Consider the following 57,671-nt stretch of genomic DNA (forward strand, 5'->3'; position numbering starts at 1 on the left):
TGTAAACGGCTTGAGCCGAGTAGCGTGCTGAGGTTGTCGAAACCCTCTGCGGTAAAGGGCGATAGTTTCCCGGCGTCGGCGTAACGGGCAAGGTCGGTGAACTTATCGCTGCCGTCGGTAGCGATTGAACTGTTCGCCGTTTTAATGGAAGTCGCCAGATTGGTCGCCGCATCCGCCAGCGGGTTACTGCCGTAGCGCCGCCAGGCATCGCCCGACGCACTGCCGGAACTGAGGGAAACCGGCGTGGCGGTCAACTCAAAGCGCGACTCGCCAAACGGCGAACTGGACCAGGTAAGCGGCGCTTTCGCCTCCGTCAGCTTGCTGGTGCCCGTCTCGCCATCGCGCCCGCGGATCGCCACCCCGCCCTGCAACCACATGCCGGTTTTCTCGTTCATCTGCTGCATCATCTCGTCCACCTGGCGCAGGGTGCGGCTTTGCGTGGTCTCGATCGGCAGATCGGTTCGTGCGGTACCCGGCAGTTGGCTACCCGGCTCGCGCGCCGTCTGCGCCACCTGCCACGGCATAGCTTGCCCGTAAGGGAACGGCGTTTTACTGGTGGTGGTGAAGGGGTTATCCGCCAGCAGTACACCGCCGAGGGTTGGCGTGCCGGTGCCGCTGCTCTCCTCCAGCCCGACCAGCTTGCCGCGCGCGCTGCGTAAATAGGTCATCGCCTGCTGGTGGTTGCCTTTCGCCTCCTCCAGCCGCGCCAGTAACAGCAGGCGGTCCGGCGAGCTGTCGCTGCGCAGGCCGCTGGCGAGGGTTTGCGCCTTATCGACGTTGTTCTCTGCCAGCGCGACATCAATCGCGCCGACGCGTGCCGCCTGATCGTCGCTGTCGCGGGTCATCAGGTAGTCATAGAGCACGCCCGCCTCTTTGTTCATCTTGCCGGACTGGTACAGGCGCCCCATCGCGAACATCAAATCGGTGTTCTGCGGGTCGTTTTGCAACGCGCGGATCAGCGTGTCGTACGCCGCGGCGTAGTTCCCCTGCTCGCGCAGCCTGTCGGCCTCGTTGATGACATAGCCGTTGCGTACCCCGGCAAGCTGCGCTGGCGTGCTGCGCGCCTGCATCTCGGGGCTTTCGACAAACGTCTGCGCTTCGGCGTTCAGTCCCGCCTGGTTGAGCACGGCAATCTGATCGGCATAATCCCCGGCGTTACCCTGCACGCCCTGGCGCATATTGCCGCGCACCAGCGCCACTGCAGAAGTAAGATCGCCGCTGCGCGCCAGCATGCGCGCCAGTTTCCCGGCATCGACGGGGCTGGCGGGCGAGGTTTGCGCCAGCGCTTTCAGGGTGTTGGCGGCAGCGGTCATATTGCCCTGCGCCAGATAGCGCTCGGCGGTGACCATCTGTAAGTTGTAGTTGGCCCGCTGCGCCAGCTCGCGCATCTGCGTCGTCTGGCTGGCTGGCGAAATGCGCCCCAGCAATGCGCTGGCCTGCTGCCAGCCGCCCTGCTCACTGGCAAACAGCGCAGCGGCATAGAGCGCGCTGGCCCCTGCCCCCTGACGCTGCGCGGGCAGCATCACATTCGCCGCCTCGTTATCCTGCCCGGCCTGCACCAGCAGACGCGCCAGATCGAGACGCAGCCAGCCATCATCCGGTAAGCGCGCCACGCCCTGGCGCAGCACGGCAATCGCCTGCTCGCGGTTGCCGCTGGCCGCCAGCTGTTGCGCTTCGCGGCGCAGCGGATCGCCAGGCGTGCCGCTTACCGTGCGCGGTTGTAGCTTCGCCTGTAGCGCGGCGGGCAAGGTGCGCAGAATAGTTTGCGCCTCGGCGGTTTTGTTCTGCTCCCGTAACACGTAGTAGAGGTTTTCCCGCGCCGGAGCGTTTTGCGGCTCGCTATTCAGCACGCCGCGCAGCGCCTGCTCCGCCTGCGGGTAATCTTTGTTCTGGCGCAGGACATCGGCACGAAACAGCTTCGCCGCCGTGCCGCGATCGCCGTTCTGCTCTGCCAGCGGCGCGGAGATCGCCAGCGCCTGGCTGAGGTTCCCCTCTTTCAGCGCCTGCTGCGCCTGCGCCAGCTGGCCATAAAAGGCGGCATCTTCCGCCTGCGCCCGGCGCTCGTCAGAAGCGTCGACGCCCTGGCTTGCCGCCCGGCTCAGGTACTGCGCCGCCGCCTGGTAATCACCGTTGCGCTGGGCGATATAGCCCATGCCCGCCAGCGCGTCGGCATCCTGCGGGTTGGTTTGCAGCACCTGGGCAAACTGGCGCTTCGCCGCGCTGCTGTCGCCGCTGTTCAGCGCCTCAAAGCCTGCGCCTTTCGCCCGCCCGCCGATACTTTTGCGATACCAGGCCTGCATTTCGCTGTCGTCCGGGTGGCGCTGCAACCAGGTGTCATAAAAACGCTCATCACCCGCCTGCGGCGCGAGCCATAACAGCGCCTGACGCAGCCCCTCATCGGCCTCTTTGCTGCCGCCTGCCATCGGCTCCAGCGCCAGCATCCCTTCGCGGCGCGTCGCCTCCTGCCAGGTGAGCAGTTTGCCGAGCGCAATGCGCGCGGCGTTATCCTGCGGATGTTGCTCAACCAACGCGCGCAGCTGCGCCAGCGCCTGCGGGTAGAGGCTTTTGTCGCTCGCCATGGTGAGGTAATACTCCGGCGCCAGGCTCTGCGGCGGCGTATCGCCGTTAAATAGGCCGTGCCAGGTCTCCAGCGCCGCCGGAATATTGCCGCTGCGCGCCTGCTGCCGCGCGAGGGTTAGCTGCCCCTGCGGCACCTGCGCCAGCGCGTTGGCGTTATCGAGTGCTTGCAGGCTGCCATCGGCCGGGGCGGTTTGCACCAGCCGCGCGCGCCACTGCGCAGCGCTTTTCAGATCGCCATTTTGCTGCGCCCACAGCGCCAGTAAGTAGAGCGCCTGGGTGTTGTTGGCATCGACCATCAACACCTTTTGCAGCGACGCCGTCGCCAGATCGTCATGGGATTTTTCATGCCAGTAGTTGGCCTGATCAAACAGCGCTTTTAACGCCGCCGGGTTAGACGCGGCCTGCGCCTGGCCGAGCGCCGCGAAGCTGAGCGCGCCGGAGAGGCAAAATAACGCGGTGATCTTTTTCATTTCTGCTTCTCAGGGTTGAGTCGTTTACGCTCGCGCTGTTTCAGGGTGCGGTAGAGCAGCCCACCCACCAGCGCGCCCAGCAGCAGGCCAAGCAGCGCCAGCAGCGCCGAGTGCTGGTTGGCATACCAGATAATCATCATCTGCGGTGGCATCTCGCCGCTCGGGAACTGCTCGCCGACGCGGAAACTGCGCACGCCGTTCTCATCGGTGATGATCGCCGCATCGCCGCGAATCCCGGCGTTGATGGTCGCCGAGGAGAGATCGTCATGCAGTTGCGCCAGCTGGGCGTCACTGCTGCCGAGCGCCAGCACCACCAGCCGTTTGCTGCTCCACGGCGAACGGAAGCTGACAAAACCGCGCCACGCTTCGTTGGAAGAAAAATAGCGATCCGCCTCCAGCCCTTCGGCGGCCCAGTCGCCGGTCATCCAGCGCTGCGCCTTCTGCCATGCGCTGGGTTTACGCACGCCGAGCGTGCTGTCATGGGCGGTGAAAGGTGAGTCAGCGAGCAGCGCACGGTTAAACTCATGCTGATCCATGCCGCTGATCACCAGCACATCGCGCTTCTCCAGCAGCTCACGTGACTCGCCGCCGGACGGCATGCCAAGCAGCACGCGGTTATGGGTTAATGCCGTGCCGGTGGCGTTACCGGCGCGCGCCGCCATATCCAGCAGCGTTGCGAGTTGCGTTTCGCTCGGCGCGGGCGGCAGCATCAGCACCGTTTCGGCGTAATCCGCCAGCCGGGTGAAGGGGAAGGAGGCGCCGACGAAGTAGGAGAGATTGGGCAGCAGCGCGAAGTGGCGCGTATGGCTGAGATCGATCCACGAATGCTCGTCAATGCGGCTCTTGATGTTGTTGTTCAGCAAGGTGCTGCACGGCGCATCCGTCTTCGGCACGATATTGAAGTAGAGGGAGAGCTGGTTGTCGCCATAGATCATGTAAGGCTCAAGCGGCATATCAAACTGCTCCTGGCGGGCATCGCCACCGAGCTTGTGCCACAGCTTCTCCAGCGCGCCCTGCTTGTTCACCGGCAGGTTGTGCAGGAAGGTGTTGTTGAGCGTCATGCTTAGCCACGAGCGCTCTTCATCGATCCAGTTCTCGGTCGGGAAGCGGTAACCGATATGCAGCGGAATGGTCTCGCCATCCCACAAAAAGAGATCCGGCGCGGCGCGAAACGCAACCTGTAACGACGGGTGCCAGATGCCGGTGGCGGTCAAACTTTGATCCTTGCGGATCAGTTCCGAGAGCATTACCGGACGATCGGTGGCGATCCAGCGCGGCGCATCATAGGGTTGGCTCAGCGGCAGCGTCTGCGCGGCGACTTCTGTGGCAGCCGTTTGCGCATTGAACTCGCCGCGCGTCAGCCGCCAGGCCGCCGCCCGCAGCGCTTCATCATCTTTGCCCACCACCAGCAGCAGCTTATAGACTGGGTTAGCCGGGTTATCGATGATCTTCAGCAACGGCTGTTGGCTCTGCGGCAGCATCAGGCCGCCGATCTGCTCACCTGGGTGACCAATCAGAATGCCGTTCTTCTCCGGCAGCCTGTCGTGGTACGCAGCAAAGGCGACGCCGCGATAATCGGCCTGAATGCCTAACCATGAGGCAATCAGCGCTCCGGCGCTAAGGGCATCAGGACTCAGTTTCGCCGAAAAAGCGATGGCGATGGCGGCAGGCGTCATCTGCATGCTGTCGAAAAAGGGGCGCGGGAAGTGGCTGAGATCGGCACCAATATCAAGCTGCTGCCCCTCCAGCTCAAAGCGCGAGTCCGGCAGAATAGTCACATACCTTTTGGTGTCGGCATCGCGCTGGCACTGCGCGGCGTCACCGCCGTTGATTTTGAAGCTGAGGTTATTGCTCGAGACCATCAGCGCCGCCGGCACATCGAGCTGATAGCGGGCGGCATCGCCTTCGACGGCGCTCAGCGGCACGGTGCCGAGCGGTTGCCCGTTGAGCATCAGTTGCAGCGTGGCGTTCGCCGCCGCCAGCGCCGGGGAGATTTTCAGGTTCAGCGCCAGCCGCGCGTTAGTGACTACCTGATCGACTGGCAGGGTGAAATCGACGCCGCCCTGGAACTGGCCGCCGCTGAGCGTCAGGCCCTGCGGCTGGCCCATCTGCGCCAGCGACACGCTCTCGACGCGCGAGGGAGCAAAGGCGGAAACTGCGGGTAGCAGCGCATCAACGGGCGTCGGCTCGCTGTGCAGCGGCGCGGTGACCAGCGCGCTGGCCAGCAGGGTTAATAAGGTGAGACGTTTCATACCCGGCCCTCCTCCTGCGCTTTTTCGCCGCGTAGGCGGCGGTTTTCACGTCGCGAACGCCAGGTGAGCCAGAAGAGGTCAAAGACACAGCGCACAATGGTCAACATCGAGCGGAACGGGTTGTCCTGCGGTTTCGGCGGGTGGATCCACGCATCGGCACGCGCCAGCACCACGCGCACCAGTTCGCGGCGGCGCGCCAGCGGAATATCATTGAACATCAAGCGGATGGCGCTCTCATCGCTGGCGACGGTCTGTACCGGCAGGGCAATCGCCCCGGAGTGCAGCAGCAGTTCGATCTCCTCGATCTCATCCTTTAAGTGACGATCGTCCGGCGCGACAATGCGGCAGCCGCCCATCGACAGATCCGCCGTCTGGCTGCGGGAGACAATGCCGCTGGCGTAGTGGATCAGCACCGGGATTTCGACCTCAATGCGGATGGTTTTACGGGTTTGCCGCGTTTCGCGCGCCACCGCAATCGCCGCCAGCAGGAAGATGAGGCTGTATAACCCCCAGCCAACGTTAAGGGCAATCACGCGCGGATCGACGCCGAAGTAGTCGTGGGCGCAGGCGCGGACAATCCCGGCAATCACCCCAGCGCCAAGCAGCAGGGCGATAATCAAGTGCGGGCGCACCACGCTGAAGTCGAAGTAGCCGACGTTAAGCAGCCCGCCCTTGTCGGTGACGTTGAATTTGCCACGCTTCGGAAACAGCATGGTGACCGCCGTCGGCAGCACAATGTGGAAGGCGAGCACCAGGTCGTAAATCTCGCCCCAGAAGCTGTAGCGAAAGCGCCCATTCAGCCGCGAGTTAACATAGACCGCGAGAAAGAGGTGCGGCAGCGCGTAGGCGAAAATCAGGCTCGCCGAGGAGTGAATGATGTTGAGGTTAAAGAGCAAGTAGGCCAGCGGCGCGGTTAAGAAGGCGATGCGCGGCAGGGCAAACTGGTAATAGAGCATCGCGCTCAGGTAGCAGAGCCGCTGTTGCAGTGTCAGCCCGCGCCCGAGCAGCGGGTTATCGAGACGGAAGATCTGCGTCATGCCGCGCGCCCAGCGGGTACGCTGAATAACATGCAGCACCAGCCGCTCCGTCGCCAGCCCCGCTGCCAGCGGGATATCAATAAACGCCGAGCCCCAGCCGAGACGCTGCAACTTCAGCGCGGTGTGGGCATCTTCGGTCACAGTTTCGACCGCAAAGCCGCCAATCTGATCGAGCGCGCTGCGGCGAATCACGGCGCAGGAGCCGCAAAAAAAGGTGGCGTTCCAGTTGTCATTCCCCTGCTGGATTGGGCCATAGAAGAGTGCCCCTTCGTTGGGAATATTGCGCCCGACCGACAGATTACGCTCGAACGGATCCGGCGAGTAGAAGTAGTGCGGCGTCTGCACCAGCGCCAGTTTCGGATCTTGCAGGAAACCGCCGACGGTGGCCTGTAAAAAGATGCGCGTCGCCACGTGGTCGCAGTCAAAAACACAAATTAACTCGCCGTGGGTCAGCTTCATCGCATGGTTGAGGTTGCCCGCTTTCGCATGGGCATTGTCATTGCGCGTGATGTAGCCGACGCCGACATCGGCGGCAAACACCGCGAACTCGCTGCGTTTACCATCGTCGAGTAGGTAGATCTTCAGTTTGTCACGCGGGTAGTCGAGGCACTGCGCCGCCAGCACCGTGTCGCGCACCACCTCCAGCGGCTCGTTATAGGAGGGGATATAGACATCGACCGTTGGCCACAGGCTGGTGTCATCCGGCAGCGGTACAATGTCGCGCTTCAGCGGCCAGGCGGTTTGCAGGTAACTGAGCAGCAGCATCACCCAGACATAGACTTCGGCCAGAAACAGCCCCATGCCGAGCAGCGTTTCGATTTCCGAGTTGAAGTGCAGCGTCTGGGTCAGGCGAAAGTACATGTAGCGGGTGGAGAGCAGCACCGACATCGCCACCATCACCAGCGAGACGCTGCGCTTTTTACTGATCGTCCCGGCAATAAACAGCGCGCCGATGCTGATGAGACCAAAAATGTACTGCTTCTGGCTGTCCATCGGCGTGATGATCACCAACAGGGCGAGCGGCAGCATAACCAGCGCCAGCAGGAGAGAGAGGATTTTTTTCATAGTTGTCCTGACGCTTAAAGCCCCGACATGCGCGGCGAGCTGTGCAGCGTGCCGTCGCCGATGTTGACGCCCAGCATGCCAGCGGCGCGTTTGGCGATAAGCTCAATATCAAATGCCGCAGCCGAAGCCGGGCTGAAGTCGAACACCGACTGCTGTGAAGCGTTGGCTTCCACCACGCTTTCGTCGCGGTGCAGCACGCCGAGCAACTGGTTGCCGAGGCGCTGCTCCATAAATGCGGTGACATCACGGCTGATCTGGCGGCGATTATCGCTCTGGTTGAGCACCACAAAGTGGCCCGCTTTCTGGTTCAGCACATCTCCGGTGAGGCGGTGGTTTTCAATCTGCGGCAGCAGTGAGAGCGAGGCGCTATCCGCCAGCAACGGAATAAGGTGCAGATCCGCCTGGCGCGACAGGGCGGTTAACGCCGCCGAGGGGCCTGTCGGGAAGTCGGCGACAATAATCAGCCCCGGGTAGTTAAGCAGCGTGTTCAGCCCACGGGTGAGGAAGTGTTCGTCATGGGTGAGGCGCTCTTCAAAGTCGCGGCGCTGCGCGTCGGTGGCGTCGCCATAGGGCAGGACAAAAATATTGCAGCCAGCGGTGAGGACAAACTGGCTCCAGTCGGAGGCATCCGCAGCGCGGGCGACATAGCCGCGTGTGTCGGAGAGCGGCACGCCGAAGTGCAGGCGCAGGCTGTTTTGCACGTCGAAATCGAGCGCCAGCACTTTGCTGCCGTTGCGGGCCAGCGCATAGGCGAGGTTCGCCGCGAGGGTCGTTTTCCCTGTCCCGCCTTTCGGCGAGCAGACACAAATCAGCGGCATGCGGCAATCCTTTCTAGCAACGGTTGTAGAGGCTGGTTCTTCTGGCTGCGCGGTTTGGTCTGCGCGGGTTTCGCGGCAAACAGCTGCTCATAATGAATGCTGACGTCACGCTGCGGCGGCGCAGCCGGGCGCTGTGCTGGCGCGCTTTCGGGTGGGCTGGCGATGGCGGTGTCGCGGATTGGCGGGGGCATCATTTGTGCTTCTGCAGCGAAGCGCTCGATATCAACAGGTTGTGGAACAGAAGAGGCCACATGCCCGCCCAGCGCCAGCCCGGCATTTTCATCGGCGGGCGCGAGCTGGTTGAGGATCGCCCAGTTACCCTGGTCGGCGGCAAGGGATTGGGTAGAGAGGTCTTTGAAGGCGTGATGCTGTTTGCCGCTCTTCTCCCTGAATCTCTGCAAATCATCATAATGCTTCATGGTTAAATCCGTGATTTACGCAATAAACGAATACTCCCCACCAGCAGGAGAGGCTCTTCTGCCACGCGTAGGGTGATGAATGTGTTTTTATTGGCGGTACTGTTTATGAGGGTACAGGTGAATGAAACGGCGATGACCTGCGGCCTGCGGTTGCGCTATTAATTTTAGTGGTGCTAATTCGCGCTTTAACTGGCACTAAATATATAAACAATGCTGCTGTTTGCATCTTTTTTTTTAAGCGCGAAGAGGGGCGACAGGGTTAATCTCTGCCAATAAATAGACGGGCGATATTTATACGAACACCAAAGGTAAATAAAATTATTTAAACAGCGGTTAGGCGCGAGAAAAGAGCATAAACAGAATAATGCAGCACGAAGAGCTTCTGAAACCGCGTAGGCCTGATAAGCGAAGCGCCATCAGGCATTTTCTCCGCCGCACCATTGCCGGATGGCGGCTGCGCCTTATCCGGCCTACAAAAACGCGACAACCCGCATCACATCCCCGGAATTGATTGCCGGATGGCGGCTGCGCCTTATCCGGCCTACAAAAACGAGCCTACAGCGACACTGACTTTGTTTTTATCTGCAATATGACAGCGAGGGGGTTGTGTCCCCGCTGAAATCGGCGAACCGAAGCGGGAATGGCAAGGTCTGGACGCCATGGATGGCGGACAGAGGCGAACCGAGCCAGGGACAAAATTGCCGGGAGCAATTTTGAACAGCGCTTGCGCTGGCCCCGAAGGGGCGAGTCCCATGGATGGGACGAGTAAGTCGAGTCGAGCCGGCCGCAGTCAGGCGCGCGGGAGGTGAGCGCAGTGCGCAGCACCGATTTCCTCGCGGGGCCGCGGGGATTGACAAGGGGAGCGCGGCCGCTCCCTTTGTCCCGTTCACCGCATAAGTGGTTAATGAAACTCCCCAGCGCCTGGTGAACGGAACCCTTCCACCAATGCCACATACCAGGCCCATTGCCGGATGGCGGCTTCGCCTTATCCGGCCTACAAAAGCCTATGCACCGGCTCATGTGCTGAACCCCATTGCTTCACTATATGAAGCACTTTCCCCGCACAATCTTTGATAAGCCTCACGCAACACAACACGCCGCTCGCCTGCACGCTTTCGATCCCCAACACTCCCTGCACGATAACAACAACGCAGATACCCTACTCACTACGGGAGGCTCAATGGAGCACACCACCTCACAGCCCTACGACGGCACAGAGCAGAAAGTGCCCGCCCGTCGCACCGCCAAAATTATGCTTTCGGCGGGCGTCGGGCACTTTATCGAATGGTTCGACTTCGGCCTTTACGGCACGCTGGCGGCGATCATCGCCAGCAACTTCTTTGTCAGCGATGATCCGGCGATCGGCCTGCTGAAATCCTTCGCCGTCTTCGGCTCCGGCTTCTTAATGCGCCCGCTCGGCGGCCTCTTCTTCGGTTCAATGGGCGACCGCCAGGGGCGGCGCAAAGTGCTGGTGACGGTGATCGTTATCACCTCCATCTCCACCTTTGTGATGGGCATCTTGCCCACCTTTCAACAGGCCGGGATCATCGCGCCGATACTGCTGGTGCTCACCCGCCTGGTGCAGGGCTTCGCCGCCGGGGGTGAAAGCTCTGGTGTTATCACCTATCTCGCCGAGAGCGCGCCGCCGCACCGTCGCGCGACGCTCACTTGCTGGAGCGAAAACTTCAGCTTTATGGCCTTTGTCTGCGGCTCCGGGCTGGTGCTGCTGCTCACCCATACCCTCGGCGAAGCAACGATGAACGACTGGGGCTGGCGCATCCCCTTCCTGCTCGCCGCCCCGCTTGGCCTCGGTGGGCTCTATATGCGCCGCAATATGGAAGACTCTGCCGAGTTCCATAAGCTGAAAGCCAGCGGCAAAATCGAAGCCTCACCGCTGCGTAAAACCCTCTCCACCTCAATGACCGCCCTGCTGTTTTGCACCGGCTTTGTGGTGGTGAAAGCGGTAAGCAGCTGGGTGCTGCAATCCTTTATGCCGGGTTATCTCTCCACCCACCTGCACTACAGCCGCACCGACTCCTACCTCATCACCACCTTAGGGCTGCTGAGCGTGGCGATCTGTATGCCGCTGACCGGCTATCTGTCGGATCGCTGGGGCCGACGCCCGCTAATGTTAATGGGCTGCGGCGGTTTCATTCTGTTCACTTGGCCGGCGATGCTGCTGATGAGCCAGGGATCGGTAGGCGCCTCGATTGCCGCCATGAGCCTGCTCGGCGTGTTTGTCGCCATGTTTAACGGCGGCTGCGGTGCGGCGATGGTTGAGCTGTTCCCGACCGCCATCCGCTACGGCAGCATCGCCATCGCCTATAACCTCACGGTTGCAGTATTTGGCGGCGTAACGCCGTTCGCCTCGGCGGGGCTTATCACCCTGACCGGCGACCCGCTCTCCCCGGCGTGGTACGTGATGGGCACTGCGCTTATCTCTTTTATTGTCGTGTGGATCGCCAAAGAGACCGCCGGCAAAGTTCTCGATTAACCTGACCTGGAGTTGTCATGAAGATCAGCCGTATCGACTGTTTTCCGCTCAAAATCACCACGCCGCAGGCCTACCTCGGCGGCGAGGTCAAGGCGAGCGACAGCGATTACTACTACCGCCCGGAGTACCGCTGCGTCTATTCGCGCAAGATGGAGACCTGCCTGGTCAAAATCACCACCGCCAGCGGCCACGTCGGCTGGGGCGAAGCCCTCGCCCCCGTCGTGCCGCAGGTGATTGCCGAGTTAATTACGCAGCTCTTTGCGCCGCTGTTAACCGGCCAGTCGCCCTTTGCCAGCCAGGTGCTCAATGCGCGGATGTATGACGCAATGCGCGATCGCGGCCATATCACCGGGTATCACATTGACGCGCTGGCGGCGGTGGATATCGCGCTGTGGGATCTGAAAGGCCAGATCCTCAACCAGCCGGTTTACCAGCTGCTCGGCGGCGCATTCCGCGAGCAGATCCCCTGCTATGTCTCCGGCCTGCCGGAGCCGGATCTTCCGGCGCGCTGCGCGCTGGCGTTGCGCTGGCAGCAGAAAGGCTTCAACGCCATCAAGCTGGCGCTTGGCTACGGTGTGCAGCAGGACATTGAGAATGTGCGTGCCATTCGTGACGCCCTCGGCCCGCAAGCCAGCCTCTTTCTTGATGCCCACTGGAACTACAGCGTGGCGCAGGCGGCAGAACTGGCCAACGCGCTGCATCCTCTCGGCGTCGGCTTTCTTGAAGCGCCGCTGCTGCCGGAGGATATCGCCGGGCATCGCGAATTGCGGGCAAAAAGCCCGCTGCCGATTGCGCTGGGCGAAACCGAGCGTACCCGCTACCAGTTCAAGCCGTTTATTGAACAGCGGGCGATGGACATTGTGCAGCCGGATGTCGGGCGCACCGGCATTACCGAGCTGATGCATATCGCCTCCCTTGCGCAGACCTGGAATTTGCAGGTCGCGCCGCACCTGAGCGTCGGCCTCGGGCCCTGCATTGCCGCGTCGATCCACGTCGCCGCCGCGCTGCCGAATCTCTTCATGCTTGAGTATCAGCCGCCGGTGTTTGAGCTTGCCAACCAGTTGCTCGATACGCCGCTGGTGTGCGAAGCGGGTCACTACACGCTGCCGCAGGGGGCAGGTCTGGGAATTGCAATTAATGAAGCGCGGGTGCGCGAATCGGTAATGGGGGTCACATGTTAAAGGGTAATGTGCCAATTCTGGCGACGGCGTTTGATGAGCATGGTGCGGTGGACTTTGGCTCCATCGAGAAGTTAGTGAAATTTCTGCTGGCCCAGGGGATCGACGGGCTGGCGCTGTTTGGCAATGCGTCGGAAGGTTATGCGCTAACGACCGGGGAAAAAGAGGCGCTGTTTGCCTGTGTGAAACGTCTGACCGGCGCGTTGCCCCTTATTGCTGCCGCAGGCGGTGCCTCGGCAGTGGTGGCGATTGAAGATATTCAGCGCGTGCAGCGCTGGGGGGCGCAGGTGGCGATGGTCAACCCGCCGTCAGTGGTGAAACCCGGCCCGCAGGAGATCTACAACTTCTGGCGCGATATCTGCTCCGCCTGTGACATTGACATCATGGTGCAGGATGCGCCGCTGATGACCGGCGTGAACATCCCGGTGCCGACGCTGGTGAAGCTGTGCGAGGATTTTCCCTCCATCAAATACATCAAGGTGGAGCAACCGCCGACCACGCTGAAGATCAGCGCGCTTAAGCAGGCGCTCGGCGATCGCGTCGGGCTGTTTGGTGGCCTGAATGGCGGATTTCTCTATGAGGAGCTGCGCCGGGGCATTATCGGCACCATGCCCGCCTGCGAATTCCCGGAGGTGATTAACGCCATCCTTCACGCCTGGCAGCACGACAAACAGGAAGCGCAGGCCATTTTCTACCGCTACCTCCCCTTCCTGCGCTACGGCGTGCAGCCGGGGCTGGGTGTTGCCATCCACAAAACCGTGCTGCATCAGGCGGGCATTTTCGCCACCGATGTAGTGCGTGAACCGGCAAAAGGGCTTGATGAGGCAACGCGTGATGAACTGCGCGATCTGACCCGTGCCCTGCCGCTGGCGGTGCTGGAGGCGAGCCGATGAACTACATCGCGGTGGACTGGGGCAGCAGCAATTTCCGCGCCCTCAGCGTGCGTAACGGCGAGGTGTATCGCAGCGTTGAAGCCGGGTGCGGGGTGGGCAAATGCGCGCGTGAGGCGCTGCCGGATATTCTGCGCGAACAGCTGTTGCGCCTCGAAGAGGGATGGGATGAGACGCTGCCGGTGCTGTTATGCGGCATGGTCGGCAGCAATATTGGCCTCGCGGACGCGGGCTATCTGGCGCTGCCGCTCAGTTTTGCCCAACTGACGGCAAAGGGGCGCGCGCTGCCGGGCATTCTGCCCAACTCTGTCACGCTGCGTCCTGGTATTTGCGACCGGCGGGTGATGGAGATCTGCCGCGGGGAGGAGATGCAGCTTGCCGGTGCGCTAACCCTGACCACCAGCCAGACCTTCGCCGCCGTCGGCACCCACAGTAAATGGCTGACGGTCAACCGCGCGCAGCAGCAGGTGGAGAGCCTGCGCACCCTGATGACCGGCGAATTGTGGAGCCTGGTGCTCAACCACTCGATTGTCGGCAAAGGGCTGCCAGAGCAGTCGGCATCAGATGAGGCGTTTCTGCGCGGTGTGAGCACCGCCCGGCAGGTTGAGTCCGGCGAGACGACGCTGGTGAGCGAGCTGTTTCGCTGTCGCGGGCACTATATTCTCGGCGATCTTGACCCGGCCGCAGCAGGCGCATGGCTGTCGGGTTTACTCATTGCCCATGAGATCCTGCAGGGCCACCCGCGCCATGAGGCGGTCTGCTTTATTGGCAGCCGCGCGTTGCTGCCGCGCTATGCCCTCGCCTGCGAGGCGCTCGATCTCCCCTTCACCACCCTTGAGGCGGAGCAGGCGCTGATCGCCGGGCTGAATGAGGTGTTCCGTGATGAAGCCTGAGCAAATTGTCGCCATCCTGCGCGGGATCGCGCCCGCCGAGTGCATCGAACAGGTGGCCTGCCTGCGCGATCACGGCATTACTACCATTGAGATCACTACCAACTCGCCGCTGTGGGAGAGCAGCCTTGCGCGCGTGGCCTCGGTGTTTGGCGACGCCATCACGCTCGGGGCAGGCACCGTGTTGACTGCGCAGCAGGTGACGGCGTGCCGCGCGGCCGGGGCGCAGTTTATCCTGACGCCAAACCTCGACGCCCGCGTGGTTGAGGCAGCACAGCAGCAGGGGCTGCGCGTCTGCGCCGGGGTGTTCAGCAGCAGTGAAATTTTTCGCGCCTGCGAACTGGGGGTGGATGTACTGAAGATCTTCCCTGCTTCAGCGCTGCCGCTCAACTTTCCGCAGATGATCAAAGGCCCGCTCTCGAAGGCAGTGCCCTTCTCTGCCGTTGGCGGCGTCGATGTCAGTAATGCGGCGGCTTATCTCGCCCATTACGACAGCGTTGGAATTGGCTCATCGCTCTATAAACCGGGGCAGACGGCGGCGGTGACTGCGCAGCGCTGCCAGCAGTTATTACACCGGGGGGAGTGATTCGCCGCTGATCTTGCGCGCGGCGGAGATGAGAAACTGGCGCAGGGTGTCGATATTCACCTTGTCGCCACCGATGTTGGAGAGCGCAATCGCCGCCTGCATACCCGGAATGATGCAGGCCAGCCGGTAATCCCCCGGCGCCCACGCCTTGCCAAACACCTGGTGCTGGCGCGCCTGCTCAATATCCTGCTGCAAAAGATGGTAATCGTGGATGCCGATACGGTTGATGATCTCCTCATCGCTGAGGGTGGCGAGCAGCTTGATGCCAATCACCGAGTCGCGCACCGGCCAGGACTCATAATTGCCAATCGCGCGGGCGATGCTTTTGCCACCGCGCGTATGCAGCAGGTAGACCACCTGGTTGCCGCTGAGCACGCCAATCACAATCGAGACGTTATGGCTACCGGTCTCCTCCAGCATCTCCAGCGCGGCGGTATAAAAAGCGGAGTGATGGATCGCGCTGGCGGAGAGGCGGTGGATGCCCATACCGAGGCGATATTTGCGCTTCGCATCCTGCTGCACCATCTCTAATGCGAGTAAGGTTTGCATCAGGCGCGTCACTTTCGCTGAGTCCAGCGCCAGTTCACGCCCAATCTCACGAATGCCAAACGCGCGGTTGCCGGTCGCCAGTAAATTCAGGCAGCGAAACGCGTCAAATACCGTACTGTTCAATTTCGTCATTCATCTATTCTCTGCCGCTTCGCTTATTTGCGCTGCTCAAGCATAACCCGCTTTGAGATTGTTCTCAAACTCGGCGAAATAAGGGTTTTTTCGCTGCGTAATTTGACTAAAGAGCAGTTCCAGCTAGTTTTATTTGTGGGTGCGAAAAAACTTCGCTTAATAATGAGATGAGTTTTTAGATCATAGGGAAATTATTATTAGCTGATGACTTGCACATATTTCAATTAACGACTAAGGCGAATCATTCCCGGTTCGTTATTCGAAAAATCATCACCGCAAAAATATATTTCTGTGCTACAGCGAAACGCTGGCACACAATTCCCCTTACGCGAAAACGACGAAGAGAAGGATTACATTATGACACCTCAAGAAAATTATCATGACTGGTTACGTGATGCCCATGCGATGGAAAAACAGGCTGAGTCGATGCTGAAGTCCATGAGCGAGCGTATCGATAACTACCCGGATCTGCGTTCCCGTATTGCCCAGCATTTAACCGAAACGCAGGGTCAGATCCAATTACTTGAAGAAGTTATGGATCGCAATAATATTAATCGTTCGGTAATGAAAGATGCCACCAGCAAAATGGCTGCCATGGGCCAGGCTTTCGGCGGCATGTTTGCACCGGATGAAGTTGTTAAAGGTTCAATCAGCAGCTACGTCTTCGAGCAATTTGAGATTGCCTGTTACACCTCCCTTATCACCGCAGCGGAAAAAGCCGGCGATGTCGCCAGCGTAGATATTTTCAAACGCATTCTTGCCGAAGAAGTCGCAATGGCGGAATGGGCGCTGAATCATATTCCGGACGTTACCGCTCAATTCCTGTTACGCAGCGATGCGGATGGCGTAGAAGCGAAAAAATAATTATTAGAATTCAGGAGGCAAGCAATGTTTCGTCACGTAAAACAACTGCAATATACGGTTCGCGTTAGCGAGCCAAACCCGGGTCTTGCCAATCTGCTGCTTGAGCAGTTTGGCGGACCGCAGGGCGAACTGGCCGCGGCGTGCCGCTACTTCACTCAGGGTCTGGGTGATGATGATGCCGGGCGTAAAGAGATGCTGATGGATATCGCGACCGAAGAACTCAGCCACCTCGAAATTATCGGCTCGCTGGTCGGTATGCTGAACAAAGGCGCGAAAGGTGCGCTGGCGGAAGGCACCGAGAGCGAAGCGGAACTCTATCGTTCCCTGACGCAGAGCGGTAACGACAGCCATGTCACCTCCCTGCTCTACGGTGGTGGCCCGGCGCTGACCAACTCAGCGGGTAAACCGTGGACGGCGTCCTATATCGACACCATCGGTGAAGTGACAGCCGATCTGCGCTCTAACATTGCCGCCGAAGCGCGCGCAAAGATCATCTACGAGCGCCTGATCAACCTTACCGACGATCCGGGTGTGAAAGATGCACTCGGCTTCCTGATGACCCGTGAAGTGGCGCATATGATGTCGTTTGAAAAAGCGCTCTACTCGATTCGCAACAACTTCCCGCCGGGCAAACTGCCGCCGATTGAGCAGTACAGCAACGTCTACTACAACATGTCGGAAGGCGATGATCCGCGCGGTAGCTGGAACAGCGACGAGAACTTTGAGTATGTTGCCAATCCGCAGCCGGCCGTTGATGGCGGTGATGGTCTGATCACGGTACAGCTGACGCCGGAACAGCTGGCGATGGTGAAAGCGATGAGCGACCGCACCATGTCTGACCCGTCCGTTGAACCGATTACCGGTTTTGAACTGGGAACCGGCGAACCGAAGTCGAAAAAGTAATTCAGCTTACGGTTAACAAACACACCCCCTGCGGGGTGTGTTTTTTTATGCCCGGCCCTGCTGCAATGCACGCAGCTCAAGCGCATCGTGGCTGCAAAAGAGCGTCAGATCCGCTTTATGGTTGCAGGAGAGTTCCCGCAGGCGCTGCTGGTTAACGCGGCGCGCCTGATTGTCCATTCCCATCATCCACTGGTAAAAACGCAGCCCCGGCGTGCAGTGGCGTTCAGGACGCCCCATCTCTTCACGATAGAACCACGCATCCCCGCCGTGCAGCAGCCACCCTTCCGGGCGCTGGATCGCCACACCCGCATGTCCCGGCGTGTGCCCGGCAAGGGGGACCAGCAGGATCTCCGGCGGCAGGCCATGCAGCGCCGTCACCGCCTCGAAACCAAACCACCTTTCGCCCTGCGGTGCGTAACCGTGCCAGCCGGAGCGCGCGCTCCACTGCCCTGGCCGGTAGCGCTCGCGCTGAAGCCAGTTGTGGCGCTGCTGGGCGGTGTCGATCTCCTGCTGCATCAGGTGTACCTGCGCATGGGGGAAATCGGTCAGGCCGCCAGCATGATCAAAGTCGAGATGGGTCAGCACGATATGGCGGACATCTTCCGCCTTAAAGCCGAGCGCCTGAATGCGCGACAGTGCGGTCAGCTCATCCCGGCGCTGGATGTTATTCATCAGGCGAAAGAAACCCGACAGACGGCGCTGTGGGGCCTGCATATCCTCGCGGCCAAAACCGGTATCGACCAGCACCAGCCCGTCGCGGTCGGTCTCGATCAGCAGACAGTGGCAGACCAGGTGCGCATGCAGCCCTTTGCTGAAGCCGTCATACAGCGCGCCGCCAAGCGGGCACATGCACCCGCAGTTAAGGTGATGGACGATCATCGTGACCTCCCGAAAAGTCAGTGAGAATGGGCTGCCCCTGCAGAGACCGGGACGACGCGAAGCTGTACCGCTTTCCCCTGCTCCCAGGCATCTGCCCCTTTGGCGACAGGGTTGGCCGGTAGATCGGCGCGCTCGGCTTTAATCGCTTCGGTATTGATATCGAAGCGGCGATCGCGGTCTACCAGCAGCGCCGGGTTGAGCTGCCCGTCAGCGGTAAAGCCCATCATCAGCGCCGGTGTGCCAAGCGGCAGGGTTTTATCGCGATCCGTGTGCCAGGTGTGGAAGGTTTTGCCGTAGGTGTTGACGATTTTGCTCATCAGCGCTTTATCTGCCACCGCAGGTAGACCCGGCGCGACCAGGCCGCCGGATTTCACCTCATAGCGATGGCTGTGCCAGAGCTTTTTCTCCTCCGCTGGCAGGGTTTTGAACAGCCGTTCGCTGATGATGTACTCGACACCCATCAGGCGCGCATCGCGGGTATTGCCGTCGTAGATCACCGCCTGCATCACATCCTCATTTAACACCGTGACATAGTGGTGCGCCTCCATCTGCCCCTTCTGGTTACCGCTGTAGAAGTGGAAACCGTCGAGATAGGTGCTGATGGCGTCGATCGGCGGGCGGGACTGCATCACCGCTGCGCCGCTCTCCAGCGTCTGTAATTTACCCGAGGTTTTTTCACCGGGAATCGGCGTCTGCGGCGGGGTGTTATTGGCGTTGCATCCGGCAAGAGCGAGGGGAAGTACGAGGTACAGGGCCAGCCTTTTCATTGTCTCTCCTTTGATCATGATCTGGAGTTATGAGGGTAGCCCATTGCGGCTATTCAGCCAGTGAAAAAGGCAAATCAGATCGGCGCAAACGCAGCGGTGGCGCGGGCTGCACGATATATCCCCATCCATAACCGGGGAATGTGCCGCTGAGCGGTCTGTTTTTTAAGAAAGGTATTAACTATCAAATCCGTAGATTCATCCAAGTACCTTTAAATATGGTGGCGAGATATCGTAACGGCATACGTAAGCCAATGGAGCCAGTTATGAGCATGTCAGACGAGACTAACCGCGATGCCGGAATGGGCAAATGCCCGTTTCATCATGAAGCCAGCAAGCCGGAAACGAAAAGCAGCGGCCCTACCACCAACCGTGACTGGTGGCCGAACCAGCTGCGTGTCGATCTGTTAAATCAGCACTCCAGCCGCTCAAACCCGCTGGGCGAGCAGTTCAACTACCGCGAAGCCTTTAAACAACTCGATTACAGCGCCCTGAAAGCCGATATTCGCGGCGTGCTCACCGACTCCCAGGAGTGGTGGCCCGCAGACTGGGGCAGCTACATTGGTCTCTTTATTCGTATGGCCTGGCACAGCGCCGGCACCTACCGCACCGTTGACGGACGCGGCGGCTCTGGCCGTGGTCAGCAGCGTTTCGCCCCGCTCAACTCCTGGCCTGATAACGTTAGCCTCGACAAAGCCCGCCGCCTGCTGTGGCCGGTGAAACAGAAGTATGGGCAGCAGATCTCCTGGGCCGACCTGATGATCCTCGCCGGTAACGTTGCGCTGGAGAACTCCGGCTTCCGTACCTTTGGTTTTGGCGCAGGCCGCGAAGATGTCTGGGAACCGGATATGGACGTGGACTGGGGCAGCGAGAAGGAGTGGCTGACCCACCGCCACCCGGAAAGCCTGGCGCAGGCCGCCATTGGTGCCACCGAGATGGGCCTGATTTACGTTAACCCGGAGGGGCCAAACGCCAGCGGGGAGCCGATCTCCGCCGCCGCCGCGATCCGTGCGACCTTTGGCAATATGGGTATGAATGACGAAGAGACCGTGGCGCTGATTGCCGGTGGTCATACGCTGGGCAAAACCCACGGTGCGGCCCATGCGCCGGATTATGTCGGTGCCGACCCGGAAACCGCGCCGCTGGAAGCGCAAGGGCTTGGCTGGAGCAGCAGTTATGGTAGCGGCGTTGGCGCAGATGCCATCACCTCCGGGCTGGAAGTGGCCTGGACGCAAACCCCGACGCAGTGGAGCCACTACTTCTTCGAGAACCTGTTCAAATATGAGTGGGTACAGACCCGCAGCCCTGGCGGCGCGATCCAGTTTGAAGCGGTCGATGCCGAAGCGGTGATCCCGGATCCGTTCGACCCGGAGAAGAAACGCAAACCGACAATGCTGGTGACTGACCTGACCCTGCGTTTCGACCCGGAGTTTGAAAAAATTTCCCGCCGCTTCCTTAACGATCCGCAGGCGTTTAACGAAGCGTTTGCCCGCGCGTGGTTCAAACTGACCCACCGCGATATGGGGCCGAAATCACGCTACATTGGCCCGGAAGTACCGAAAGAAGATCTGATTTGGCAGGATCCGCTGCCGGCGGCAGTGCACCAGCCGAACGGTGCCGATATTGCCAGCCTGAAAGCGGCGATTGCCGAATCTGGCCTGTCGGTGAGCGAGCTGGTCTCTGTCGCCTGGGCGTCGGCCTCTACCTTCCGTGGTGGCGACAAACGCGGCGGTGCTAACGGCGCGCGTCTGGCGCTGGCCCCGCAGAACGGCTGGGAAGTGAATGCCATTGCGGCGAAAGCGCTGCCTGCCCTGCAAAGCATTCAGCAAACCTCCGGCAAAGCGTCGCTGGCGGATGTGATTGTGCTGGCAGGTGTGGTTGGGGTGGAAAAAGCGGCAGCCGCTGCCGGGGTGCAGATCACCGTTCCCTTCACGCCAGGCCGCGTGGATGCGCGTCAGGATCAGACCGACGTCGACTCTTTTGCCTTAATGGAGCCGCTGGCCGATGGTTTCCGTAACTATCGCCGCGTCTGGGATGGCGTCAGCACCGAAACGCTGCTGGTGGATAAAGCCCAGCAGCTGACCTTAACCGCGCCGGAGATGACCGCGCTGGTCGGCGGCCTGCGTGCGCTGGGTGCCAACTACGACGGCAGCAAACACGGTGTCTTTACCGACAACGTGGGCGTGCTGAACACCGACTTCTTCGTCAATCTGCTCGATATGCGCACCGTCTGGCAGGCGAGCGACGACAAAGGCGAACTGTTTGACGGCCGCGATCGTCGCAGCGGTGAGGTGAAGTTTACCGCCACCCGCGCCGACCTGGTGTTTGGCTCCAACTCGGTGCTGCGCGCCCTGGCGGAAGTCTATGCCAGCGCTGACGGCAAAGAGAAGTTTGTCACCGACTTCGTCGCCGCCTGGACGAAAGTGATGAATCTGGATCGCTTCGACCTGCTGTAAGCTCGCATTACCGTACACGCCTGCGCCGCCTGAAAAGGGGCGCAGGCTTTTTTTTGGCAAAAAAATCCCGGCAGGCTGCCGGGAAAAGTGTGTGATAACGAGTTAAGTGCGGCGGCAAAGCAGCCGCCAAAAATTCGGGTAACAACAGATCAAGCCGCAGGCTTTCCGGCAGGCTTGCGGTCATTAAAAGGGATGATTGTCACGCCGGTGTGACAGTTGCGTGGCATTTTAGCCCGAGGTGTGGGAGGTCTCCTGCTCCAGCGTCAGCACAAAATGGCGATCGTGGCGTTCGATTTTCGCCCCGCTCAAACCATAGTTGGTGGTTAACATAAAAAAGGTATCGGCATCGACATCAAACGCCAGCTCGACCTGCTGATATTTGCCCGATGTCGCCATCTGATACGCCTGTTTCAGGTTGTACGCTTTTGCTCTGGACATAAAGCCCTCTCCGCGTAGTGCCGTTGTAGAAACCATCGCCCCTATTCTTATAGACTGCTTTTGCCAAACTAGCCGCCAATTTTTCCACTAAACAGACGAAATCCCCAGGTGTTGTAGAGCAGCGTCACCGGCACCAACAGGCCATAACTGATCAGCAGGAATGTTTGCGTGGCAGGCGGTGCCGCCGCCTGGCTGAGAGTAAGATGCGGCGGCACGATCCACGGAAAGAGCGTGAAGGCCAGCATGCAAAACGCCACGCTGACCATCACCAGCACGCCGAGCAGCGGCAAAAAATCGCGCCCTTTGCGCAGGCCAACAACAAACAGCGCCATGCCCGCAAGCGCCGCCGCAAGAGATGGCCCCCACAAGAACGGGTTGAGCAGATGCTGCCGCCAGCTCTCCTGCAACTGCGCGCACCACACCAGCAGGCCTGCAATCATCACCAGGCCGATCAGTGCCAGCCATGGCAACACGCGTCGCGCCCATGCGCGCAGTTCGCCGGTCATGCGCCACACCAGCCAGCCCGCGCCGAGCCACGCATAGCCCAGCGCCAGCGCCACGCCGCAATAAAGGGGGAAAGGCCGCAGCCAGGCGAACGCGCTGCCGGTAAACTGCTGCCCGTCGGTAGCGATCCCCTGCATCAGCGCGCCGACCACCACGCCCTGCGCCAGCGCAGTGAGGAGCGAGCCGCTAACGAGCATCGCGTCAAATAGCCGTGGCGCATGGGGGCGAAACTCAATCGCCATGCCGCGCACCACCAGCGCCAGCATCATCACAAACAGCGGAATATAGAGCGCACTCAGCACAATGGCGTAAGCCAGCGGAAAGAGGCCGAGCAGGCCGCCCGCCGCCAGCACCAGCCAGGTTTCATTCCCGTCCCACACCGGCAGCAGCGAGAGGTTAATATCCTGCCGCGCCTGTGGGCTACGCTGAAAACCGGTAAGGATCCCGGCACCCAGATCGGTGCCATCGAGGAGTACGTAGATCAGCAGACTGCCCGCCAGCGCGACAGCGGAAAGCGTTTCAAGCCAGGGAAAACCAAGGATCGTTAACATATTACTGCTCCCCCTTTCCGCTACGCTGCGCCACTTCCGGTGCCGCGCCCGGCTCATCCTCAGCCGGCAAATGCGACATCAGTTTGAGTAAAAAACGCAGGCCGAGGGCGAAGACCAGTAAATAGACCAGCACGGTGGCGATAAGCGACCCGAGCACCAGTTGGCCGCTGACCGGCGAGACGCTATCCATGGTGCGCAACACACCGTACACGGTCCACGGCTGGCGTCCGGTCTCCGTGACCCACCAGCCAGCGAGCATCGCCACAAAGCCCGCGGGGGCCATCAGCACCATCACACGTTGTAGCCAGCGTGCCTGCCACAACCTGCCGCGCAGGCGCACCACCAGCCCCGCAATGCCGGTTGCTACCATCAGCAGGCCAAGGGCGACCATCAGGCGAAAGGCCCAGAACACCCCCGGCACCCACGGCAGATCCGCCGCCGGATACTGGTTCAGCGTATGGATGCGCCCCTGCAAATTGTGCCGCAGATAGAGCGAGCCAATGTTGGGGATGGCGACTTCGTAATGGTTACGCCGCGCCTGCATATCCGGCAGCGCAAAGAGGCGCAGCGGTTCACCCTCGCCCGCAGGCGGGGGATCCCAGGCACCCTCCATTGCCGCCAGTTTGATCGGTTGATGATCGCGGGTGTTCTCGCCGTGCAGATCGCCCAACACCGCCTGCAAAGGTGCCAGCAACACCAGCATCCACATTGCCAGCGAGAACATTTTGCGGGCAGGCACGGCATGCGCGTCGCGCAGCAGATGCCATGCACCGCAGGCCGCCACCAGACAGGCTGTGCCGAGCAGCGCCGCCACCGTCATATGCGCCAGCCGCCACGGAAAGGAGGGATTAAAAATGGCCGCCCACCAGTCGACGGGCAGGAAACGCCCGTCGGCTGCCAGCGTGTAACCATCCGGCGTCTGCATCCATGAGTTGGCCGCAAGGATCCAGAAGGCGCTAAACAGCGTACCGATGGCGACAATGGTGGTAGCCATAAAGTGCACCCACGGGCGCACCCGGCCCATACCGAAGAGCATCACCCCCATAAACCCTGCCTCGAGGAAGAAGGCGACGAGGATCTCCATATACATCATCGGCCCGAGTATCGCCCCGGCGCGGCTGGAGAGTGCGCTCCAGTTGGTGCCGAAAACAAACTCCATCACCACGCCGGTGACCACGCCGACCGCCACATTGAGGGCGAAGATCTTGCTCCAGTAGCGCCAGAGCGAGAGCCACACTGGCTGCCTGCGCCACAGCCACATCCCTTCGAGAAACATCAGAAACAGCGCGAGGCCGAGGGTGAAGGCCGCCAGCACAATATGAAAGCCGATAGTGAAGGCAAACTGGCTGCGCGCCAGCAGCAGAGCGAACTCCTGGCTCATTACGCGTCGCTGGGTTTGCCGGTGAAGGCGGAGATCGGTTTATCCACCGGCTCCTCCATGCGCCGCGAAAAGGCCTTAAGCCCCTGTAACAGCGGCTGCACGGTGCCCCACAGCTCATCATCCTGCAACATCTTCCATACGCCGTGCACCCCCGGCGCTTTATGCTGCTCCTGCGACGGCGGCTGGCTGAAGGCCTCTGCCATATCGCGCAGGCCAAAGGCCAGCTTGTACATTTTGTCCGGCGAGACGCTGGAGAGCGCCATTAGCAGCACCGAGATATTTTGCAGGGCGTTGAGCGTGCCTTCGCGCTGCAAGCCTTTTACTAACACCTCGGCGATTTCGTTATTGGCGCCAACCACATCGTTGGCGAGGCGCAGCACGCCGTGTTCGTGCAATGTCTGGAGTAAACGCTCCAGCTCTTCATGGGCGTCGGGGCCGATTTTGGCCGGCTCCGGCTGATAATCAATTGCTTTAGCCATTAAAATTTCTCCGGATGGGGTTCGCTTGCGGGGGGCTGGCGGTAGTCGTCGCGCTGCCACTTCTCTTCGACGGGCACCTTATCAATCGGCGTGCGGCTGCCGTGGCGGAAATTGTGTTTCGGTAGTGGGTCGGGCAGCGGCGGGCGATCGAGCAGCGTCAGGCGCACCGCCAGCTCTTTATAAGCTGGGGTATTCACCTGCGGATCGTGGTGCTCGCCGGTAAGGACGTTGACGCCCTCTTTGCCGTGATGAATGGGAATAAAGAGTTCGTTGCCCGCCACGCGATCGGTGATCACCACCGGCACGTCGATTTCACCGCGTCGGGAGGTGAGTTTCACCCAGCTTCCCTCCTGCAAACCGCGCGCGGCGGCAAGGGTCGGGCTGACCTCAACAAACCAGTTCGGCGACAGGCTGGTGGTGCGCCCGCCCTGCCCGCTCTGGTTGGTGGACTGGAAATGCTCCAGCATGCGGCCATTGTTAAGATGCAGATCGTATTCGTCATCGGCGCTCTCTTCCGGCGCACTCCAGCTTAACGGGTAGAGGTTGGCGCGGCCATCAGGCGTGTTGAAGCGCTCGGTATAGAGCAGCGGCGTGCTGCTGCCATCCGCCTTCACCGGCCAGATTTGCGATTTCCACCCGTCAAGGCGCTGATAGCTGACGCCCGCGAAGCTCTCCGCAATACTCGCCGCCTCATGCATAATCTCCTGCGGGTGTTGATACCCCCAGTCATAGCCCATACGCGCGGCGAGCTGGGTGAGGATCTGCCAGTCCGGGCGGCTGTCGCCAAGCGGTGGCATCACCGGGTAGAAGCGCTGGATGCGCCGCTCGGTATTCACAAAGCTGCCCTCTTTTTCCACGCTCGGGCAGCCGGGCAGCACCACATCGGCAAACTGCGCAGTGCGGCTGAGAAAGAGATCCTGCACCACCAGGAAATCAAGGTCAGTGAAGCCTTCATGCACACTGTGGGCATCGGCATCCGCAAAGGCGGTATCTTCACCGATCACATACATGGCGCGGATCTGCTTTTCGCGCGCCATCTTCACCATCATAAAGTTGTCCTCCCCCACCTCGAGCGAGAGCCGTTCCGCTGGCACGCCCCAGGCGTTGGCCCATTTCGCGCGCACGGCGGGATCGCTGACGGACTCATACCCAGGGTAGAAGTTCTTCAGGCAGCCAAAATCGCTCGCCCCCTGCACATTATTATGTCCGCGCATCGGATAGCCGCCAGTGCCCGGCCGCCCGTAATTGCCGGTCACCAGTAACAGATTGGAGAGTGCGGTGCTGGCATCCGCACCGTGGCTGTGCTGCGTGATGCCCATCGCCCACATAATGCAGACACGCCCGGCCTTGCCGATCATCTCGGCGGCACGGGTGAGGAGCTCGGGCGATAAGCCGGTCTGTTCGGCGGCAAAATCAAGTGTGAACGGGGCAAGGGACTGGCGATACTCCTCCACCTTATTGACTCTACTGGCGAGAAACGCCTCATCGGCATAGCCGTTATCAAACATGTAGCGCGACATGGCGCTGGCCCACGCGAGATCGCTTCCGGGCTGAATACGCAGGTGCAGATCGGCGCGCTCGGCCATTTCGTGACGGCGCGGATCGACCACCAGCCACTGCTGGCCGTGGTGCTTTTTCGCCGCTTTCAGACGCGAGGCGATCACCGGGTGGTTTTCAGCGGTGTTGCTGCCAACAATGATCACCAGATCGGCCTTGATAAGATCCTCAATGGTACCGGCATCGCCGCCATAGCCAACGGTGCGGAACAGCCCTTCTGTTGCCGGGTTCTGGCAGTAGCGGGAGGAGTTATCGACGCTGTTGGTGCCAATAATCGCGCGGGCAATTTTCTGCGTCAGGTAGGCCTCTTCATTGCTGCCTTTGCTGGAGCCGATAAAACCGATGCTCTCTGCGCCAGCGTTGTCGCGGATGGAGAGCAGACGTTTCGCCACCAGATCGAGCGCCTCATCCCAGCTTGCCGGGCGGAAGCGCCCGTTTTCGCGAATTAGCGGCGTGGTGATGCGCTCCGGGCTGTTGATAAAGTCCCAGGCGAACTTGCCTTTTACGCAGGTGGAGATGCTGTTCACCGGCGCTTCGACGCTCGGCTGCACCTTCAACAGGTGGCGATCGCGGGTCCACATTTCGAAGGAGCAGCCAACGCCGCAGTAGGTGCAGACGGTTTTGGTGCGTTTAATCTCCTGCTGGCGCAGGTGGGTATCGATCACCGAGACGCCGGAGATAATCTCCGCCCCGGTGGAGTTTTCCAGGGTTTTAATGATGTCGATCAGCGGGCGCTTCAGCGACTGGCGCATCGAGGTGAACGGCCCGGCGTCGGGCTGCATGCTCTTCTCCATCAGCGCATTACAGGGGCAGACCGTGACGCAGTGCCCACAGCTGACGCAGCTGGAACCGGCAATTTGTGTGCCGCCGTCCCACAGCACGCGCGGGTGCTCCATGGTGTAATCGATGCTCAGGGTTTCATTCACTTCAACATTCTGGCAGGCATCCACACAGCGGCCGCAGAGAATGCACTGATCGGGATCGTAAGTGTAAAAGGGGTTGGAGTGATCTTTGACATAGGGTTTGCGCTCAAAGGCATAGCGCTGAATCGGGATATGCATATCCACTACGGTGTTATGCAGCGTGCAGTCGCCGGTGTTGTGCTCGCAGACGGTGCAGTAGAGTTCATGTTTTGCCAGCAGCCGATCCATCCCCTCTTCGCGTGCCGCGCGGGCGGGTTCGTTCGCTGAATTAATCACCATACCTTCACGGCTACGCAGCGTGCAGCCGCGTACCAGCTCCCCTTCCGATTCCACCCAGCAGACATCGCAGGTTTGCAGCGGATCGAGCGCCGGGTGGTAACAGACATGGGGCAGTTTCACATTACAGTGTTCAAGGAAGGGGATCAGCGGCATGTCCGCCGGGCCAATAAGGGGCTTACCATCATAAATGACGGTACATTTTTGCAGGCTCATGTTACTTCCTCACCAATAAAGGGCTGTACGTCCACTCCCGGAGCAATCGACCGCGCGTAACATTGCGCCTCGTCGCCCCTGTTCGGGTGGCGTATCGGTTATTAAGGTTTAAACGTAGACCCTGCCGCCCCGCTGAGCCAAACGGCCACGATATATTTATTCGTAAGCCTAAGATTTCTCTCAAAACCATAAGCAAAAATGATATATCCCGCCCCTTCGAACGTAAATTTTTGTCAAAAAAAGCGCAGCGCAAGAATGTTTTGTGACAATCAACGCCGATAGTTTCGCGGGTTATTATTCGGATTGAGTTTTACTTTTCGCTAAGTCACTTATTTTAAAGATGCCTTTCAGATGACCGTTTGGTCTAATTAAAATATATCCTCTTAAACGATATTATATTTTTGTTAATTTCCGCCTTCCCCCTGCCGTTTGACTATTCCCCAAGCGGGTCTAAATTTAATGACGAACGCCGGCGACACTGCTCACAAATAAAGTGTCGTTACACTGAAACAACGAAACAGGAGAAATATTATGGCTGAACATCGTGGTGGCTCAGGTAATTTCGCCGAGAATCGTGAAAAGGCATCAGAAGCAGGCCGCAAAGGCGGTCAACAGAGCGGCGGTAATTTCAAAAACGATCCGCAGCGCGCTTCCGAAGCAGGTAAAAAAGGCGGCCAGAATAGCCACAGCGGCGGCCGTAAATCCGGCAATAACTAATATTGCCGTGATGGAAAATCACTGCTTTGAAATTAAAGATTAATAACTGGCGAGCCAGCGATGGCTCGCTATTTTTAACGCTATTATTGGGTGGATATTATGCAGATTAATACGCTTAACGACCTTTTTATTCATGGTTTATCCGACATTTACAGCGCTGAGAAGCAGTTGGCGCGCGCCCTGACCAAAATGGCGCGTGAAGCCTCTAACGCTGAGCTGGTGCAGGCATTTAAACAGCACCTCGAAGAGACCCATGGTCAGATTGAACGTATCGATATGCTGCTGGAAGCAGAAGCTAACGTGAAACTGAAACGTATGAAGTGTCATGCGATGGAAGGTCTGGTTGAAGAAGCGAACGAAGTGATCGAAGCGAGCGAAAAAGGCACCCTGCGCGATGCGGGCCTGATTGCCGCCGCGCAAAAAGTGGAGCACTACGAAATTGCCTCTTACGGCACGCTCTGCACGCTGGCAAAACAGTTGGGCTATAAGAAAGCAGCTGAGCTGCTGGCGCAAACGCTGGAAGAGGAGAAAAATACCGATAATCTCCTGACTAAAATCGCCACCAGCAAAATTAACCAGAAAGCAGAAGTGGAATAATTCCCCGCTTCGTTGTGGCTGATAACCGCTTTAAATGACAGTGATTTAATCTGCGGTCAATTTAAAGGCGTTATCAGCCAAAAGAGTATGCGCACACCAAGGTAAACGGTACGGCAAAAGTCAGGCAGGGCGAACTCTTGTTATTGCACGATAAATTAACGGCGATAACCTGAGTGGTCATTATTATAAGAATGACCTAATCCCTTGATTTAGCACTTTGATTAGCCGTACTGAATTATTTCAGGATGCACGGTGTGTTACAACGGCATACCTCTTTTACTGGCGTGATCTTTACGATCACCACTCCTGGAACATATTGCGGCAATGTCGGCACCTCGATTCGCAATCAGACAGGCTGTCGTCACCGATGAGGAACAAGATATGCAACAGAACCTGAAACGTGTAAGGAATGTCCGTGTTAATTCGCGCACCAGCGCCGATCTCGGCTGGCAGGTGCAGGATGAGTTTGAACGTACTCGCCTGGAAAAACCCTTCGTACCGGTACAGGTGGTCGCCAGTAATGAAGAAGCACTGCCACGCGCACACCGTGAACCGAAGCTCGATCCGCTCCAGCAATATCTCGTCGCAAGGATGGCGAATCGCCAGCAGGTGAAGGAGCTGGCTGAACAACATGAGTAACAGAGGGTAAAGACCCTCCCGCTATGTGCCTTGCCTGACTTGCCCGGCCTTTATACGCCGGGCATTTTTCGCTCCGCCGGTTGACTTATTTTGTTATCAGCGTACTTTTCAGGACATGAAAACCTTCCTGATTATTGTGCCTGATGGCGGCATGCTGTTTGAATCCGCCGGTATTGCCGACATTCTGATGCAGGCCAATCGCCTGCACCCGGACGGCACCGGTGAACCCCGTTATACCCTGCGTATTGCCACCACCCAACCTCACCCGGTGATCCATGGCCAGTCGGGATTAAACCTGTTAGCCGACCATCGGCTGCCGGAGATCGATCCGCGCAAGCCCTGGGACACCATTATGATCACCGGTCGCGGTAACGACGAAGAGGAAGGCACGGCGGTCGTGGACTGGCTGCGACTTGCCGCTCCCCATGCGCGCCGCGTGGTCTCCATCTGCGGCGGTGCGATGCTGCTGGCGCAGGCGGGTCTGCTGGATGGCCGCCGGGCGACAACACACTGGCGGCTGCTGGAGACGATGCAGCGCTGTTACCCCGCTATCACGGTTGAAAGCGGCCCGCTCTATATTCAGGATGGCCCGGTCTGGACCTCCGGCGGCGTCAGCTCCGGGTTCGATCTTACCCTTGCGCTGGTGGAGGAGGATTACGGATTTACCCTCGCCCGCGATGTGGCGCAGGATCTGGTAATGTATCTGCGCCGCCCCGGCGGGCAACTACAGTTTAGCCGTTACCATCTGCAACAGGCCGAAAACAGCGGGCCAATCAGCACGCTGCAAAGCTGGATATTGCAAAACCTCGCGGCGGATTTAAGCGTTGAGGCGCTGGCCGAACAGGTGGCGATGAGCCCGCGCAATTTCACCCGCGTCTTTACCCGCGAAACCGGCATCTCCCCGGCGCGTTATGTTGCCGAAGCGCGCCTTGTCGCCGCGCGCGACAGGCTCGAGCAGAGCCGCGACACGCTGGAACGCATCGCCCTGCAAACTGGCTTTGGCAGCAGCATCAACCTGCGCCGCACCTTTGAGCGCCAGTTGCACCTCACCCCCGGCGAATATCGCCAGCGTTTCCACCGCCGCACTTTGGCGTAAAGTGATCCTTTTTTGTCATTTACGCCAAAAGATGCCAGGCCTACAGTGAATGCAGACCCCGATTGGAAGGAGAGCATCATGGTTAAGGTTGGCATTAATGGTTTTGGCCGTATCGGCCGCAATGTGTTACGCGCAGCGCTGGGCAATGCAGACGTTGAGATTGTGGCGATTAACGATCTCACCGACAGTAAAACCCTCGCGCACCTGCTGAAGTACGACTCGCTCTCCGGCACACTCCCGGTGCCGATTGAGGCGGGTGAAGGCGAACTGCGGGTGGATGGCAAAACGATCCGCGTGTTTAGCGAGCGCGATCCGGCAGCGATCCCATGGCGCGAGGTGGGCGCAGAGATAGTGATCGAAGCGACCGGCTTTTTTACCGACCGTGAGAAAGCGGCGGTACATATCAGCAGCGGCGGCGCAAAGCGGGTGATTATCTCCGCGCCGGGTAAAAACGACGATTTAACCATTGTACTGGGCGTGAACGACGGGCAGTACGATCCACAAAAACACCTCGTGGTGAGCAACGGTAGCTGCACTACCAACGGCCTGGCTCCCGCCGCCCAGGTGCTGCACCAGTACTTTGGTATTGAGCATGGCCTGATGAACACTACCCATGCTTACACCAACAGCCAGGCGCTGCACGACCAGCCGGAGAAAGATCTGCGCGGTGCGCGTGCGGCGGCGCTCTCAATTGTCCCCTACTCCAGCGGCGCGGCAAAAGCGCTGGGGAAAGTGATCCCGGAACTCGAAGGTCGCCTGACCGGGTATTCGTTACGCGTGCCGGTGCCGGTGGTGTCGATTGTTGACCTGACCGTAACCCTGAAGCGCGATGTGACGGCAGATGAAGTGAATAACGCCTTCCGCGAAGCCGCTGCCGCCGGGCCATTGCAAGGGATCCTCGGTTACAGCGATGAGCCGCTGGTCTCCAGTGATTATCAGGGCGATGCGCGTTCATCGATTATCGACGGGCTCTCAACGCTGGTGATTGGCGGCAATATGGTGAAAATCCTCGCCTGGTACGATAACGAGTGGGGATTCTCCAACCGGCTGGTGGAGCTGGCGGCGCTGATGGCGAAACGCGGGCTGTAAGCGAATTGCCGGATGGCGGTTACGTAAACGGAGCCACTGAAACCGCGTAGGCCGGATAAGCGTGTAACGCGCCATCCGGCATATTCCGCGGCACCGATCGCCGGATGGCGGCTTCGCCTTATCCGGCCTACAAAACCGCGCTTTCAGCGACACCGACTTTGTTTTTATCTGCAATATGACAGCGGCGGTGTTGACCCCCGCTGAAATCGGCGAACCGAAGCGTGAATGACAAGGTCTGGACGCCATGGATGGCGGACAGAGGCGAACCGAGACATGGACTCTTTCCAGCATGGAACGAGTAAGTCGAGTCGAGCCGGCCGCAGTCAGACGCGCGGGAGGTGAGCGCAGTGCGCAGCACCGATTTCCTCGCGGGGCCGCGGGGATTGACAAGGGGAGCGCGGCCGCTCCCCTTGTCCCGTTCACCGCATAAGAGATCAATGAAACTCCCCAATGCCTGGTGAACGGAACCCATCCACCAAAGCCACATACCAACCCCATCGCCGGATGGCGGCTTCGTTGCTGTAGGCCGGATAAGCGTTTACGCGCCATCCGGCAATTTTTACATCGCCATATCCACCACAATACGGCCGGTGATTTTCCCGGCGCGCATGCGACCGAAAATGTCGTTAATGTTCTCCAGCGGCTCCACGGCGATCTCGGCATGCACCTTGTTGCGTCCGGCGAAATCGAGCGCCTCCTGCAGATCTTTACGCGTACCGACAATCGACCCGCGCACCGTAATGCCATCCAGCACCATATTGAAGATCGACAGATCGAACGTGCCTGGCGGCAGACCGTTGAGCACCATGGTGCCGCCACGACGCATCATGGTGGTGGCCTGCGCGAAGGCCTTCGGCGACACCGCCGTGACCAGCACGCCGTGCGCGCCGCCAAACTCCTCGTGAAAACGCGTGCCGGGATCCTCGTTAAGGGCATTTACCACCACTGACGCCCCAAGACGGCGGGCAAACGCCAGTTTCTCATCGTCAATATCGACCGCGGCGACATTCATCCCCATCGCCACCGCATACTGAATGGCTAAATGCCCCAGCCCGCCAATCCCGGAGATTACCACCCACTGCCCGGCGGAGGCTTCGGTCATCTTCAGCCCTTTATAGACCGTCACCCCGGCACAGAGAATCGGCGCGATTTCGTTAAAACCGACATTATCCGGCAGGATGCCGACATAGTTAGCATCCGCCAGGCAATATTCGGCAAAGCTGCCGTTAACCGAGTAACCGGAGTTCTGCTGGCCATGGCACAGCGTCTCCCAGCCGCCGAGGCAGTGTTCGCAATGCCCGCAGGCCGAGTAGAGCCACGGCACGCCGACGCGATCGCCCTCTTTGATATGCGTCACGCCCGCGCCGACGGCAACCACATGGCCAACGCCCTCATGGCCCGGAATAAACGGCGGGTTGGGTTTTACCGGCCAGTCACCTTCTGCGGCGTGCAGATCCGTATGGCACACGCCGGTGGCAGCGATTTTGACCAGGATCTTGCCCGGTGCCACGGCAGGCACCATCACTTCTTCAATCACCAACGGTTGACCAAACGCCTTCACGACGGCGGCCTTCATGCTTTTCAATTGCATTCTTTCACCCTCATGCTGATGGATAATCAATAGAGACCCAGCGGGGAACCGCTGTAGCTGACCAGCAGGTTTTTGATCTGCTGATAGTGGCTGAGCGCCAGTTTGTGGGTTTCACGCCCCACGCCCGAGTTTTTGTAGCCACCGAACGCCGCATGCGCCGGGTAGAGGTGGTAGCAGTTGGTCCAGACACGACCCGCTTTGATCGCACGCCCCATACGCCACGCGCGGTTGATATCCAGCGTCCACAGCCCGGCACCGAGTCCATATTCTGTATCGTTGGCAATTTGCAGCGCTTCCGCCTCATCTTTAAAGGTGGTGATACCGATCACCGGCCCGAAGATCTCCTCCTGGAAGCAGCGCATTTTGTTGTGGCCTTTGATCAGCGTCGGCTGAATGTAGTAGCCCTTTTCCAGCTTATCGCCATGCTCAAGGTGCGCGCCGCCAGCGATAATTTCGCCGCCCTCTTCACGGGCGATGTTGATATAGGAGAGGATTTTGTCGTACTGCTCCTGGGATGCCTGCGCGCCAATCATGGTGTCGGTGTCGAACGGGTCGCCTTTACGAATGTTCTCCATGCGGGCAATCACTTTTTCAATAAACTGCGGGTAGATGGACTCCTGCACCAGCACGCGCGACGGGCAGGTGCAGACTTCGCCCTGGTTGAAGAAGCCGAGCACCACCCCTTCGATCGCTTTATCGATATACTCGGCGTCGCCATTCAGCACATCTTCAAAGTAGATATTGGGGGATTTACCGCCCAGCTCGACGGTGCTGGGGATGATGTTTTCAGCCGCGCAGGCCAGGATGTGGCGGCCAATCGGCGTTGAGCCGGTAAAGGCAATTTTCTCGATGCGCTTGCTGCGCGCCAGCGGCTCGCCCGCTTCCATACCGAAGCCGTGTACCACGTTCAGCACCCCTTTCGGCAGCAGATCGCCCATCACTTCCATCAGCACGCAGATGCCCAGCGGCGTCTGCTCAGCAGGTTTCAGCACCACGCAGTTACCGGCGGCCAGCGCGGGCGCCAGCTTCCAGGCGGCCATCAGGATCGGGAAGTTCCACGGGATAATCTGCCCGACCACGCCGAGCGGTTCATAGATATGGTATGCGACGGTATTGCTGTCGATCTCTGCCGCTGTCCCCTCCTGCGCGCGGACGCAGCCGGCAAAGTAGCGGAAGTGATCGACAGCAAGAGGAATATCGGCACCCAGCGTTTCGCGAATCGGCTTGCCGTTGTCCCAGGTTTCCGTTAACGCCAGCAGCTCAAGGTTAGCTTCGATGCGATCGGCAATTTTTAGCAGCACATTTGCGCGATCCTGCACGCTGGTTTTGCCCCAGCTCTCGGCTGCGGCATGGGCGGCGTCGAGCGCTTTTTCGATATCTTCCGCCCCGGAGCGCGGGAACTCGGCAATCACCTCTCCGGTCACCGGCGAGGTATTCGTAAACCAGCGGCCCTCAATCGGATCGACAAATTCGCCGCCAATATAGTTGCCATAACGCGGCTTATAAGAGACTTTCGCGCCATCAAGGCCAGGGTGCAGATATTTCATAAGGTGTTCCTCGTTATTATCGGTACAGAAGAGGCGTCTCACATCGTGGTGGACAGAAGCATATAAGCAGTTGTTATGCCAACCGCTTATATGCCGTCAACAAAAAGCCAAAAACATTATCAAAATCAATAAGTAATAAAATTTTCATTACGAAAATGCTAAGTGCGGTAACAAAAAAGTGTGATGGCGATTACGGGAAGTGTGTTGCATGTCGCTACATACGCGACACTCATGTGATACACAATTGCAACATTTCAATTATCGGAGAGTAACATGCCATCACGCGCCCGATCGTTGTCCCCCGCCTCGCACGAGGTCAGCCTGCCACATCAACTGGAAGATTCCTGGCAGCGCAGCTCACGTTATGGATTAACCCGGGATGATGACGTGCAGCCCTGGGTGGCCTCCTCTCTGCTCAATGACGCCCGCGCGGAGAATGGCTGGGTGAACCACCTGGTCGCCCCGCTGCTGGCGCGCCTGCGTCCGCAACTCTCCAGCCATCCGTCGATTCTGGTGTTGTCCGATGCCACCGGCCTGGTGCTGGAGACCTACGGGAATAGCGACTTTCTGCATAAAGCGCAGCGTTTTGCCCTCTCGCCGGGCCATTTGTGGGGCGAACACGCGCGCGGCACCAATGCCATCGGCACGGCGCTGGCATTACAGCGCCACTGCGAAGTCTCCGGCGGCGAACACTTTCTCAGCCGTAACGCCGGGCTATTCTGCTCCGCCGCGCCGGTGTTCCGCCCCGATGGGCAGATTGCTGGCGTGCTGGATCTCTCCACCCCGGCACAGACCCCGCGCCGCGATGCTTCGGCATTGATCCGCCGTGCGGTGTGCCAGATTGAACATAGCTGGGCCAGCAGCGCGCTCGGCGCAAACCGGTGGTTGTTAAGCCTGCATCACGATCGGGCGGTGCTCGGCAGCGCGCAGGAGCTGCTGCTTATTTTTGAAGAGAACACCCTGCTCGGCGCGAACCGGCTGGCGATGGAGGAGTTTTCCCTTACCGCCAACCACTTTGGCGCGATGGAGATCGACACCCTCTTCCCCGGCTTCAGTGCAAAAGCCGGTGAGTGCGCCCTCGAATCGAGCCACGCGCGCCACTACTTTGCCCGCCAGACGCTGCCCGCCCGGCGCTACAGCGCGCCGCGTACGGTGTATCAGCCGGATCACATGGCGCGCGAAAAAGAGAAAGCGCTGCGCATCGTTAATGCCGGTATCGCCCTGTGTATTACGGGTGAAACGGGCTGCGGCAAAGAGCATCTGGCGCGTGAGCTTTTTCAGCGCAGCCAGTGGCATGAGGGGAAATTTGTCGCCATCAACTGCGCGGCGCTGCCGGAGCCGTTGATTGAGTCTGAACTCTTCGGCTATGTCCCCGGCGCGTTTACCGGCGCAAACCCGAAGGGGTATATCGGTAAATGCCGCGAAGCCGATGGCGGCGTGCTGTTCCTGGATGAGATTGGCGATATGCCGCTGGCGCTGCAAACCCGCTTGCTGCGGGTGCTACAGGAGAAGCGCGTGACGCCGCTCGGCGCCAACAGCAGCGTGGAGGTCAACTTCACGCTGATTTGTGCCACCCACCAGGATCTCGCCGCGCGCGTGCAGGCCGGCAGCTTCCGAGAGGATCTGCTCTATCGCATTCAGGAGTTTCACCTGCCGATCCCGCCGCTGCGCGCATGGCCGCACCTGCCGGGCTTTATTGAAAAATTGTGGCATGAACTGGGTGCCGCCCGCCGCGGGCTGACATTAAGCGATGAGGTGCTGACCGCGCTGGCGCAGCGACCGTGGCCCGGCAATGTGCGCCAGTTGCTGAGCCAGCTGCGCGTACTGATGGCGCTGGCAGAAGATGGCGATCGCATTACGCTTAGCGATCTGCCGGGCGAGCCGGTAACCGCCGTAAACGCGGCTACCGCGCCGCAGGCCGATGCCCGGCAGGCGATTGCCGAAGCGCAGGGTAACATGAGCCTGGCAGCGAAGAAGCTGGGCATTTCGCGCAGCACGCTCTACCGGCGGTTGGAGAAGGAGCAGCCAGGCCGCTAAGCGGCAGCCCGGCTTCCCTGACAGGCTCTACCCGGCAACGGTGGCGTTGATCCAGTCCGCATAGTAGCTGACGCGCGTGAACTGCTGCGCCGGCAGAATGAGATCCCGCGAGACAATGCCGACAACGTAACGGCTGCCATTGTAATCAGCAAACAATGGGCCGCCTGAATCTCCCCCGGCGGTGGCGTAACCAGCACAGATATGCATCTGCGGCTCGAAATAGGTCGGCGGATAGAACTGCGGGACATCGATACACTGGCTATCTGGCAGCACGCTCAGGTGCCCTTTATAGAGCACATTAGGTTGCAGACCATTTTCATTCACGCCAAAACCCACGCCGGTCAGTGGAATATCCGTCAGCGCTGCGGGCGGCTCATCGCCCGGGTTATTTCCGGCCAGCAGCGCAAAATCGGTACTGGTGGTTTCACGGGCCAGTTTAATTAAAGCGATATCGTATTTTGCCGTGCCCTCCATCGTCGACTCATCATATGAGGGGTGCACAACAACTTTCTCAACCGGCACACTCTCTTTTATTTTTAGCGGCTGGTAACTCTCCGCGCCAATTAAAATATTGGCTTCGGTTAAATCAAATGTAGTGGCGCAGTGGGCGGCGGTTAATATCCAGCGGGAATTAACCAGTACGCCACCGCAGCGGTGCCCGGCGAGCGTATTGTTGGCGTTGATGGTAATAAACTCAGGAAATTCGCCGGGTTGCGCCGGGGTGCCGTTGACGATCCTGACCATGCGGTCACTGGCTGAAGCCATATTTACACTGGCAAATGGCAAAAGCGCGGCGACAACGCAAAGCGCCGTTTTAATTTTTGGGTTCACTCTGTTTTCTCCGAAATAGGGCCGACACGCACGCAGGGCAGCACTAATCGCCGCCTTTTTTGAAATAGCGTGATTCTGTTAACCGGGTCATATTGATGATTTAAAGCTGAGTGAAATATATAAAGCGCGGCGCGGGAAGTAAACAGAGACACTTTTCCTGTTGTTGCGATTATTCTCAACCCACACTTCGCACAAGGCGTACAAAATGATTTAACACCTCATCATCCCTGCTCCGTTATTAATGCCGACATCTGATAAATATTTCAGCATGGCAAAACCCGTTATCTCGGCATTGATATCTGGCGATAAAAAGCGCGGACAGGTAAGATGGCCCTTCACCGTTAAGCGTTTGATTATTCAGACAAATGATAAAAAGGAAATCATAAGTTATATGGATACTTCAACTTACTCGCTCGCCAATGGTATTGCCCTTACCCTGCGCACGCCTGCTGCGACAGGCCCCCATCCTACCGTCGTGTTATGTCACGGCTTCTGCGGCATCCAGCCGATTCTGCTGCCTGCTTTCGCTGAGGCCTTTACCAGGGCCGGTTTTGCTACCGTCACCTTCGATTATCGCGGCTTTGGCGACAGCGGAGGCGAGCGTGGACGGCTGGTGCCTGCTATGCAGATTGAGGATATTCTTTCGGTTGTAGTGTGGGTCGGCGAGCAGCCCGCGCTGGATGCCGGGCGCATCGGAGTGTGGGGCACCTCATTTGGCGGCTGCCACATCTTCGCCGCTGCCGCGCAGGATGCGCGTATAAAATGCGTGGTCAGCCAGCTGGCGTTTGCCGACGGTGAGGCGATCGTCACCGGCCATATGAATGAAGGCGAAAAGCGCGCCTTTATCGACACGCTGGATAAGATGGCGCAGAAACAGCAGGCGACCGGCAAAGAGATGATGGTGGCGATTACGCGCGTGCTCTCCGATGCGGAATCAAAAGCATTCTTTGAGGAGAACCGCACCCGCTTCCCGCAGATGGATATCAAAATCCCCTTTTTGACCGTTCGCGAAACGCTGAATTATCACCCTGCCGAGTGGGCAGCAAAGGTGAGCTGTCCGACGCTGGTAGTAATTGCGGCTGAGGATAGCGTCAACCCGCCCGCACAAGGCCGGGCGCTGTTTGACGCAGTGGCAGCAGCAGAGAAAGCGCTGCACGAAGAGGCCGGCGCGCGCCATTACGATATCTATAGTGGGGAGGCGTTTGAGCGTGTCAGCAAGGTGCAAACCGCATGGTTTGCCCGCCATCTGTAGGGCATAAAAAAAGGCGCACCGCGGTGCGCCTCTCTTATTTACAGCGCCATATCATGCTGTGGCGCGTTTTCGCTCTTCGGCGCGGCTGGCGTTGCAGCCTGCGCGTCTTTCATGTCGATAACCGGCGGCTTGGTCAGCTCCAGCGCGGCGGCGGTGTCATCCCACACCTGCTGCGTCAGTGCGACGTTGCCGTTCAGATGCTGACCAAAGCTTGGTACAACCTCTTTGATCTTGCTCTGCCACTCCGGCGAGTTGAACTGCTCCGGGAACATCTTCTTGATGACGTTCAGGGCAATCGGCGCTGCGGTAGAGGCACCCGGCGATGCGCCTAACAGCGCAGAGAGGGTTTTCGGCTGATCGACCACCACTTCGGTGCCCAGCTTCAGCACGCCGCCTTTATCTTCATCTTTCTTGATGATCTGTACGCGCTGACCGGCCTGGATCAGTTTCCAGTCCTCTTTACGTGCCTGCGGGTAGTACTCTTTCAGCGCTTCAAAGCGGTCGTCGTCGCTCAGCATCACCTGACCCATCAGGTATTTCACCAGGTCAAAGTTATCCAGACCTACATGGGTCATCGGCATAAAGTTGCTGGTGGTGGTGGTGCTCAGCAGATCAAAGAAGGAGCCGTTTTTCAGGAACTTGGTCGAGAAGGTCGCGAATGGCCCGAACAGCACCACGCGTTTACCGTCAATGACGCGCGCATCGATATGCGGAACCGACATCGGCGGTGCGCCCACGGAAGCCTGACCATACACTTTCTGACGGTGAATGTTGGTTACAGCCGGGTTTTCGGTCATCAGGAAGGAGCCGCCTACCGGGAAGCCCGCATAGTTGTCCGCTTCCGGAATACCGGTTTTTTGCAGCAGCTTCAACGCGCCGCCACCGGCACCGATAAAGACATATTTCGCATCGATGGTGTGCTCATCGCCGCTTTTCACATCTTTGATCGTCACATGCCAGGAGTTGTCAGCATTACGTTTGAAATCGGTGACTTCAGACGAAGTTTGCAGCGAGAAGTTTTTGCTCTTTTTCAGGCTACCGATCAGCTGGCGGGTAATTTCGCCATAGTTCACATCGGTACCGACCGGAGTCCAGGTCGCGGCCACTTTTTGCTGCGGATCGCGCCCTTCCATCACCAGCGGTGCCCACTGCTTAATTTGCTGGTGATCGGTGGAGAATTTCATTCCCTGGAATAACGTGGTTTGCTGCAGCGCGGCATAACGTTTTGCCAGATAATCCACATTATCGCCCCAGACAAAACTCATGTGCGGCGTGGAATTAATAAAGGAGTGCGGGTTGGTTAAAATACCGCGCTTCACCTGGGTGGACCAGAACTGGCGGGAAATCATAAATTGTTCATTAATTTCCAGCGCCTTGGTGACATCAATGGAGCCGTCTTCACGCTGTGGCGTGTAGTTCAGTTCCATATTTGCCGAGTGACCGGTACCGGCATTATTCCAGCCGTTAGAGGACTCAAGCGCAACGCCGTCGAGCTTCTCAACCATCACCTGTTTCCACTCAGGTTGCAGGGTCTGCAGCCAGGTGCCCAGGGAGGCGCTCATGATACCGCCGCCAATCAGCAGGAAGTCGGTTTTTTGGTTCTCTTCCGCCCATGCACTGGTCGCAGAGCTGACGAGCATCGCGACGGCGCTGAAGGCAATAATTGTTTTTTTCATTGCAGGCATAATTATTCGGTTAGGTAACAACAAGTGATTCGTGGTGACGCATATTAACGTATTTTTACGTTAATTTAAAATATCATTCACAAAATAGAATAATTTTGTTTTTATTTGCTCTTTGCTTTTTTTAATTAAAAAAAGTAGTGGCGCACTCTGTGTGGACTTATTTTGGTGGGAATTTATCTTAGGGGGAGAAATAAAATTTAGCGTATTTCAATTAAATGGAAAATAAATAACGGCCGCACGCAGCGGCCGAATAGCGATTATCAGGCGTCTACTCTTTCACTTTCTGCACCAGCGATCGCCAGACGCAAATGGCGATGGTTCTCTGCCAGCAAAACCTGCGCCCGCGAAGCACTCACGCCGGTCAGCAGCATTAAAATGGCAGCGCGACACTCATTATTCGCCTGCGCCAGCGCACGTTTCGCCTCTTCACGTGTGCAGTTGCTTGCCGCCATCACCAAGGCGATCTGCCGCTCGGCCCAGTGCAGATTCACCGGTGTCACGTCGACGCGCAGGTTGCCATAAACGCGTCCACTACGAATGGCCACCCCGGTAGAAAACATGCTGAGGATCTGCTGCTGTGCCAGCTGCGCTTTTGGCTCGCCAAAACCGCTTACTGCTTCGGCTCCCGTATCGGGCGCAATGACAATATCGGCGTACTGCGCCGCTTCGCACGCCTGTGCGCGAGTGATCAACGCCACGCATGCCCCAAGCGCCCTCGCCTGCTGCAGCGCCCCGTTTGCCCACGGTGTTTTGCCGCTTAACGACAGCACCACCAGCATATCCCGCGCCGTTAGCCCCAGCGCCTTGAGATCGTTACCGCCGCAGGTGTAGTCGCTCGCGGCGCGATCCTGCTCTGTTTTCCTCGCCCGTGCGCCACCGGCCATTAACGCCAGCAGCCCGTGCTGGCTATCCGGCGCGAACGCCTCGACGGTTTGTACTGCCGCCCGCCCCGAGGCACCCGCCCCGGCAAGCACCACTCTTGCGCCCTGGTTAAGCGTCGCGCTGGCGTTATCAACCAGCCGGGCGATCGCCGGCAGACAGGCGGTAACCGCCTGCGTGACCTCTTCACTCTCCTGATGGATAAGCGTCAGCATATCCAGCGTGGCGAGGCGGTCGATATCGCCCGTGCGGCTATTACGACGCGCCTCCATTGAACCGTTTGGCTTACTGCTCATACCCTGCTCCTTGTTAAAGGTTCCCCACACACTATAAGGGTATTTGCGCTTGCTGCTTGCGAGTGGGGTCACGCTTCCCGGCGCGACTATTTTTCCTCATTTATCACGCGGCTTTATGAATTGCCGCCCATCGGCGATAATAGCTTTTCTCAGTTGAATAATTCAGGTTCGGCATGACTCAAATAGCGCCCACGGCGACCTCTCCGCGCAAACGGCCAATGAAGTTCGGCACCATGGTTACACTTATGGTGTGCAGCGTGACGGGTTCCGTGCTGCTGCTGGCCTGCGCCCTCTGGTTCTGGCAAATAAGCAACGCCACGCGCGACGGCGTGAAAGCAACCGGGTTCGCGGTGGCGCGTACCCTTGCCAATGCGCCGGAAATCAGGCGCGGGCTGCTCCTGCCACCCAATAGCAATGTTATTCAGCCTCTTGCGCAGGCGGTGGCGGCGCGAAACGATCTGCTCTATGCGGTGGTAACCAATATGCAGGGCATTCGCTACGCGCATCCGAATGCCAGCATGATCGGGCAGAACTTTATTGGCGAGGATCTGCAGCCTGCGTTAAAGGGCCACGAGAATGCCGCAGTGAACCGTGGCGTACTGGCACCGGCGCTGCGCGTTTTTACCCCGGTTTATGATGAGCGCCACCAGCAGATTGGCGTCGTGGTGGTCGGCATTTCGTTAAGCGAGGTCGACGAGCAGGTCAGCCGTAGCCGCCAGGCGGCGATGTGGATTTTAATATTCAGCGCACTGGTGGGCTTCGTTGGCGTCTGGCAAGTGGTGCGGGTGTTAAAGCGCATTCTGCTCGGGCTTGAGCCATATGAGATTTCAGCCCAGTTTAAACAGCGCCAGGCGATGTTGCAGTCCCTTAAAGAGGGAGTAATGGCGGTGGATGCCGACGGGCGCGTAACGCTGCTGAACCATGCCGGGCGACGGATGTTGCTCAGCAGTACAGCGCAGGGCTCCGGCACGCATCAACCTCTGCTTGCCGATCTGCTGAGCGTGTTGCAGACCGGCACGCCTATTTTCGATCGCGAGCTGGGGTGTAATGGTCGTCTGCTGCTCAGTAACACCGTACCGGTACGCAGCCAGGAGAGTATTATCGGCGCGATTTGTACTTTCCGCGATAAGACCGAGGTGAGCCAGTTGATGCAAAGGCTCGATGGTATGGTCAATTATGTCGATGCCTTGCGAACCACCTCGCACGAATTCATGAACAAGTTGCATGTCATCCTCGGTCTGTTAAATATGAAGCGCTATGACAAGCTGCAGGAGTATGTGCTGCAAACGGCCCAGAACTACCAGAGCGATATCGGCGCGATCCAGCATCAGATCAAGTCGCCGGTGGTGGCCGGTTTTCTGCTCGGAAAAATCAACCGGGCCAAAGAGTGCGGTTTTACCCTGACGCTGGCCGATGAGAGCCATGTGCCGGATAACCCGAATGAGAAACAGGTGACAGTGCTGGTTACCGTGCTTGGTAATTTGATTGAAAATGCGCTGGATGCGATGAGCGGCCAGCAGGAGGGTGAAGTCGGTCTGTTCCTGCATTACCAGGATGGCTGGCTGGCTGGTGAAGTGAGCGATGACGGGCCGGGTATTGCGCCGGGCAATATCGAGGCTATCTTTCGCAAAGGCTTCTCTACCAAGGGTGAAAACCGCGGTGTCGGGCTTTTTCTCGCCAGCCAGCAGTTGGCTGAACTTGGCGGCACCGTGAGCGTGGAATCTGAACCCGGTGTATTTACCCAATTTTTTGTCCATCTCCCGTGGGATAGTGAAAGGAAGAACGCGTGATAAATGTATTAATTGTTGACGATGATGCCATGGTTGCCGAGCTGAACCGCATGTATGTGGCGCAGATAGCCGGTTTTCAGTGCTGCGGCACGGCGTCAACGCTGCGTCAGGCGGAGGAGATGGTGAATAATCCGCTGCTTGAGATCGATCTGGTGCTGCTGGATGTCTATATGCAGCAGGACAGCGGTCTCGATCTGCTGCCGATTATTCGCGCCAGCGGGCGGGCTATCGACGTGATTATGATCACCTCTTCTGCCGATGCTGCCACCATTCAGACCTCACTGCACTACGGTGTGGTCGACTATCTGATTAAGCCGTTCCAGTTCCCGCGTTTTGAAGAGGCGCTTACCACCTGGCGCGAGAAGCGTAAGCTGATGGATGCGCACCCCTACTATGAGCAGTCGGATGTCGATCGCCTGCTGCACGGCGGCGCGCCGGAAGTTGCAGACACCCGTCGGTTGCCGAAGGGGCTCACTGCCCAGACCCTGCGCACCATTTGCCAGTGGATCGATGCCCATCCGGGGATTGAGTTTTCGACGGATGAGCTGGCGAATGCGGTCAATATCTCCCGCGTCTCCTGCCGTAAATATCTGATCTGGCTCGCGCAGATCAATATTCTCTACACCACCATCCACTATGGTGCGACCGGTCGGCCGGTCTATCGCTATCAGCTTATTGCGGAGCAGTACAGCCTGCTCAAGCAGTACAGTCAATAAACCGGTAGCTGTCGTCAACGTGGGTGTAGCTGAAGTGGCGGCGGGAAGAGAGGATCACTTCATGCGTTTTGGTGACGAACAGCGCTTCAATATCCTCGCGCTGTTTCAGAAGCTCACACCCTTTCTCGACGCCGAGGCCGAAGAGCAGCGTGGTCCAGATATCGCCATCGAGTGAGTCGCTGGAGATGATGGTCACGCTGTCGAGCTCATTTTCCAGCGGGTAGCCGCTGCGCGGATCGAGGATATGATGCCAGCGTCGACCATCCTGCTCGAAATAGCGCTCATAGGTGCCGGAAGTGACTACCGACTGGTTGGCGACCTCAAGCGTGCCAATCAGCGCATCCGCCTGTGCGAACGGCTTTTTCACGCCGATCGACCACCGCCCCTGCGGCGTTCCCAGCGTCTGCACGTTGCCGCCAAGATTGATTAATCCCTCGCTCACCCCCTGCTGGTGCAGATAGTCGCGCACCCGATCGGCAATAAACCCTTTGGCAATCGCGCCGAGATCGATCTCCATCCCGGTCTGGGTAAGAAAAACGCTGCCCGCGGCATCATCAAGGACAACGTCCTGGACGCGCGTGATGCGCAACCGCGCGGCGATCGCGTCCGCCTCTGGCACCCGGTCACCTTTAAACCCGATTCGCCACAGTTTCACCAGCGGGCCAATTGCCAGATTAAAGGCGCTGCCAGGCATCATGCTGGCGGCTTTCGCGCATTTGATAAGCTCAAAAACCGGACGGCTAACGGCAACCGGATGAAGCCCTGCGGCGTGATTTATTGCCATCACTTCAGAGTTGGCGCGGTTGACGGTGAAAAGATCTTCGTAGCGCTTAATCAGGGAGAATACGCGGGAGGCGAGCGCCTCATCATGGACAAAGAGCGTGAGCAGGATGGGCGAGCCCATCAGCACGGCTGAGTAGCGCCAGCTCGGATTAGCAGACATTGCATACTCCTTCTGTTGCGTACTGGTGGCGCTACGCTTATCAGGCCAGGGAGAGTGAGAGGCCTGATAAGGCGCAGCCATTTTGCGTTAATGCGTTACCGTTTTGCGCGCAGTGCGGCCTGATGCCCCGCCAGCGAACCGAAGACGATAATATCTGCCACCGCGTTGCCACCGATGCGGTTGCCGCCGTGCAGGCCGCCTACCACCTCACCCGCCGCAAAAGCACCCGGAATAACCTGCTGCTCGCTGTTAAGCACCTGAGTGTCGGTGTTGATGGTTACACCGCCCATGGTGTGATGCACGCCTGGCGCTATCTGAATAGCGTGGAACGGGCCTTCGTTAATCGGTGCGCGCAGTGCGGTGGTGCGCCCAAAATCATCGTCATGCTGTTTTTCCACAAAGCCATTGTAGCGCTCCAGCGTGGCGAGGAAGGCATGATAATCCATGCCCAGCTTATCCGCGAGTTCGCGTGGTGAACTGGCGCTGGTGACAAAACCGCGGGCAATATACTCATCCGCCGCTTTGTTTTTCGCACGAACGTGCTCATCAAAGACGATGTAAGCATAGTGCTCCGGCAGCGCGATGATGGCCGCAGAGACTTTATCGCGGGTCGACATTTCGTTAAAGAAGCGGTTGCCCTGCTGATTGACCAGAATTGCCCCGCCGCCGCGAATCGATTCTGAAATCAGATAAGAGGTATTTTGCTCAACCGTCGGGTGGATCTGGATTTCGCCCATATCCACGGTAGCGGCGCCAAGGCGTTCCAGCAGCGAAATCCCGCTACCGGTCGCGCCCTTATGGTTGGTGGTGACGAAGCCGTCCAGATCGGGGCGATATTTCACGACCATCGCGCTGTTGGCGCTGAAGCCACCGGTGGCGACAATCACGCTCTTCGCGTCGACGCTCAAGGTCTCCTGCTCTTCGGTCAGCAGGCGTACACCGCGCACTTCGCCTGCGTCAAAGAGGATCTCTTCGACGGAGGTGTCCAGCATGACGTCGATATTGCGTTTGGTAACGTTGCGCAGCAGGCCGCTGATCAGATAGCCACCTACCGCCGATCCATCGCGTGGGCGGTGCGTACGGTCAATGCTCATGCCGCCGGTGGTGGTAATGTCGTTAAGCATAATGCCGCGACGTGCCAGCCACTCAATCGCTTCCGGCGCATGTTCAACAAAGCGGCGCAGCAGCGCAGGATCGTTCTTCTCGCCGCCCCCTTTCAAAGTTTCAGCGTAGAACAGCTCTTTACTGTCCTGAATGCCTTTTACGCGCTGGAAGCGGGTTTCTGCCGCGTTCATCCCTGCCGATGCTTTGATGGTGTTGCCGCCGATAGTCGGCATTTTTTCGACGATCAGGACGCTGGCACCTTCGTCGTGCGCCTGAATTGCCGCAGCCAGACCAGCACCGCCGCTGCCGATAACAACCACATCGTAATTTTTCGGCGCGCTGATATCACCACCCTCCTCTGCGATCCGCGCTTTACTCGATTTCACCATCGCTTTCGACACTGCTTTTTTAACCGCTTCGCTCTGGCTGGTTGCGCCGGAGATAGCGTCTACGTGCGGAGAGTTGGCATCGATGATACGGCTGCGGATCTCTTCAAAGCTGCTGGTAAACTCGACATCGTCCAGCGGGCCTTCCGCCAGCGTAATATCCGCAATACAGTCCGTTTCAAGACTGACGTTGAACACCAGCGTGGTGCTGTCATCCTGCACGGTTTCAGCAAAGACGCCCGGTTTGAACTTCGCCGCACCCATGCTCATATCGCGGATCATCGCTTCCACCAGCGAGAAACGCCATAGCGGCTCGGGGATGTTCAGCGCTTCACGCTGGGTGCTGTCCATAAAGAGCTCAAGGGTTTCACCGTTGGCAATGCGCGAAGCCCAGTCCGGGTAGGCGATGCAGGCGCGCCCCACCGCCATCAGATCGTAACCGTGATCCAACCCCTCTTCCGCATCCGCCGCGTTGACGATGCCGCCAACACCCATTACCGGAATTTGCGCAAGCGTTTCTGAGCGCAATGCGCAGTATTTATCGATGAGCGGCGTCGGATCGGTCGTGTCATTAATGGAAGAGCGCAGCGCAGCACCCACGGAGAAGTGCAGATAGTCGAGACCGCGAGCGGCCAGCTTCTCCAGCAGGAACATTGTGTCATCAAATCGGATGCCGGGGACTTCCAGCTCTTCCGGAGAGAAGCGGTAGCCAATGATAAACGCATCATCAGCGTACTGGCGCGCCATCTTGTGAGCGATATCCAGCACGGCCAGCGGGAACCTGGCCCGGTTTTCACGGCTGCCGCCCCACTCGTCGTCGCGCTGGTTGGAGTGAGGAGAGAAGAATTGCTGAATGAGATAAGTGTTAGCGCCGTGAATCTCAACGCCGTCGAAGCCTGCGTGGATGGCGCGACGTACGGCTTCGCCAAATTTGGCAATCATGTTTTCCACTTCCGCAGCGCTCATCGCTACTGGGGTCGCGGCGCCCTCACGCGGTGCGGCAATCGCGCTCGGCGCAATAGGTGTACGTCCACCGATCAGTTTCGGCTCCACCATTCGCCCGCCGTGGTAAATCTGCAGAATGGCTTTTGAACCTTTCTCCTTAATGGCGGCGGCAATCTTCGCCAGGCCGGCGATTTTTTCATCGCTATCAATCCCAATCGCCCCCGGAAAAGCGAGGCCGAGATCGTCGACAAAGCAACACTCAACAATAATGGTGCCAATAGCCCCTGAACGTGCGCGGTAATACTCCACTAACTCGCTAGTAACGGTACCGTCAAAATAGCCCGTGCAGGTGGTCATTGGCGCCATTAACAAACGGTTTTTTAGTTCTACGCCGTTTGGCAATGTAAACGGGCTGAGAATACGTTCGTTGCTGGTCATAATAAGCTCCACATCTAAAATTGATAAATCTTGAGTTCGGTGACGGATCTATTTTCGTTCTGGTTATTAATCCTGGTGTCGTGTAATTAATATACCGCGAATTTTATTTACCAAATTAATTACGTTAGTTATAAAACTATTTAACCACTGCAATAACAGACCTACCTCCACTGTATTATCATTTTTAAATACTGCGTTCACATTTTTATAATTACCGGTAACATAATCATTACCTTACGAGATCTTGCACGACGAGGGATTATCACTAAAAATACATCATTATCAATCACTTAGTAAAAATCATAGCGTGGCAACCTTGATTTTAAATACAAATATTTAACATTTCTTCGCTTTTCTGGAAATTAACCACATCATTAATAGTGGGTATTACAGATATTAAAAAAAGCACATCTCTTTTCGTTTTATTGATCTTAATCAAGAGAAATCCCATCACCAGGGGCAATATAGAAACAGACTTATTTTGTTATTTATTGCCAACCAATTTTGCGATAAATAAAGATCAGCGGAATAAGAGAAGATGATTTTAATAACTAAAATATCTTTCGAAACTAAATAAATCACACTCGATTCCACGATCAATCCGAATTCTTAACTACTTGTAGATGCTCACTATGAAAGAGAAAACTCCAACCCCAGCTTCTGCTACTGCAGAGCGCTCAAAGGCCGGTAATAAAAACCGCCTGGTGATGATGGCGTTACCCATTATCGTGGCCATACTGTTACTGTTCGTTCCGGTGCCGGAAGGCTTACCGCCTTACGCATGGCACTATTTTGCTATCTTCGTTGGCGTCATTGTCGGCCTGATCTTTGAGCCGCTGCCAGGTGCCGTGATCGGCATGACTGGCGTGGTGGTAATCGCGCTCTGCGGTCAGTGGCTGCTTTTCAGCCCGGAACAGCTGGCGGATCCGAAATTTAAGCTGGCCGGTCAATCCTTTAAATGGGCGGTGAGCGGTTTCGGCAACTCCACTGTCTGGCTTATCTTCGGGGCATTTATGTTTGCCGCCGGTTACGATAAGACCCAGTTTGGCCGCCGCCTGGCGCTGATCCTCGTTAAATACCTGGGTCGCCGCAGCCTGACGCTCGGCTATGCCATCACCTTCGCCGATCTGCTGCTGGCCCCGTTTACTCCATCAAACACCGCACGTAGTGGCGGGACTATCTATCCGATTATTGCCAATCTACCGCCGCTGTATGGTTCAAAACCGAACGATCCGAGTGCGCGCCGCATTGGTTCTTACCTGATGTGGGTGGCCATCACCGCCGCCTGTATCACCAGCTCCATGTTCCTTTCCGCTCTTGCGCCTAACCTGCTGGCGCTGGCGCTGGTGAAAAGCATCGTCGGCATCAATATCTCCTGGGGCACCTGGTTCATCGCCTTCCTGCCGCTGGGTCTGCTGCTGATTCTGACTATGCCGCTGCTGGCGTACTGGTTCTACCCGCCTGAAGTGAAAGTGAATGATGAAGTCCCGCTGTGGGCGAGCCGCGAGCTGGAGAAGCTGGGTAGAATGTCCCGTAATGAAATTCTGCTGCTGGTCTTTGTCTGCTGTGCGCTGCTGATGTGGATTTTTGCCGCCGACTTTATTGAACCGGCACTCGCCGCCCTGTTGGTTGTGGTACTGATGCTGTGGACCGGTGTTTTGAGCTGGAACGATATCACCAGCAATAAACCGGCCTGGAACACCTTTGTCTGGTTCGCCACGCTGGTCGCGCTGGCTGATGGCCTCTCATCCACCGGCTTTATTGCCTGGCTGGGCAAAGAGGGTGGCCTGCTGATGAGCGGCATCTCTCCGGGCATGGCAACCATCGCTCTGCTGCTGGCGTTCTATCTGTTGCACTATCTCTTCGCCAGCACCACGGCACACACCACCGCGCTGTTGCCGGCGATGTTGACCATCGCAGCGACCATTCCTGGCATCAATATGGAAGTCGTTGTGCTGGTGCTCTGCACCTCACTGGGTGTCATGGGTATTATCACCCCATACGGCACTGGCCCAAGCCCGATTTACTACGGTAGCGGATACCTGCCGACTAAAGATTACTGGCGTCTGGGTACCATCTTCGGTGCCATCTTCCTCGCCGCCCTGCTGTTGATTGGCTATCCGTGGATTACCATGATGTTCTGATTCATAACCGCCGGGTTTTCCCGGCGGTTTTATTTTTGTGGAGTAATGAGCTATGTCGAACAAACCGTTTGTTTATCAGGATCCGTTCCCGCTGGCAAAAGATGAGACGGAATACTATCTGCTGAGCCGCGAACATGTCTCTGTCGCAGAGTTTGAAGGTGAGCAGGTACTGAAAGTCGAGCCGCAGGCGTTAACGCTGCTTGCACAGCAGGCTTTCCACGACGCCGCGTTTATGCTGCGCCCCTCCCATCAGAAACAGGTTGCTGCCATTCTGACCGACCCGCAGGCAAGCGAGAACGACAAGTATGTCGCCCTGCAGTTCCTGCGTAACTCCGAAATCGCGGCCAAAGGCGTACTGCCGACCTGCCAGGATACCGGTACGGCAATCATCATGGGTAAAAAAGGCCAGCGTGTCTGGACCGGTGGCGGCGATGAAGCCGCGCTGGCGCGTGGGGTGTATAACACCTACACAGAAGATAACCTGCGCTATTCGCAGAATGCGCCGCTGGATATGTACAAAGAGGTGAATACCGGTACCAACCTGCCCGCGCAGATCGATCTCTATAGCGTCGATGGCGACGAGTATAAATTCTTGTGCATCGCCAAAGGCGGCGGTTCGGCTAATAAGACCTATCTCTATCAGGAGACCAAGGCGCTGATCACTCCGGCGAAGCTGAAAAACTATCTGGTCGAGAAGATGCGCACGCTGGGCACCGCGGCCTGCCCGCCCTACCATATCGCCTTCGTGATTGGCGGCACCTCCGCTGAATCAACGCTGAAAACCGTGAAACTCGCGTCGACCCGCTACTACGATGGCCTGCCGACCGAAGGAAATGAGCACGGTCAGGCATTTCGTGACGTTGAACTGGAACAGGCATTGATGGAAGAGGCGCAAAACCTCGGACTTGGCGCGCAGTTTGGCGGGAAGTACTTTGCGCATGATATCCGCGTGATCCGCCTGCCGCGACACGGTGCCTCCTGCCCTATTGGTATGGGCGTCTCCTGCTCCGCCGACCGCAACATCAAAGCGAAGATCAACCGCGACGGGATCTGGATTGAGAAAATGGAGTCAAATCCGGCGCAGTATATTCCGGAAGCGCTGCGCCAGCAGGGCGAAGGCGATGTGGCGAAAATCGATCTCAACCAGCCGATGCAAGCGATCCTCGCCCAGCTCTCCGCCTTCCCGGTTTCGACCCGCGTTTCGCTCAACGGCACGATTATTGTGGCGCGCGATATTGCCCACGCGAAGCTGAAAGAGCTGATTGATAATGGCGAAGAGCTGCCGCAGTACGTGAAAGATCACCCGATCTACTACGCTGGCCCGGCAAAAACGCCAGAAGGTTATGCTTCTGGTTCGCTTGGCCCCACCACCGCAGGGCGTATGGATTCCTACGTAGACCTGCTGCAATCGCATGGCGCGAGCATGATCATGCTGGCAAAAGGCAACCGCAGCCAGCAAGTGACCGATGCCTGTGCCAGACATGGCGGTTTCTATCTGGGAAGTATTGGCGGCCCGGCTGCCGTACTGGCGCAACAGAGCATTAAGAGCCTGGAGTGCGTTGCGTACCCGGAACTGGGCATGGAGGCGATCTGGAAGATAGAGGTGGAGAACTTCCCGGCGTTTATTCTGGTGGATGATAAAGGAAATGACTTCTTCCAGCAGATCCAGAACAAGCAGTGCGCGGGCTGTAAACAGTAATAACGAAAAAGCCCCCGACCAGGAAACCTGGCGGGGGCTTTTATCGCGAAGGGCAGTTACTGCCGATCGTCAACGTAATTGATGTTGATGGAGTTCACTTTGCCTTTAACGATCTCTAATGAGATCCGCTTATTATCGCGCTGGTAGCCAATCCATTCAGCCCCATCGCTACTCTCTTTTTCACCCGGCCCATAAAGCTCTGTGACGTTGTCTTCACTGCTACCTGGACCAATACCGCGCGCGGTATGCGATGTCGCTCCTCGCAGGGTTATCTGCGCAACGATATAGCTATCAAAATCTCGGCTCTGGCTGTCCCACCAAAGGTTTGCGCTATAGAGATCAAAATCTTTAAATACGTGACGATAAAATTTGTAGTTACCGTCGCCAAAAGGTACTTCACCGACAAAGCTGTCGTCGCTGCTCTTACCCAGCGACGCCTGGAGTTTATCGCTCCATGGCTGGCCCAGTGAAACGGGCTGCTGATTCAGCGTTACCGTAAAATCAGGCTCTTCAAGGCCCTGCTGCGCCCCGGCCAAAGTGGCGAAACTCAGCAGCAGAGCTGCAAGGGATAAACGTCCAATCATTATTTTATTCCGTTGGGTCATTAGTTCAGCCATTTAGCTGGTTGTTTAACCAGCACCTTTGCGCCCTGCATAACCACTAAGCCCGGCGGCTGATAAACGACGCGATAGGTTATGTTGCCATTATGGAATTCAGCGCCGGTAACGTTGTTTGCACTGTCCTGCAACGTTTTCCCCTTCAGGCTAATCGTGGTGTTATCGCTGTTGCGCACGCCGTTATAGAGCACGTCCTCGCACGGCTTCAAGAATGCGCCGCAATTATTGCGGACAAAGAGGGTAAACTTTGCGGTTTGTAATAAACGGGTTGTCGCTCCCTCCGGGACATCCTCTTTGCTCAGGTTAAAGTGTTCAGGCGCATGATATTCGCCATTCACCGGCGTTTTCGTCATAGCCCAGCGAAGCGTATTCCCCTCAAGCTTTAATATCGCCTGACCATTCACGGCACCAAATTTTGAATCGAAACTGATTGTCGCAACGTTATTCTTCACCGAGCCCAGAATGTTAGGTTTATCATCATCAGCGCAATCAATGCGATTCCCTCCCTGCGTGATGTAACAGTAAGTCCCAGTGACCTTGCTGCCCATCTGCGTTAACTTTAGGCTTAGCGTTGAGGCGTTGTTATCCTTCCCCTGCCAGATGCCGGAGAAACTTGCAGCCTGAGGCGCCATATCCGGGAGCGTTTTTCCTTCCAGCTGGCTTGCCCACTGTTGAATATCCCTGTCGATGCCGTCATTAGGGTGGTTAGTACGGTAGTTCACCACACTGTCATCTGGCAAAATCCATGCTGCAGACAACCGACCATCGGGATAGATGACGAACGCCGAGGCGTTCTCCTGAGCAAGATGCTGCATCCAGCCAGAAACAAACAGCCCACCCTCCGCAGTGTGGTGCGGTTCGCCATAAACATCGAAGTTGGAAATGAAATTATCGTACTCATTGCCGAGCAGCTTTTTCAGTTGTACAACGACCGCTTTGTCGGCAGTAATGCCCTCAACCGTTTCTAATTTATCGTACTGGTTAAGCTGGATCGCGGCTGATGCAGCATGAGGGAGCGTAAATAACAGGCAGGTTAATAAAGCAGCGTAATAGGGCACTTTGCCAAAGGCGCGACGGTGATATGACATACTCTTTCCCTGACAACCTAAGTTGATTCTTATGATGTTTTAATTGCACGCATCAAAATACATCACAGGGGGTGAATGAATCTATAAAAAGCGATTGAATGTCGACGGTTAAGTGTTACAAAGCGCACTGGAGTTACACGTCATCGGCAAAATTTCGCACCGTCATGCTCTTAAGACAAGCCGGTTTGGCATAAGGAAACGCGAAAGCTGTCGCATTACCGTTTTTATCTAAAGGGGTGATCCAGGCAAAAGTTTCATTAACCGAGTGCCCGTGTGGCGTGCTAAATAGTTTTAGCTGCGGATAAATCTTTCTAACGTCTGACAATAAAATACATCCTTCACTTACGTCATAGTGAATGATAAAAACCTTCGGTGGATGCTTATGATCCAATCTCACAGAGAGATTAGACAAGGTAATCCCGCCATTAAGCCTGAAAGGTTTGGCTGTAAGCCATGATCCATCGGCAGGATTTAAACGAACAAGTGGATGCCCCACAATCGGCTCAACGGTATTCACATCCTGACCGATGCTCTCTTTCAACCGGTCTGCAAAGTCACTCAACGCTTTTAGTTTGATGAGATTTTCATCTGTTGAGGCATGAACGGACATCGTTGTTATCGCCAATACCAGAAAAATTTTGATAAATAAGTCTCTTCTCAAAGGTCAATGTCCTTTTCCGCTGACAGAACTACTAATATTTTGGTTTGGCTATGTAGCGGTAACATCATGTATTACCAGTAATCTCAGCCCATATAAGATTGTTCTGTTGCCATGCTCTCATCAGGTCTGACAATGACTACCTCAGGAAGGTATTTGTATGTGATGAGCGCGTCATTTATTTCCTTCGAAACAGTAGCGTTGCGGGGAAGACTATAAAGCGCACCTAATGAAGACATCACATTGCCTTCTCCCCGCCCCTAAACTACGCCTGGAAATTACTTCCCCATATAATAAAAAATAGCGGTTATGACAATTACTAGCACTATTCCACCGTACATAAATAAATATGAGTAATCTTCCAGGACCATCTTTTATCCGTATTTTCTGTTTGATAAAGAAGGTTGTCATGGTGCAAACATCAGCATCACTTTTGACTTAACAAGCCTTATTATCGCGAGCGCCTTTATTTTTCATACTTTTCGAAGCGCATCAGAAGATACTGATGCGCCTCTACTTCTAATAAAATTGCTGTGTGTTTGATGGTCGGATTAAGGTGCCAGCATCAATACCTTGAACTGGCTCGGCACGATGCGCATGCCGATTGCGTTGGTGGAGTTTTGCAGGCTTACACTGGTTAGGCGCGTCGCCGGCGTACCTTTCAACAATACGGTGAATGCGCCCGTCAGGTGTCGGGATGGCCCCATTACGGTGCCGGATGCAACGCCGGTCGCCACGCCCGGGTTGTCGCCATTGGTAAGCGGCGTGACCGTCGCCATATTGTGCGCGGGCATCCCCATAAAAAGGATATTCAGCGCATTCGGGATCGCCGTTGGCCCAAGCGCAATATCCGGATAGGGAATAGGTGTGGGAGCAGGCATTGGCGTCAGGCAGACGTCCGGAAACGCCAGGTCAACGCCCATCAGCTGGCAGTTAGCAAACATACTCTCTCCTTACCCCATATGGATCTGTTCAGAATCGACTTTGGTGATCGCTTTTGAAGTGATCACCGTGTTCTGCGCATGCATGCGCAGATAATCCTCTGCTTTCATATCCAGCTGCCCGGCACGCACATGCTCCATCTGGCGCGTGGTCCGAAACAGCTGCTGGCTGATTTGCGTCACCGTCTGCCAGACCGATTCCGCCCGCTTGCCGACAATGCGCGAAAGGGATACCCATGCGGAGATCTTGTCGCCGCTGTAATTCATCTCGCTGATATGACACTCCCCTTTTGCCGCACTGATATTGAGCGCTTCACTGCTGAGGCTCAGTGCACCCTGGCTGGCAATATGCAGATCGCCCTGTACGCTCAGCTCTGCGGCAGAGGCCGGATTCTGGCGCTCCAGCACCGCGAGCAGCCACATCTGGTTATCAACGGCGCTAATCAGGACCGTATCGCCCGCCTGCGGAGCGATGACGCAGCTCACGGCGCGACGGCAGTGCCAGCCGCGGCCTTCGCTTTCAACCATCAGGCTGCCATCCTCAAAGCAGTGAGTGACCTGTGCGGAGAACTGCCCGCTGGGGATCGCCGCCATCAGCAGCTGGTGATTAATATTCGTCATAATGAGTCTCCGTAAATTCTGCTATGGCGTTCGGCGCTCCAGGCTTCCGCCGCCAGTAACTCTTCGTCATATTCAAGGATGCCTTTACGATCGGCAAAGCGCGCGTTGTCCTGCCGGGCGCGATGAAAACGGGTGCGCGAAAAAGTCGCACCGCGAAAATCCGCCAGCCGGACATCGGCGGCAGAGAAGTCCGCATAGGTCAAATCACACAGGGTGAACTCCGCCTCCTGCGCGGTCGTCTGCTGCAGGATGCTCTGGAAGAAGCGGCTCTGCTTAAAGGAGGCCTTGTTAAGCGTCGCACCGACAAATATTGCCTGATCGAACAGGCTGCCCTGCGCCTGCGCCCCGCTTAAATCCGCTTCCATAAACAGCGCCTGCGTAGCATTCACGCCGCGAAGTTGCGCCTGCTTTAATGATGCGCCTTTAAAGTTACACTGCGTAAGCTGTGCGCCGTTGAAGTCAGTGCCATCAAGCTGGTTATCGGTAAACTGACAACCGGTGAATTTATGCTTTGCATAGTGCTTGCCGCGCTGGTCGCAGTTGAAAAAGACCGTGCGCTCGAACTGACTCGCCTGCAGATCGACATCACGCAGATCGATCCCAAACAGCGTAGTCATCAGATTAGTGCACTTATCGAGCTTCGCTCCGCCAAGCGGGGTCTCATAGAAAGTGGAGCGATCGAAGGTCGAGCCGCTGAACAGACTCTGCTCCAGCGCACAGCGCATAAACTGGCTGGTATCGCTGCTTATGCGTGAAAAATCACTCTTTGCCAGATTGCAGTCATTAAAGACGCAGCGAGTCAGCGTCGCGCCGCTGGCGGTGATGCCCGCCATCTCGCACTGGTTAAATACCGTCTCTTCCAGCAGGGTTGCTTTAAGGTTTGCGCCGCTCAGCTGGCATTCGGTAAAAACGCTCTCTTTGAGGTTCGCACCTTGCAGGTTCGCCCCCTGCAATGACACCTCCTGAAAAATCGCCCCGGAGAGATCGCAGCCCTGTAGATCGAGTCCGTCCAGGCTGAACTCCATGATCGCTTCGCCGCCCTTTATTTTCTGCTGTAACTCTGCGGCCGTTAATCTCTTCATATCACCTCCCCGTCACGCTTCGGCAATGTTTTAACCCGTTTGGTGTAAGCGCCCTGGAGCTGCGTCGTCTCGCTGGTAAAAGATTGCGACAGATCGGCACGGAACAGGTTGGCAAAGCTGAGATCGGCCCCTTCGAGGCGGCTTTTCTGCAACATCGCCCCCATCAGATTCGCTTCGTTAAGCCGTGCGCGGCGAAAGTCGGTACGAATAAACATGCTGCCGGTGAGAGTTGCACCGCTAAAATCCGCCGCTTCGCACTGCGCCTCGCTGAGATCGCTATTATTGAGCCTGGCCCGGGTAAAGCGCGCGCCGGTTAACACCGCCTGACGCAGGTTGCTCTGCTTAAGATGTGCACCGCTGAAATCTGCTCTGGCAAGCGTGCCGCCAGAGGCCACTGCGCAGGTCACAAGCGTGGCTCCCGCGAAATTCGCCTCTTCCAGCTGACTTTCCACCCATGAGCAACTCTCCAGTTGAGCCGCAGCGAAGCTGGCATGCTGAAGCTCGCATTTAATAAAGCTGGTTTTATTCATTACCGCATGGCTGAAATCCGGCTTCGGTAGCGTCAGCTCCATAAAGACGCCGCTATCAATAGTGGCGTAATTAAAGCGGCACTCACTGAAGCCTGTCTCGCGGAATAAGAGATTATTCAGGCGGGCATGGCTGAAGTCACACGTGTCGAACAACGCGCCGGT

The 57,671-nt window shown here is 57.7% G+C and carries 46 protein-coding genes (2 of these 46 running past the window's edge); 19 read left to right on the forward strand and 27 right to left on the reverse strand.

The features are described 5' to 3' along the window. The 5 genes in view from SOM48_RS01055 to bcsO are tightly spaced (at most 14 nt apart) and all read right to left on the reverse strand, a layout consistent with a single transcriptional unit that may run on beyond the window. Positions 1-3,050, reverse strand: partial view of a cellulose biosynthesis protein BcsC gene (locus SOM48_RS01055; RefSeq protein ID WP_320511248.1) — the 5' portion only. Its footprint begins 913 nt before the window's first position; 3,050 of the gene's 3,963 nt are visible here — the first part of the coding sequence; it begins with the start codon at positions 3,048-3,050; the stop codon falls past the left edge of the window. Further along, positions 3,047-5,302 carry a cellulose biosynthesis cyclic di-GMP-binding regulatory protein BcsB gene (gene bcsB / locus SOM48_RS01060; protein WP_320511249.1) on the reverse strand — a complete coding sequence of 752 codons (2,256 nt, stop codon included), beginning with the start codon at positions 5,300-5,302 and terminating at the stop codon, positions 3,047-3,049. Before bcsB ends, SOM48_RS01055 begins: the two co-directional genes overlap by 4 nt. Further along, positions 5,299-7,404, reverse strand: coding sequence for a UDP-forming cellulose synthase catalytic subunit (gene bcsA / locus SOM48_RS01065; RefSeq protein WP_076769348.1), 2,106 nt, complete (start codon positions 7,402-7,404; stop codon positions 5,299-5,301). The genes bcsB and bcsA overlap by 4 nt, the downstream gene beginning before the upstream one ends. 14 nt (positions 7,405-7,418) lie before the next feature. Beyond that, entirely contained in the window at positions 7,419-8,222 is an 804-nt protein-coding gene (gene bcsQ, locus SOM48_RS01070; protein WP_320511250.1) for a cellulose biosynthesis protein BcsQ, read from the reverse strand. After that, positions 8,213-8,641 carry a cellulose biosynthesis protein BcsO gene (gene bcsO, locus SOM48_RS01075; protein ID WP_320511251.1) on the reverse strand — a complete coding sequence of 143 codons (429 nt, stop codon included), beginning with the start codon at positions 8,639-8,641 and terminating at the stop codon, positions 8,213-8,215. Before bcsO ends, bcsQ begins: the two co-directional genes overlap by 10 nt. Before the next feature lie 1,180 nt (positions 8,642-9,821). Between bcsO and SOM48_RS01080 the strand changes: the two genes are divergently transcribed. Genes SOM48_RS01080 through SOM48_RS01100 form a run of 5 tightly spaced genes read left to right on the forward strand, consistent with a single transcriptional unit; the run spans position 9,822 to position 14,679 of the window. Next, positions 9,822-11,135 carry an MFS transporter gene (locus SOM48_RS01080; protein ID WP_076769971.1) on the forward strand — a complete coding sequence of 438 codons (1,314 nt, stop codon included), beginning with the start codon at positions 9,822-9,824 and terminating at the stop codon, positions 11,133-11,135. A 17-nt stretch (positions 11,136-11,152) separates the two neighbouring features. Then, positions 11,153-12,316, forward strand: a complete 1,164-nt coding sequence (locus SOM48_RS01085) for a mandelate racemase/muconate lactonizing enzyme family protein (RefSeq protein WP_320511252.1) — start codon at positions 11,153-11,155, stop codon at positions 12,314-12,316. Beyond that, a complete protein-coding gene (locus SOM48_RS01090) occupies positions 12,310-13,206 on the forward strand; it encodes a dihydrodipicolinate synthase family protein (RefSeq protein ID WP_042712278.1) in 897 nt (298 codons plus the stop codon). The genes SOM48_RS01085 and SOM48_RS01090 overlap by 7 nt, the downstream gene beginning before the upstream one ends. Next, positions 13,203-14,096, forward strand: a complete 894-nt coding sequence (locus tag SOM48_RS01095) for a 2-dehydro-3-deoxygalactonokinase (protein WP_320511253.1) — start codon at positions 13,203-13,205, stop codon at positions 14,094-14,096. Before SOM48_RS01090 ends, SOM48_RS01095 begins: the two co-directional genes overlap by 4 nt. Continuing rightward, positions 14,086-14,679 (forward strand): beta/alpha barrel domain-containing protein, encoded by a 594-nt coding sequence (locus SOM48_RS01100; protein ID WP_312478755.1) that lies wholly within the window; start codon positions 14,086-14,088, stop codon positions 14,677-14,679. Before SOM48_RS01095 ends, SOM48_RS01100 begins: the two co-directional genes overlap by 11 nt. Here SOM48_RS01100 and SOM48_RS01105 read toward each other — a convergent pair. Further along, positions 14,662-15,360: a helix-turn-helix domain-containing protein gene (locus tag SOM48_RS01105; protein ID WP_094419701.1), complete on the reverse strand. Its 699-nt coding sequence runs from the start codon at positions 15,358-15,360 to the stop codon at positions 14,662-14,664. The two genes, SOM48_RS01100 and SOM48_RS01105, sit on opposite strands and share 18 nt — an antisense overlap. Before the next feature lie 357 nt (positions 15,361-15,717). On the opposite strand from SOM48_RS01105, the gene SOM48_RS01110 reads away from it, so the two are divergent. After that, the gene (locus tag SOM48_RS01110) at positions 15,718-16,224 is read left to right on the forward strand and encodes a ferritin-like domain-containing protein (protein WP_023479263.1); all 507 of its coding nucleotides are present in this window, start codon (positions 15,718-15,720) and stop codon (positions 16,222-16,224) included. A gap of 24 nt (positions 16,225-16,248) precedes the next feature. After that, a complete protein-coding gene (locus SOM48_RS01115; RefSeq protein WP_023479276.1) occupies positions 16,249-17,127 on the forward strand; it encodes a manganese catalase family protein in 879 nt (292 codons plus the stop codon). A gap of 45 nt (positions 17,128-17,172) precedes the next feature. Here SOM48_RS01115 and SOM48_RS01120 read toward each other — a convergent pair whose 3' ends face one another. Together SOM48_RS01120 and SOM48_RS01125 are read right to left on the reverse strand one after the other, a co-directional pair. Continuing rightward, entirely contained in the window at positions 17,173-18,006 is an 834-nt protein-coding gene (locus tag SOM48_RS01120; RefSeq protein WP_320511254.1) for an MBL fold metallo-hydrolase, read from the reverse strand. Between the two features lie 17 nt (positions 18,007-18,023). After that, positions 18,024-18,773 carry an OBAP family protein gene (locus SOM48_RS01125; RefSeq protein WP_320511255.1) on the reverse strand — a complete coding sequence of 250 codons (750 nt, stop codon included), beginning with the start codon at positions 18,771-18,773 and terminating at the stop codon, positions 18,024-18,026. Between the two features lie 263 nt (positions 18,774-19,036). Here SOM48_RS01125 and katG point away from each other — a divergent pair, with 263 nt between their 5' ends. Beyond that, positions 19,037-21,226, forward strand: coding sequence for a catalase/peroxidase HPI (gene katG / locus SOM48_RS01130; RefSeq protein WP_320511256.1), 2,190 nt, complete (start codon positions 19,037-19,039; stop codon positions 21,224-21,226). A gap of 228 nt (positions 21,227-21,454) precedes the next feature. On the opposite strand, the gene SOM48_RS01135 is transcribed toward katG, so the two are convergent. From SOM48_RS01135 to fdhF, 5 genes are all read right to left on the reverse strand, one after another. Further along, positions 21,455-21,664, reverse strand: a complete 210-nt coding sequence (locus SOM48_RS01135) for a hypothetical protein (protein WP_034812560.1) — start codon at positions 21,662-21,664, stop codon at positions 21,455-21,457. Positions 21,665-21,732: 68 nt separating this feature from the next. Next, a complete protein-coding gene (locus SOM48_RS01140) occupies positions 21,733-22,719 on the reverse strand; it encodes a cytochrome d ubiquinol oxidase subunit II (RefSeq protein WP_320511257.1) in 987 nt (328 codons plus the stop codon). Between the two features lies 1 nt (position 22,720). After that, a complete protein-coding gene (locus SOM48_RS01145; RefSeq protein WP_320511258.1) occupies positions 22,721-24,100 on the reverse strand; it encodes a cytochrome ubiquinol oxidase subunit I in 1,380 nt (459 codons plus the stop codon). Beyond that, positions 24,100-24,579 carry a helical membrane plugin domain-containing protein gene (locus SOM48_RS01150; protein ID WP_054804190.1) on the reverse strand — a complete coding sequence of 160 codons (480 nt, stop codon included), beginning with the start codon at positions 24,577-24,579 and terminating at the stop codon, positions 24,100-24,102. Before SOM48_RS01150 ends, SOM48_RS01145 begins: the two co-directional genes overlap by 1 nt. Continuing rightward, positions 24,579-27,551 (reverse strand): formate dehydrogenase subunit alpha, encoded by a 2,973-nt coding sequence (gene fdhF / locus SOM48_RS01155; RefSeq protein WP_320511259.1) that lies wholly within the window; start codon positions 27,549-27,551, stop codon positions 24,579-24,581. Before fdhF ends, SOM48_RS01150 begins: the two co-directional genes overlap by 1 nt. Positions 27,552-28,082: 531 nt before the next feature. Between fdhF and SOM48_RS01160 the strand changes: the two genes are divergently transcribed. The 5 genes from SOM48_RS01160 (at position 28,083) to gap (ending at position 31,689) form a co-directional block, all read left to right on the forward strand. Further along, on the forward strand, positions 28,083-28,268 hold the full coding sequence (locus tag SOM48_RS01160; RefSeq protein ID WP_034812569.1) for a con-10 family general stress protein: 186 nt from the start codon (positions 28,083-28,085) through the stop codon (positions 28,266-28,268). A gap of 99 nt (positions 28,269-28,367) precedes the next feature. Continuing rightward, positions 28,368-28,865, forward strand: coding sequence for a YciE/YciF ferroxidase family protein (locus SOM48_RS01165; RefSeq protein ID WP_034812573.1), 498 nt, complete (start codon positions 28,368-28,370; stop codon positions 28,863-28,865). A 381-nt stretch (positions 28,866-29,246) separates the two neighbouring features. Continuing rightward, complete coding sequence (locus tag SOM48_RS01170; protein ID WP_054804191.1) at positions 29,247-29,504, forward strand: hypothetical protein; 258 nt, start codon at positions 29,247-29,249, stop codon at positions 29,502-29,504. A gap of 115 nt (positions 29,505-29,619) precedes the next feature. After that, the gene (locus tag SOM48_RS01175; RefSeq protein WP_320511260.1) at positions 29,620-30,600 is read left to right on the forward strand and encodes a GlxA family transcriptional regulator; all 981 of its coding nucleotides are present in this window, start codon (positions 29,620-29,622) and stop codon (positions 30,598-30,600) included. Between the two features lie 78 nt (positions 30,601-30,678). Beyond that, positions 30,679-31,689 (forward strand): type I glyceraldehyde-3-phosphate dehydrogenase, encoded by a 1,011-nt coding sequence (gene gap, locus SOM48_RS01180; RefSeq protein WP_320511261.1) that lies wholly within the window; start codon positions 30,679-30,681, stop codon positions 31,687-31,689. 559 nt (positions 31,690-32,248) lie between these two features. Here gap and adhP read toward each other — a convergent pair. Next, positions 32,249-33,280 (reverse strand): alcohol dehydrogenase AdhP, encoded by a 1,032-nt coding sequence (gene adhP / locus SOM48_RS01185; RefSeq protein WP_320511262.1) that lies wholly within the window; start codon positions 33,278-33,280, stop codon positions 32,249-32,251. 26 nt (positions 33,281-33,306) lie between these two features. After that, complete coding sequence (gene exaC, locus SOM48_RS01190; protein WP_320511263.1) at positions 33,307-34,827, reverse strand: acetaldehyde dehydrogenase ExaC; 1,521 nt, start codon at positions 34,825-34,827, stop codon at positions 33,307-33,309. A 273-nt stretch (positions 34,828-35,100) separates the two neighbouring features. On the opposite strand from exaC, the gene SOM48_RS01195 reads away from it, so the two are divergent. Continuing rightward, on the forward strand, positions 35,101-36,864 hold the full coding sequence (locus tag SOM48_RS01195) for a sigma-54-dependent Fis family transcriptional regulator (RefSeq protein ID WP_320511264.1): 1,764 nt from the start codon (positions 35,101-35,103) through the stop codon (positions 36,862-36,864). 27 nt (positions 36,865-36,891) lie between these two features. Here SOM48_RS01195 and SOM48_RS01200 read toward each other — a convergent pair whose 3' ends face one another. Then, positions 36,892-37,629 (reverse strand): S1 family peptidase, encoded by a 738-nt coding sequence (locus SOM48_RS01200; protein ID WP_156884925.1) that lies wholly within the window; start codon positions 37,627-37,629, stop codon positions 36,892-36,894. A 457-nt stretch (positions 37,630-38,086) separates the two neighbouring features. On the opposite strand from SOM48_RS01200, the gene uilS reads away from it, so the two are divergent. Further along, positions 38,087-38,947 carry a UilS family quorum-quenching N-acyl-homoserine lactonase gene (uilS, locus tag SOM48_RS01205; protein ID WP_320511265.1) on the forward strand — a complete coding sequence of 287 codons (861 nt, stop codon included), beginning with the start codon at positions 38,087-38,089 and terminating at the stop codon, positions 38,945-38,947. A 38-nt stretch (positions 38,948-38,985) separates the two neighbouring features. On the opposite strand, the gene mqo is transcribed toward uilS, so the two are convergent. Both mqo and SOM48_RS01215 read right to left on the reverse strand, forming a co-directional pair. Next, complete coding sequence (gene mqo, locus SOM48_RS01210) at positions 38,986-40,632, reverse strand: malate dehydrogenase (quinone) (protein WP_076769981.1); 1,647 nt, start codon at positions 40,630-40,632, stop codon at positions 38,986-38,988. Positions 40,633-40,892: 260 nt separating this feature from the next. Next, positions 40,893-41,807, reverse strand: coding sequence for an N-acetylmuramic acid 6-phosphate etherase (locus SOM48_RS01215; protein ID WP_320511266.1), 915 nt, complete (start codon positions 41,805-41,807; stop codon positions 40,893-40,895). Positions 41,808-41,980: 173 nt separating this feature from the next. On the opposite strand from SOM48_RS01215, the gene SOM48_RS01220 reads away from it, so the two are divergent. Both SOM48_RS01220 and dcuR read left to right on the forward strand, forming a co-directional pair. Beyond that, the gene (locus SOM48_RS01220) at positions 41,981-43,597 is read left to right on the forward strand and encodes a sensor histidine kinase (RefSeq protein WP_320511267.1); all 1,617 of its coding nucleotides are present in this window, start codon (positions 41,981-41,983) and stop codon (positions 43,595-43,597) included. Next, positions 43,594-44,313: a two-component system response regulator DcuR gene (gene dcuR / locus SOM48_RS01225; RefSeq protein WP_054804197.1), complete on the forward strand. Its 720-nt coding sequence runs from the start codon at positions 43,594-43,596 to the stop codon at positions 44,311-44,313. Before SOM48_RS01220 ends, dcuR begins: the two co-directional genes overlap by 4 nt. Here dcuR and SOM48_RS01230 read toward each other — a convergent pair. Continuing rightward, positions 44,294-45,256: an FAD:protein FMN transferase gene (locus SOM48_RS01230; protein WP_128482791.1), complete on the reverse strand. Its 963-nt coding sequence runs from the start codon at positions 45,254-45,256 to the stop codon at positions 44,294-44,296. The two genes, dcuR and SOM48_RS01230, sit on opposite strands and share 20 nt — an antisense overlap. Before the next feature lie 95 nt (positions 45,257-45,351). Beyond that, on the reverse strand, positions 45,352-48,129 hold the full coding sequence (locus tag SOM48_RS01235) for a flavocytochrome c (protein WP_312478785.1): 2,778 nt from the start codon (positions 48,127-48,129) through the stop codon (positions 45,352-45,354). A 632-nt stretch (positions 48,130-48,761) separates the two neighbouring features. Here SOM48_RS01235 and SOM48_RS01240 point away from each other — a divergent pair. Then, entirely contained in the window at positions 48,762-50,273 is a 1,512-nt protein-coding gene (locus tag SOM48_RS01240; protein WP_289747121.1) for an anion permease, read from the forward strand. A 52-nt stretch (positions 50,274-50,325) separates the two neighbouring features. Continuing rightward, positions 50,326-51,972, forward strand: a complete 1,647-nt coding sequence (gene fumA / locus SOM48_RS01245) for a class I fumarate hydratase FumA (RefSeq protein WP_320511268.1) — start codon at positions 50,326-50,328, stop codon at positions 51,970-51,972. Positions 51,973-52,028: 56 nt separating this feature from the next. Here the strand turns inward: fumA and SOM48_RS01250 are convergent, their stop codons facing one another. From SOM48_RS01250 to SOM48_RS01280, 7 genes are all read right to left on the reverse strand, one after another. Beyond that, complete coding sequence (locus tag SOM48_RS01250) at positions 52,029-52,556, reverse strand: hypothetical protein (protein WP_320511269.1); 528 nt, start codon at positions 52,554-52,556, stop codon at positions 52,029-52,031. 20 nt (positions 52,557-52,576) lie between these two features. Beyond that, on the reverse strand, positions 52,577-53,647 hold the full coding sequence (locus SOM48_RS01255; protein ID WP_320511270.1) for a hypothetical protein: 1,071 nt from the start codon (positions 53,645-53,647) through the stop codon (positions 52,577-52,579). Positions 53,648-53,810: 163 nt separating this feature from the next. After that, positions 53,811-54,338, reverse strand: coding sequence for a hypothetical protein (locus tag SOM48_RS01260; RefSeq protein ID WP_320511271.1), 528 nt, complete (start codon positions 54,336-54,338; stop codon positions 53,811-53,813). 548 nt (positions 54,339-54,886) lie between these two features. Next, complete coding sequence (locus SOM48_RS01265) at positions 54,887-55,279, reverse strand: DUF4150 domain-containing protein (RefSeq protein ID WP_007371701.1); 393 nt, start codon at positions 55,277-55,279, stop codon at positions 54,887-54,889. 9 nt (positions 55,280-55,288) lie between these two features. Continuing rightward, entirely contained in the window at positions 55,289-55,897 is a 609-nt protein-coding gene (locus tag SOM48_RS01270) for a DUF3540 domain-containing protein (RefSeq protein ID WP_054804652.1), read from the reverse strand. Continuing rightward, on the reverse strand, positions 55,894-56,979 hold the full coding sequence (locus SOM48_RS01275) for a pentapeptide repeat-containing protein (RefSeq protein WP_320511272.1): 1,086 nt from the start codon (positions 56,977-56,979) through the stop codon (positions 55,894-55,896). Before SOM48_RS01275 ends, SOM48_RS01270 begins: the two co-directional genes overlap by 4 nt. Then, positions 56,976-57,671, reverse strand: partial view of a DUF2169 domain-containing protein gene (locus tag SOM48_RS01280; protein WP_320511273.1) — the final stretch only. The gene runs 1,845 nt beyond the window's last position; only the last 696 of its 2,541 coding nucleotides appear in the window; its start codon lies beyond the right edge, outside the window — the gene reads right to left on this strand; it ends in the stop codon at positions 56,976-56,978. The genes SOM48_RS01275 and SOM48_RS01280 overlap by 4 nt, the downstream gene beginning before the upstream one ends.

The sequence above is a fragment of the Kosakonia sp. CFBP8986 genome, from assembly GCF_034044935.1.
GTDB lineage: Bacteria > Pseudomonadota > Gammaproteobacteria > Enterobacterales > Enterobacteriaceae > Kosakonia > Kosakonia cowanii.

Excerpts from the sequence above, each read along its gene's own strand:
- SOM48_RS01150 (WP_054804190.1), bottom strand. The coding sequence starts at position 24,579 with ATGGCTAAAGCAATTGATTATCAGCCGGAGCCGGCCAAAATCGGCCCC.
- adhP (WP_320511262.1), bottom strand. The coding sequence starts at position 33,280 with ATGCAATTGAAAAGCATGAAGGCCGCCGTCGTGAAGGCGTTTGGTCAA.
- SOM48_RS01235 (WP_312478785.1), bottom strand. The coding sequence starts at position 48,129 with ATGACCAGCAACGAACGTATTCTCAGCCCGTTTACATTGCCAAACGGC.
- SOM48_RS01135 (WP_034812560.1), bottom strand. The coding sequence starts at position 21,664 with ATGTCCAGAGCAAAAGCGTACAACCTGAAACAGGCGTATCAGATGGCG.
- SOM48_RS01165 (WP_034812573.1), top strand. The coding sequence starts at position 28,368 with ATGCAGATTAATACGCTTAACGACCTTTTTATTCATGGTTTATCCGAC.
- SOM48_RS01200 (WP_156884925.1), bottom strand. The coding sequence starts at position 37,629 with ATGGCTTCAGCCAGTGACCGCATGGTCAGGATCGTCAACGGCACCCCG.
- gap (WP_320511261.1), top strand. The coding sequence starts at position 30,679 with ATGGTTAAGGTTGGCATTAATGGTTTTGGCCGTATCGGCCGCAATGTG.
- SOM48_RS01240 (WP_289747121.1), top strand. The coding sequence starts at position 48,762 with ATGAAAGAGAAAACTCCAACCCCAGCTTCTGCTACTGCAGAGCGCTCA.
- SOM48_RS01085 (WP_320511252.1), top strand. The coding sequence starts at position 11,153 with ATGAAGATCAGCCGTATCGACTGTTTTCCGCTCAAAATCACCACGCCG.
- SOM48_RS01250 (WP_320511269.1), bottom strand. The coding sequence starts at position 52,556 with ATGATTGGACGTTTATCCCTTGCAGCTCTGCTGCTGAGTTTCGCCACT.
- SOM48_RS01195 (WP_320511264.1), top strand. The coding sequence starts at position 35,101 with ATGCCATCACGCGCCCGATCGTTGTCCCCCGCCTCGCACGAGGTCAGC.
- bcsB (WP_320511249.1), bottom strand. The coding sequence starts at position 5,302 with ATGAAACGTCTCACCTTATTAACCCTGCTGGCCAGCGCGCTGGTCACC.
- SOM48_RS01220 (WP_320511267.1), top strand. The coding sequence starts at position 41,981 with ATGACTCAAATAGCGCCCACGGCGACCTCTCCGCGCAAACGGCCAATG.
- SOM48_RS01215 (WP_320511266.1), bottom strand. The coding sequence starts at position 41,807 with ATGAGCAGTAAGCCAAACGGTTCAATGGAGGCGCGTCGTAATAGCCGC.
- SOM48_RS01275 (WP_320511272.1), bottom strand. The coding sequence starts at position 56,979 with ATGAAGAGATTAACGGCCGCAGAGTTACAGCAGAAAATAAAGGGCGGC.
- SOM48_RS01120 (WP_320511254.1), bottom strand. The coding sequence starts at position 18,006 with ATGATCGTCCATCACCTTAACTGCGGGTGCATGTGCCCGCTTGGCGGC.
- bcsA (WP_076769348.1), bottom strand. The coding sequence starts at position 7,404 with ATGAAAAAAATCCTCTCTCTCCTGCTGGCGCTGGTTATGCTGCCGCTC.
- SOM48_RS01175 (WP_320511260.1), top strand. The coding sequence starts at position 29,620 with ATGAAAACCTTCCTGATTATTGTGCCTGATGGCGGCATGCTGTTTGAA.
- bcsQ (WP_320511250.1), bottom strand. The coding sequence starts at position 8,222 with ATGCCGCTGATTTGTGTCTGCTCGCCGAAAGGCGGGACAGGGAAAACG.
- fumA (WP_320511268.1), top strand. The coding sequence starts at position 50,326 with ATGTCGAACAAACCGTTTGTTTATCAGGATCCGTTCCCGCTGGCAAAA.
- SOM48_RS01265 (WP_007371701.1), bottom strand. The coding sequence starts at position 55,279 with ATGTTTGCTAACTGCCAGCTGATGGGCGTTGACCTGGCGTTTCCGGAC.
- SOM48_RS01090 (WP_042712278.1), top strand. The coding sequence starts at position 12,310 with ATGTTAAAGGGTAATGTGCCAATTCTGGCGACGGCGTTTGATGAGCAT.
- fdhF (WP_320511259.1), bottom strand. The coding sequence starts at position 27,551 with ATGAGCCTGCAAAAATGTACCGTCATTTATGATGGTAAGCCCCTTATT.
- SOM48_RS01140 (WP_320511257.1), bottom strand. The coding sequence starts at position 22,719 with ATGTTAACGATCCTTGGTTTTCCCTGGCTTGAAACGCTTTCCGCTGTC.
- SOM48_RS01125 (WP_320511255.1), bottom strand. The coding sequence starts at position 18,773 with ATGAAAAGGCTGGCCCTGTACCTCGTACTTCCCCTCGCTCTTGCCGGA.
- katG (WP_320511256.1), top strand. The coding sequence starts at position 19,037 with ATGAGCATGTCAGACGAGACTAACCGCGATGCCGGAATGGGCAAATGC.
- SOM48_RS01170 (WP_054804191.1), top strand. The coding sequence starts at position 29,247 with ATGCAACAGAACCTGAAACGTGTAAGGAATGTCCGTGTTAATTCGCGC.
- SOM48_RS01115 (WP_023479276.1), top strand. The coding sequence starts at position 16,249 with ATGTTTCGTCACGTAAAACAACTGCAATATACGGTTCGCGTTAGCGAG.
- SOM48_RS01230 (WP_128482791.1), bottom strand. The coding sequence starts at position 45,256 with ATGTCTGCTAATCCGAGCTGGCGCTACTCAGCCGTGCTGATGGGCTCG.
- SOM48_RS01100 (WP_312478755.1), top strand. The coding sequence starts at position 14,086 with ATGAAGCCTGAGCAAATTGTCGCCATCCTGCGCGGGATCGCGCCCGCC.
- exaC (WP_320511263.1), bottom strand. The coding sequence starts at position 34,827 with ATGAAATATCTGCACCCTGGCCTTGATGGCGCGAAAGTCTCTTATAAG.
- SOM48_RS01145 (WP_320511258.1), bottom strand. The coding sequence starts at position 24,100 with ATGAGCCAGGAGTTCGCTCTGCTGCTGGCGCGCAGCCAGTTTGCCTTC.
- SOM48_RS01270 (WP_054804652.1), bottom strand. The coding sequence starts at position 55,897 with ATGACGAATATTAATCACCAGCTGCTGATGGCGGCGATCCCCAGCGGG.
- SOM48_RS01095 (WP_320511253.1), top strand. The coding sequence starts at position 13,203 with ATGAACTACATCGCGGTGGACTGGGGCAGCAGCAATTTCCGCGCCCTC.
- SOM48_RS01110 (WP_023479263.1), top strand. The coding sequence starts at position 15,718 with ATGACACCTCAAGAAAATTATCATGACTGGTTACGTGATGCCCATGCG.
- uilS (WP_320511265.1), top strand. The coding sequence starts at position 38,087 with ATGGATACTTCAACTTACTCGCTCGCCAATGGTATTGCCCTTACCCTG.
- SOM48_RS01105 (WP_094419701.1), bottom strand. The coding sequence starts at position 15,360 with ATGACGAAATTGAACAGTACGGTATTTGACGCGTTTCGCTGCCTGAAT.
- SOM48_RS01080 (WP_076769971.1), top strand. The coding sequence starts at position 9,822 with ATGGAGCACACCACCTCACAGCCCTACGACGGCACAGAGCAGAAAGTG.
- SOM48_RS01160 (WP_034812569.1), top strand. The coding sequence starts at position 28,083 with ATGGCTGAACATCGTGGTGGCTCAGGTAATTTCGCCGAGAATCGTGAA.
- mqo (WP_076769981.1), bottom strand. The coding sequence starts at position 40,632 with ATGCCTGCAATGAAAAAAACAATTATTGCCTTCAGCGCCGTCGCGATG.
- bcsO (WP_320511251.1), bottom strand. The coding sequence starts at position 8,641 with ATGAAGCATTATGATGATTTGCAGAGATTCAGGGAGAAGAGCGGCAAA.